This window comes from Mediterraneibacter agrestimuris (genome assembly GCF_943193195.1).
Lineage (GTDB): Bacteria > Bacillota > Clostridia > Lachnospirales > Lachnospiraceae > Schaedlerella > Schaedlerella agrestimuris.
In genome coordinates, this window is sequence record NZ_CALPDG010000022.1 from 1 (window position 1) to 55,613 (window position 55,613).

Annotated in this window: 46 protein-coding genes, 1 tRNA gene and 1 other annotated feature; of the genes, 5 read left to right on the plus strand and 42 right to left on the minus strand. The window is 42.6% G+C overall.

Annotation, left to right across the window (positions count from 1 at the left end):
• Positions 1 to 220: 220 nt before the first annotated feature.
• The 3 genes from yajC to NFS18_RS11305 all read right to left on the minus strand — a co-directional run bounded on the left by yajC (position 221) and on the right by NFS18_RS11305 (position 3,824).
• Entirely contained in the window at positions 221 to 526 is a 306-nt protein-coding gene (gene yajC, locus NFS18_RS11295) for a preprotein translocase subunit YajC (protein WP_251390166.1), read from the minus strand.
• A 188-nt stretch (positions 527 to 714) separates the two neighbouring features.
• A complete protein-coding gene (tgt, locus tag NFS18_RS11300) occupies positions 715 to 1,845 on the minus strand; it encodes a tRNA guanosine(34) transglycosylase Tgt (protein WP_251390168.1) in 1,131 nt (376 codons plus the stop codon).
• 221 nt (positions 1,846 to 2,066) lie between these two features.
• Complete coding sequence (locus tag NFS18_RS11305) at positions 2,067 to 3,824, minus strand: L,D-transpeptidase family protein (protein ID WP_251390170.1); 1,758 nt, start codon at positions 3,822 to 3,824, stop codon at positions 2,067 to 2,069.
• A gap of 213 nt (positions 3,825 to 4,037) precedes the next feature.
• On the opposite strand from NFS18_RS11305, the gene aroC reads away from it, so the two are divergent.
• Positions 4,038 to 5,141: a chorismate synthase gene (aroC, locus tag NFS18_RS11310; RefSeq protein WP_251390173.1), complete on the plus strand. Its 1,104-nt coding sequence runs from the start codon at positions 4,038 to 4,040 to the stop codon at positions 5,139 to 5,141.
• A gap of 95 nt (positions 5,142 to 5,236) precedes the next feature.
• Here aroC and NFS18_RS11315 read toward each other — a convergent pair whose 3' ends face one another.
• From NFS18_RS11315 to NFS18_RS11335, 5 genes are read right to left on the minus strand one after another with little or no spacing between them, the layout of a single operon-like run.
• Complete coding sequence (locus NFS18_RS11315) at positions 5,237 to 6,295, minus strand: ABC transporter substrate-binding protein (RefSeq protein ID WP_251390175.1); 1,059 nt, start codon at positions 6,293 to 6,295, stop codon at positions 5,237 to 5,239.
• 2 nt (positions 6,296 to 6,297) lie between these two features.
• Positions 6,298 to 7,095 carry an ABC transporter permease gene (locus tag NFS18_RS11320; RefSeq protein WP_251390177.1) on the minus strand — a complete coding sequence of 266 codons (798 nt, stop codon included), beginning with the start codon at positions 7,093 to 7,095 and terminating at the stop codon, positions 6,298 to 6,300.
• A complete protein-coding gene (locus NFS18_RS11325; protein ID WP_251390179.1) occupies positions 7,089 to 7,925 on the minus strand; it encodes an ABC transporter permease in 837 nt (278 codons plus the stop codon). Before NFS18_RS11325 ends, NFS18_RS11320 begins: the two co-directional genes overlap by 7 nt.
• The gene (locus NFS18_RS11330; RefSeq protein ID WP_251390181.1) at positions 7,918 to 8,991 is read right to left on the minus strand and encodes an ABC transporter ATP-binding protein; all 1,074 of its coding nucleotides are present in this window, start codon (positions 8,989 to 8,991) and stop codon (positions 7,918 to 7,920) included. Before NFS18_RS11330 ends, NFS18_RS11325 begins: the two co-directional genes overlap by 8 nt.
• 11 nt (positions 8,992 to 9,002) lie before the next feature.
• Complete coding sequence (locus NFS18_RS11335; protein ID WP_251390183.1) at positions 9,003 to 9,551, minus strand: helix-turn-helix domain-containing protein; 549 nt, start codon at positions 9,549 to 9,551, stop codon at positions 9,003 to 9,005.
• 164 nt (positions 9,552 to 9,715) lie between these two features.
• On the opposite strand from NFS18_RS11335, the gene NFS18_RS11340 reads away from it, so the two are divergent.
• Positions 9,716 to 9,946, plus strand: a complete 231-nt coding sequence (locus tag NFS18_RS11340; RefSeq protein ID WP_251390185.1) for a hypothetical protein — start codon at positions 9,716 to 9,718, stop codon at positions 9,944 to 9,946.
• A 146-nt stretch (positions 9,947 to 10,092) separates the two neighbouring features.
• On the opposite strand, the gene NFS18_RS11345 is transcribed toward NFS18_RS11340, so the two are convergent.
• The 16 genes from NFS18_RS11345 to infC form a co-directional block, all read right to left on the minus strand.
• Positions 10,093 to 11,763, minus strand: a complete 1,671-nt coding sequence (locus NFS18_RS11345) for a nucleoside kinase (RefSeq protein ID WP_251390187.1) — start codon at positions 11,761 to 11,763, stop codon at positions 10,093 to 10,095.
• 56 nt (positions 11,764 to 11,819) lie between these two features.
• A complete protein-coding gene (locus tag NFS18_RS11350) occupies positions 11,820 to 12,602 on the minus strand; it encodes a Nif3-like dinuclear metal center hexameric protein (RefSeq protein ID WP_251390189.1) in 783 nt (260 codons plus the stop codon).
• A complete protein-coding gene (locus tag NFS18_RS11355; RefSeq protein ID WP_251390190.1) occupies positions 12,592 to 13,317 on the minus strand; it encodes a tRNA (adenine(22)-N(1))-methyltransferase in 726 nt (241 codons plus the stop codon). Before NFS18_RS11355 ends, NFS18_RS11350 begins: the two co-directional genes overlap by 11 nt.
• Positions 13,318 to 13,412: 95 nt before the next feature.
• Positions 13,413 to 14,543 (minus strand): RNA polymerase sigma factor RpoD, encoded by a 1,131-nt coding sequence (rpoD, locus tag NFS18_RS11360; protein WP_251390192.1) that lies wholly within the window; start codon positions 14,541 to 14,543, stop codon positions 13,413 to 13,415.
• A gap of 57 nt (positions 14,544 to 14,600) precedes the next feature.
• A complete protein-coding gene (gene dnaG / locus NFS18_RS11365; protein ID WP_251390194.1) occupies positions 14,601 to 16,376 on the minus strand; it encodes a DNA primase in 1,776 nt (591 codons plus the stop codon).
• Positions 16,377 to 16,442: 66 nt separating this feature from the next.
• Positions 16,443 to 17,444 carry a deoxyguanosinetriphosphate triphosphohydrolase gene (locus NFS18_RS11370; RefSeq protein WP_251390195.1) on the minus strand — a complete coding sequence of 334 codons (1,002 nt, stop codon included), beginning with the start codon at positions 17,442 to 17,444 and terminating at the stop codon, positions 16,443 to 16,445.
• On the minus strand, positions 17,441 to 18,979 hold the full coding sequence (gene pap / locus NFS18_RS11375) for a polyphosphate:AMP phosphotransferase (protein ID WP_251390197.1): 1,539 nt from the start codon (positions 18,977 to 18,979) through the stop codon (positions 17,441 to 17,443). The genes NFS18_RS11370 and pap overlap by 4 nt, the downstream gene beginning before the upstream one ends.
• Positions 18,980 to 19,179: 200 nt before the next feature.
• Positions 19,180 to 20,280, minus strand: coding sequence for a phosphotransferase enzyme family protein (locus NFS18_RS11380; RefSeq protein ID WP_251390199.1), 1,101 nt, complete (start codon positions 20,278 to 20,280; stop codon positions 19,180 to 19,182).
• Positions 20,281 to 20,305: 25 nt separating this feature from the next.
• Positions 20,306 to 22,474 carry a 1,3-beta-galactosyl-N-acetylhexosamine phosphorylase gene (gnpA, locus tag NFS18_RS11385; protein WP_251390201.1) on the minus strand — a complete coding sequence of 723 codons (2,169 nt, stop codon included), beginning with the start codon at positions 22,472 to 22,474 and terminating at the stop codon, positions 20,306 to 20,308.
• 234 nt (positions 22,475 to 22,708) lie between these two features.
• Positions 22,709 to 22,793, minus strand: a tRNA-Leu gene (locus NFS18_RS11390).
• Between the two features lie 312 nt (positions 22,794 to 23,105).
• The gene (locus NFS18_RS11395) at positions 23,106 to 23,456 is read right to left on the minus strand and encodes an Hpt domain-containing protein (RefSeq protein ID WP_251390203.1); all 351 of its coding nucleotides are present in this window, start codon (positions 23,454 to 23,456) and stop codon (positions 23,106 to 23,108) included.
• A gap of 72 nt (positions 23,457 to 23,528) precedes the next feature.
• Positions 23,529 to 25,604: a bifunctional diguanylate cyclase/phosphohydrolase gene (locus tag NFS18_RS11400; protein WP_251390205.1), complete on the minus strand. Its 2,076-nt coding sequence runs from the start codon at positions 25,602 to 25,604 to the stop codon at positions 23,529 to 23,531.
• Positions 25,605 to 25,649: 45 nt separating this feature from the next.
• The gene (locus NFS18_RS11405; protein ID WP_251390207.1) at positions 25,650 to 28,199 is read right to left on the minus strand and encodes a response regulator; all 2,550 of its coding nucleotides are present in this window, start codon (positions 28,197 to 28,199) and stop codon (positions 25,650 to 25,652) included.
• Positions 28,200 to 28,333: 134 nt separating this feature from the next.
• On the minus strand, positions 28,334 to 28,690 hold the full coding sequence (gene rplT / locus NFS18_RS11410) for a 50S ribosomal protein L20 (RefSeq protein ID WP_251390209.1): 357 nt from the start codon (positions 28,688 to 28,690) through the stop codon (positions 28,334 to 28,336).
• 29 nt (positions 28,691 to 28,719) lie between these two features.
• Positions 28,720 to 28,917 (minus strand): 50S ribosomal protein L35, encoded by a 198-nt coding sequence (gene rpmI / locus NFS18_RS11415; RefSeq protein WP_251390211.1) that lies wholly within the window; start codon positions 28,915 to 28,917, stop codon positions 28,720 to 28,722.
• A gap of 55 nt (positions 28,918 to 28,972) precedes the next feature.
• Entirely contained in the window at positions 28,973 to 29,467 is a 495-nt protein-coding gene (infC, locus tag NFS18_RS11420; protein WP_251390213.1) for a translation initiation factor IF-3, read from the minus strand.
• 478 nt (positions 29,468 to 29,945) lie between these two features.
• On the opposite strand from infC, the gene NFS18_RS11425 reads away from it, so the two are divergent.
• Complete coding sequence (locus NFS18_RS11425; RefSeq protein ID WP_251390215.1) at positions 29,946 to 31,304, plus strand: sodium-dependent transporter; 1,359 nt, start codon at positions 29,946 to 29,948, stop codon at positions 31,302 to 31,304.
• Positions 31,305 to 31,485: 181 nt separating this feature from the next.
• Here the strand turns inward: NFS18_RS11425 and NFS18_RS11430 are convergent, their stop codons facing one another.
• The 4 genes from NFS18_RS11430 to NFS18_RS11445 form a co-directional block, all read right to left on the minus strand.
• On the minus strand, positions 31,486 to 32,349 hold the full coding sequence (locus NFS18_RS11430; protein WP_251390217.1) for a DegV family protein: 864 nt from the start codon (positions 32,347 to 32,349) through the stop codon (positions 31,486 to 31,488).
• 80 nt (positions 32,350 to 32,429) lie between these two features.
• Positions 32,430 to 33,788: an MATE family efflux transporter gene (locus NFS18_RS11435; protein ID WP_251390219.1), complete on the minus strand. Its 1,359-nt coding sequence runs from the start codon at positions 33,786 to 33,788 to the stop codon at positions 32,430 to 32,432.
• 107 nt (positions 33,789 to 33,895) lie between these two features.
• The gene (locus tag NFS18_RS11440; RefSeq protein WP_251390221.1) at positions 33,896 to 35,263 is read right to left on the minus strand and encodes a spore germination protein; all 1,368 of its coding nucleotides are present in this window, start codon (positions 35,261 to 35,263) and stop codon (positions 33,896 to 33,898) included.
• Positions 35,264 to 35,428: 165 nt separating this feature from the next.
• Positions 35,429 to 35,938: a dCTP deaminase/dUTPase family protein gene (locus NFS18_RS11445; protein WP_251390223.1), complete on the minus strand. Its 510-nt coding sequence runs from the start codon at positions 35,936 to 35,938 to the stop codon at positions 35,429 to 35,431.
• Positions 35,939 to 36,086: 148 nt separating this feature from the next.
• On the opposite strand from NFS18_RS11445, the gene NFS18_RS11450 reads away from it, so the two are divergent.
• Both NFS18_RS11450 and NFS18_RS11455 read left to right on the plus strand, forming a co-directional pair.
• A complete protein-coding gene (locus NFS18_RS11450) occupies positions 36,087 to 36,872 on the plus strand; it encodes a response regulator transcription factor (protein ID WP_251390226.1) in 786 nt (261 codons plus the stop codon).
• Between the two features lie 2 nt (positions 36,873 to 36,874).
• The gene (locus NFS18_RS11455) at positions 36,875 to 38,683 is read left to right on the plus strand and encodes a sensor histidine kinase (protein ID WP_251390228.1); all 1,809 of its coding nucleotides are present in this window, start codon (positions 36,875 to 36,877) and stop codon (positions 38,681 to 38,683) included.
• A gap of 66 nt (positions 38,684 to 38,749) precedes the next feature.
• Here NFS18_RS11455 and NFS18_RS11460 read toward each other — a convergent pair whose 3' ends face one another.
• The 14 genes from NFS18_RS11460 to NFS18_RS11525 form a co-directional block, all read right to left on the minus strand.
• Positions 38,750 to 39,832, minus strand: a complete 1,083-nt coding sequence (locus NFS18_RS11460; protein WP_251390230.1) for a Gfo/Idh/MocA family protein — start codon at positions 39,830 to 39,832, stop codon at positions 38,750 to 38,752.
• A 46-nt stretch (positions 39,833 to 39,878) separates the two neighbouring features.
• The gene (locus NFS18_RS11465) at positions 39,879 to 41,840 is read right to left on the minus strand and encodes an FAD-binding protein (protein WP_251390232.1); all 1,962 of its coding nucleotides are present in this window, start codon (positions 41,838 to 41,840) and stop codon (positions 39,879 to 39,881) included.
• Between the two features lie 21 nt (positions 41,841 to 41,861).
• Positions 41,862 to 42,629, minus strand: a complete 768-nt coding sequence (locus NFS18_RS11470; protein ID WP_251390234.1) for a 3-ketoacyl-ACP reductase — start codon at positions 42,627 to 42,629, stop codon at positions 41,862 to 41,864.
• Positions 42,626 to 44,020: an oxidoreductase gene (locus NFS18_RS11475; RefSeq protein WP_251390236.1), complete on the minus strand. Its 1,395-nt coding sequence runs from the start codon at positions 44,018 to 44,020 to the stop codon at positions 42,626 to 42,628. The genes NFS18_RS11470 and NFS18_RS11475 overlap by 4 nt, the downstream gene beginning before the upstream one ends.
• A gap of 1 nt (position 44,021) precedes the next feature.
• A complete protein-coding gene (locus tag NFS18_RS11480) occupies positions 44,022 to 44,798 on the minus strand; it encodes a sugar phosphate isomerase/epimerase family protein (protein ID WP_251390238.1) in 777 nt (258 codons plus the stop codon).
• 25 nt (positions 44,799 to 44,823) lie between these two features.
• A complete protein-coding gene (locus tag NFS18_RS11485) occupies positions 44,824 to 45,831 on the minus strand; it encodes a hydroxyacid dehydrogenase (RefSeq protein ID WP_251390240.1) in 1,008 nt (335 codons plus the stop codon).
• A gap of 9 nt (positions 45,832 to 45,840) precedes the next feature.
• Positions 45,841 to 46,638: a sugar phosphate isomerase/epimerase family protein gene (locus NFS18_RS11490; RefSeq protein ID WP_251390242.1), complete on the minus strand. Its 798-nt coding sequence runs from the start codon at positions 46,636 to 46,638 to the stop codon at positions 45,841 to 45,843.
• Positions 46,639 to 46,659: 21 nt separating this feature from the next.
• On the minus strand, positions 46,660 to 47,886 hold the full coding sequence (locus NFS18_RS11495; RefSeq protein WP_251390243.1) for a 4Fe-4S binding protein: 1,227 nt from the start codon (positions 47,884 to 47,886) through the stop codon (positions 46,660 to 46,662).
• A 36-nt stretch (positions 47,887 to 47,922) separates the two neighbouring features.
• Positions 47,923 to 49,101 (minus strand): heparinase II/III family protein, encoded by a 1,179-nt coding sequence (locus NFS18_RS11500; RefSeq protein WP_251390246.1) that lies wholly within the window; start codon positions 49,099 to 49,101, stop codon positions 47,923 to 47,925.
• Positions 49,102 to 49,424: 323 nt separating this feature from the next.
• Positions 49,425 to 50,345 (minus strand): homoserine O-acetyltransferase MetA, encoded by a 921-nt coding sequence (gene metA, locus NFS18_RS11505; protein ID WP_251390248.1) that lies wholly within the window; start codon positions 50,343 to 50,345, stop codon positions 49,425 to 49,427.
• 2 nt (positions 50,346 to 50,347) lie between these two features.
• Entirely contained in the window at positions 50,348 to 51,715 is a 1,368-nt protein-coding gene (locus tag NFS18_RS11510; protein WP_251390256.1) for an AI-2E family transporter, read from the minus strand.
• Between the two features lie 460 nt (positions 51,716 to 52,175).
• Entirely contained in the window at positions 52,176 to 52,493 is a 318-nt protein-coding gene (locus NFS18_RS11515) for a DUF1540 domain-containing protein (RefSeq protein ID WP_251390250.1), read from the minus strand.
• 84 nt (positions 52,494 to 52,577) lie between these two features.
• Positions 52,578 to 54,509, minus strand: coding sequence for a threonine--tRNA ligase (gene thrS, locus NFS18_RS11520; RefSeq protein WP_251390252.1), 1,932 nt, complete (start codon positions 54,507 to 54,509; stop codon positions 52,578 to 52,580).
• A 172-nt stretch (positions 54,510 to 54,681) separates the two neighbouring features.
• Positions 54,682 to 54,887, minus strand: a binding site (T-box leader).
• A gap of 53 nt (positions 54,888 to 54,940) precedes the next feature.
• Complete coding sequence (locus tag NFS18_RS11525) at positions 54,941 to 55,456, minus strand: SEC-C metal-binding domain-containing protein (protein WP_251390254.1); 516 nt, start codon at positions 55,454 to 55,456, stop codon at positions 54,941 to 54,943.
• Positions 55,457 to 55,613 lie beyond the last annotated feature (157 nt).

Sequence of the window (55,613 nt, forward strand, 5' to 3'; positions counted from 1 at the left end):
CGAATTGGTAAGCTTGCTTACAACAAGACGTTTTTTGTAGGATTTGTATATGGCGTTCTGCCATAAGCGAGAATTTGTGCTGCATCACAGCGTATAGGCGGTGAAACCGCCAATTCGAGCTGTTATGGCTGAACTGTTACTCTGTACAGTACATGCAGACCTGAACGAACAGCGTCAAAAGAGCCGGAAACACTCCTGCTTCCGGCTCCTCTTCCATTCATTATTCTGCGCTTGGTTTCTCAAGCTGTGCGATTGCACCCTTCTGCATTGGAATACGGCAGTTCTTATTGTTGCCAAACTCAACGATTACATCTTCATCTGTGATATCAATGATCACACCGTAGAAACCGCTTGTTGTCAGAACTGTATCGCCAACTTCCATTGTGGAAAGCATAGCCTGAATTCTCTTCTGCTCTTTTTTCTGCGGACGCATCAGTAAAAACCACATACCTACGAGAATTACTACATAAATCAGAATCAGACTAAACATGCTCGCGCCTCCGCCCGAAGCTAATACACCATACATATTGTTTCCTCCTAACTTTTGCTTAAAGCCAAACATAACTGTCCCGCCAGACATCTGTCGGACAGCCACAAGCAATGCTACAATTATACACAAAATCTCTTATATCTTCAATAGATTTTTGTTTTTTTCTGTCTAATTTACGAGATTTTAATAATCTTTTTCTGCGACCACCAGCTATCTCCTCTATTTTACTTCCTGCCGAGCACGCCTTCCAATTTTATTCGCTTATATTCTTCGTAGTTTCCCGCATCGATGGCTTCTCTGATTTCTTCCATCATCGTATTATAGAAATACAGATTATGTAGAACACAAAGACGCATTCCAAGCATTTCCTTTGCTTTTAGCAAATGCCGGATATAGGCTCTGCTATAGCTTCTGCATGCCGGACACTGACACCCCTCCTCAATCGGTCTGTCATCCAGTTCATACTTCGCATTGAACAGATTCAATTTACCATGATTGGTATACACATGTCCGTGTCTACCATTTCTAGTAGGATATACACAATCAAAAAAGTCAACTCCTCTGTCTACACCCTCTAAAATATTTGCCGGGGTTCCCACTCCCATCAGATACGTTGGTTTATTCTCCGGCAGCACCGGAACTACAGCTTCCAGAATCCGGTACATCTCTTCATGACTCTCTCCTACCGCCAGTCCGCCGACTGCATAACCGTCCAGACCAAGCTCTGCAATCTTCTTTGCATGCTCTACACGGATATCTTCATAGATACCTCCCTGATTGATTCCAAAAAGCATCTGATTGGGATTGATGGTATCTGGCAGACTGTTAAGACGGGCCATCTCGTCTTTGCACCGTTTCAGCCATCTTGTTGTTCTTGCCACGGACTGCTCCATGTAAGCCCTGTCTGCCACACTGGACGGGCACTCGTCAAATGCCATGGCAATCGTTGATGCCAGATTCGACTGAATCTGCATACTTTCTTCCGGCCCCATAAATATCTTCTTACCGTCAATATGGGAGTGAAAATGCACCCCCTCTTCTTTGATCTTCCTCAGCCCCGCAAGAGAAAACACCTGAAATCCGCCGGAATCCGTCAAGATCGGTTTGTCCCAGTTCATGAATTTATGGAGACCTCCCAATTGTTTGATAACTTTATCCCCCGGACGGACATGCAGATGATAAGTATTCGATAATTCCACCTGCGTCTTAATTCCCCTCAGGTCATCAGTAGAAACAGCTCCTTTGATCACTGCCGCAGTTCCTACATTCATAAATACCGGTGTTTCGATTGTTCCATGGACTGTATGCAGCCGTCCCCGCTTTGCCATCCCGTCTTTTTTTATTAATTCGTACATCCTATCCTCTTTCTAAAGGGGACAGTCCTATAAGACTGTCCCCGTAACAGTTCAGCCTTCGGCTTCCTGTTACAGGCATCAAGCCATGCAAAACCACTTCGTGGTGGCTTGATGCATCTCTACCTATACGTTATTTCACGGACTTTGCAGCAAGTGCAAACTCCTGGGCTGAACTGTTACACTGCCCCCACTTCTATCTTACTTATTCCTTGCTTTTGTTATTAATAATGTACAACCGCTGGAGTTCCCATCGGAAGCATACTATAGAGTAAAGCTGCCTGATCATACGGCATATTGATACATCCATGTGAACCAAGTCCATCTGCATATAAAGTACCGCCAAACGCAGGCTGCCACGTAGCGTCATGGAATCCAATCCCGCTCCATGTGATCCGCATCCAGTAAGCAACCGGTGTCTCATATTCCGGTTCTCCGGTCTCAGGATCAGTTTCTCCAACCAGCGTCTTGTTCTGCTGCATCTCTTTCACAAACCAGACGCCTGGTACAGTTTCCCTTGCAGGAATCGGCACGCCTGTTACAACATCTGTTTCCATTGCAACTGCACCGTCTACAATAAACCACATATGCTGTGCAGATAGGTCTACTTCCAAATAGGTACTTCCCCAATCCTGCGGACCGTGAGAAGCAGCAATTCCGCCATTGTAATAAGCAGGCTCCTTTGTTACAACTTCTCCGTTCTTGATACTGTTTGTCAAAGCTATAAATTCAGTATCTTCATCAATAGACCAGCCATAATCACCGCCGGAAACGGTTGTAGTCTTGCCCCATGGTGAAGTGATTTCTCTTGTTCCCCCCATAGTATCATACCTGTCACCAAACTGTGTCAGCCATTCTCTCACACCATTCTCATTAAAAGTAACCTGCATATTCTCATCTGCTGTCAGCCATGTAGAAATCAACTCCTTATCCACCACTACATTTTCATCCATTGTATAGGTAATACTGGCTCTTAAGTACTGATTCATATCGTCACATGCTTTTTTTACCTCTGCAGAATCGGCAGTATACTTTGGAAGTGCGTAGCATCCTTCTTCTTCCATATCCAGTTCTGGTTTGAAACCAGAAATATATTCATGAATCTTTTTCCGAAGAACATCTTTTTCTACTGCCGTACCCAGCACTTCCGGTTCTACCACATATTGCATGCCGTCATATCTGGGGTATGCATTAGTTGCTGGAATCTGTTCTGCATTAACAGCCTGCAGATTCTCAATCTTTTCATTCAACGCTGCTTCATCATATCCTACGTCAATAGTCACTTCTGTAGAATTCTCTACAAAAAAAGCAATCGGCCACAAAAATGCATTCTGATTCTTTAATGCATTCTCTATATCACTGTTTTCTTTATATCTCAGAGAAATATCACTCCCTACGATCTTGTCCGTTTTATTATCCTTTTCCTGAATCGTAAGTGTATACCCTTTCACCTGCTCTTTCATGTAATTTTCTACATCGGAAGCAGATTTGCCAGAAAATTTATGCCCGTTAATTTCCGTATTTATGTAGAAATGACTCATAAAAAACACAGAAACCCCAATATATACCGCTGCAAAAACACCAAGAATACTCCCTGCAATTATTGCCGCTTTCTTCCAGCCATTTTTATTCTTCGGAATATCATCCACCTCTTCCCCCTCCGAATCATAATCTCCATCCAAATATTCCTCTTCGGAATCATATTCTTCATCTGAATCTTTCTCTTCGGAATCGTACACTTCATCCAAATAGTCTTCTTCGGAATCGTACTCTTCATCTGCATCTTCCTCTTCGGAATCGTACTCTTCATCTGCATCTTCCTCTTCGGAATCATACTCTTCATTTACGTCTTCCTCTTCAGAATCATATTCTTCATCTAAATATTCTTCTTCGGAATCGTAATCATCATCAAGATAAATGACCTCTTCAAATTGCCTTTCGGGCTTAATTTTGTTCTTACGAATCTTTTCCCTTTTGCTCATTTAGTATTACTCCCTCTAAAATTACTCAACATCTAGACAACATTATATTATGTATTTATCAAATTGTACAGCAAAATTCCTTATTTTAAATAAAAATTAAGATTGCATATATTTTTTCTCTCTTATATAATAATAACATCTATGCTAAGAAACATTTTATAAGAACAAATTCATCTGATTTACATTTCAGCGACAGAAAGAAGGCATAAAAATATGAGTGGTTCATCATTTGGTAAAATATTTCGCATTACAACATGGGGAGAATCCCACGGTGCAGCAATCGGGGTGGTCATTGACGGGTGTCCCGCAGGGCTTTCTCTTAGCGCATCCGATATTCAGGCTTTTTTAGACCGCAGAAAGCCCGGACAGAATAAATACACAACAAAACGTCAGGAAAGCGATCTGGTTGAAATCTTGTCTGGAACCTTCGACGGAAAAACCACTGGTACACCGATTTCTCTTCTTGTCAGAAATCAAGACCAGCGTTCCAAAGACTATGGAAATATTGCTTCCGTATACCGCCCCGGACATGCAGATTACACTTTCGATTCCAAGTATGGATTTCGTGACTACAGAGGAGGCGGACGTTCCTCCGGACGTGAAACTATCGGACGTGTCGCAGCAGGCGCCGTTGCTTCTCTCATTTTAAATGAACTGGGAATTTCTCTTCTTGCATTTACCAAGGCAGTGGGACCTGTTGTAGTAGATGAAACTGAATATTGTTTTGACGAGATTTCAGAAAATCCATTCAATATGCCAAGTAACGCGCGTGCCGAAGAAGCTTCTGCATATTTAGATACATTGATAGAACATTTGGATTCTGCAGGTGGAATCATAGAATGTATCGTTAAAGGCATGCCAGCCGGAATCGGCGAACCGGTTTTTGACAAATTAGACTCCCTGCTTTCTCAGTCTGTTGTTTCTATAGGTGCTGTCAAAGCCATAGAATTCGGCTCAGGCTTCAAAGCTGCCGCTTCTAACGGCAGCCGGAACAACGATGCATTTTCTATAGGTGAAAACAGCAATATCTGCAAAGAAACGAATCATGCGGGCGGTATCCTTGGCGGTATGAGCGATGGTTCTGATCTGATACTCCGGGCTTATGTAAAACCTACCCCTTCGATCGCACAGCCGCAAAAAACAGTTACAACAGAAGGTAAAGAAACAGAACTCATAATCAAAGGACGGCACGACCCGATCATCGCGCCAAGAGCAGTAGTGGTTGTGGAGTCTATGATTGCGATCGTACTGACAGACCTGCTGCTGCAAAATATGAGCAGCCGTCTTGATTCGGTTAAGAGTTTTTATAAGAAATAAATGGAAAAATAAAATCAGCGCCAGTAGGTATCTCACGAGTATGCCTTAAGATACTACTGTCGCTGATTAATAAAATGATCTGAAATGATAATTTCCTATTCTGCTTTTAATTCTTTCCACAATTCATTTTCCAGTTCAACGACCTCCGGCTCCTGCTGTACGCAAACCTCACAATTCTCAGTTGCATTCTCTGTCGGTACCAGTGTCTCATCTGCACGTTCTTCCTCAGATAAAGCCTCGATCACAGCATCATTCGGCGTAGAATAATAAATATACTCAAAATTCATCTGTGCAATATCCTCTCTGCACAGGAAGTCCAAAAACTGCATTGCCATTTCCAGATTCTTGCAGTTCTTAGTCACTCCCCATGAATCCAGCCATACCTGAGAGCCTTCTTTCGGTACAACATACTCCAGATCCGGATTGTACTCCTTTCCCAGATATGCTTCTCCCGAATACACAAGAGCCAGTGCTGCATTACCGGCAACAACTTCATCGCGTGCTTCATCAACAAGATATGCCTGTACATCTGCTTTCTGTTTTTCCAACAATTCATATGCCTGACGAATTTCATTTTCATCATTCGTATTCAAAGAAAAGCCAAGCGCTTTTAATGCCACAGAGAGTGTATCACGCATGCTGTTCTGCATAATGATTTCTCCTGAATAGCTTCCGTCAAACAGCACACCCCAACTGTCAACCGGATCGTTTACTTTGGTTTTATCATAAAGAATCCCTACGGTTCCCCAAAAATAAGGAACTGTATATTGATTATCCGGATCAAATGCTTCAGAAAACTCCCAGTATTTATCCCCGATATTTTCGGCATTTTCCATGGAATCAATATCGATTTCCTGAAGTTCGCCTTCCTTGATCAGCTTTTCAAGCATATAATCCGTTGAGCAAAGCAGATCATACTCTATGGCTCCCGCCTTATATTTTGTGTACATTTCTTCTGGTGTCAAAGCCTCTTCATACTTTACTTCAATTCCTGTTTCTTCAAAAAACATATCCAAAACAGCCGGATCTAAATACTCTCCGTAATTAAATACAGTCAGGCTCCCTTTTTTTTCCTGAGCGCCGCTGCAGCCGGTTGTGCAAATCCCCATGCAAAGCGCCAGTAAAAGAACAACGCCCACCACTCTCTTTTTCATGATCATCTTCTCTCCTTTACTGTCTTTTTCTTTCTCTGCGGCAGATAGTTAGCCGCCAATAAAATCACAAATACAAACGCGAAGATCAGTGTTGACAATGCATACATTTCCGGTTTGATTCCCTTACGGATTTCTCCGTAGATCATGGTGGACAATGTATTCACACCCGGCCCTTTTGTAAAATAAGTAATTACAAAATCATCCATGGACATTGTAAATGCCATAAAAAACCCGGAAACGATCCCGCCTGCCAGCTGCGGCAGGAGAACCTTAAAAAATCCATACACCGGACCCGCACCCAAATCCCTTGCGGCCTCATACAAACTCACATTCATCTGCCGTATCTTCGGCATGACACTTAAAATTACATAAGGAATATTAAATGTAATATGCGCCAGCAGAACACTTCCGAATCCCAGCGGAATAAAATGTACAAACCAGAGCATCAGGGCGATACCTGTCACAATGTCCGCATTTACCATCGGAATGTTGGTAAATACCATCACAAGCTGATAATTTTTCTCCCGCATTGCATGGATTCCCAATGCCCCAAGGACTCCGATAACCGTTGCGATCAGAGCCGATAACAATGCCACAATCAACGTTGTAGACAACGCTTCCCCGATCTGACGATTGGAAAACAAACGGCTGTACCAGTTCAATGTAAATCCGCCCCATACAACCCTCGAACGTGAGCTGTTAAAGGAAAGCACGATCAGCACCGCGATCGGAGCATATAAAAACAATATGATCAAGCCAAGATAAAACCGGCTGATCCAGTCTTTGATTCTTTCTACCATATTGCCGAACCCTTTCCTTCCACATCATGTTTCATTGTAAACGCCATGCTGATCAATACAAAGATCATCAGCGACACAGACAACCCGGAACCAAGATTCCAGTTCATATTCTTCGTAAACTCCTGCTCGATGATATTTCCTACAAGCTGGAGTTTACCGCCGCCTAAGATATCAGACACAACGAAAGAGGTCATAGACGGCACAAATACCATCACGATCCCACTCAGCAGCCCCGGTATGGACAGCGGCAGAATGATCTTACGGAAGATCGTCAGTCCTCCTGCCCCCAAATCCTTCGCAGCCTCAATGATATCCTCATCAATCTCTGCAACCGCATTGAAAATCGGCAGCACCATATAAGGCAGATAGTCATAAACCATACCGATCATAATTGCCGTGCCTGTATTGGCAATAGCCAGAGGTTCCAGTCCCAATCCTTTTAATACAAAATTCAGTATTCCGTTTTTGGACAGAATCATCTGCCATGCAAGCACACGTAATATAAAATTCATCCACATGGGCAAAATCAATATAAACAAGGCAAATCCCTGTTTTCCTAAATTCAGCCGGCGCATTGCAAGTACCAATGGATAAGAAAGCAGAATACAGACCAGCGTACTTCCGACCGCTATTTCCAGTGAAAATACAAGCGCTCTTAAATGTACCGGATCCAAAATCGCCGTAATTTGTGAAAATGTAAATCCACCGTCTGGATTTGTCAATGCATATCGGAAAATCACGATCATCGGAATTACTGTGAAACCAATGATCCAGACAATGTATGGAGAAGACAGCCAGCTTCTCTTATTGATGCTCTTTAGTTTATTCATCCTCTTTTACGACCTCCGCGTCTTTGGAATGCGGTTTATGCATGATCTGAATGTTATCCGGAAGAATCCTCAGACCAACCATACTTCCAATCTGAGCCGGATTGACGCTCTGTACTGTCCATTCATATTGATCCACACGTACTTTAATCTCATAATAAGCACCCTTAAATATGATGGAAACAACCAATCCCTTTAAATAGCCCGCCTCTTCCTTCACAATAACTAAATCTTCAGGACGAATGACCACGTCCACCAGCTCATTTCTGGCAAATCCCGTATCCACACAAGGAATATCTGCATTCTGAATCTGTACAAGACAGTCCTCTTTCATAATCCCGTCGATGATATTACTATCCCCGATAAAATCAGCTACAAACGCATTCTGCGGCTCATCATAAATGCTTTTGGAAGTTCCCATCTGCTGAATGATCCCCTGATTCATAACAATGATCCGGTCAGACATTGTCAGCGCTTCTTCCTGATCATGAGTCACATAGACAAACGTAATACCGACTTCCTGTTTGATCTTGATCAGTTCCCGTTGCATACTGTGACGCAGTTTTAAATCCAACGCACCAAGGGGCTCATCAAGGAGCAAAATCTTCGGTTCATTTACAATTGCCCGGGCAATCGCCACACGCTGCTGCTGTCCTCCGCTCAAAACAGTCGGGGACTGATTTCCGTAACCTTCCATATTAACCAGCTTTAGTGCATATTCAATCTTATCCTTGATATACTGCTGGCTTTTCTTTTTTAATTTCAGACCAAAAGCGATGTTCTCCGCAACAGTCATATGTGGAAACAATGAATACTTCTGAAATACAGTATTAACATTTCTCTTATCCGGAGAAAGCCCTGTAATATCCTTACCCTCAAATAGAACTCTTCCTTCATCCGGCTTTACAAATCCACCGATAATACGAAGTGTTGTAGACTTACCGCAGCCCGATGGACCAAGTAATGTAATGAACTCATTGCGCTGAATTTCCAGGCTCAGATTATCAATAACTTTCTCCCCATCAAAAGATTTGCTGATGGAATCCAGTTCCAAAATCATGTCTTTCATCCTTTTCCTCCTTAAAAACTTGGCGGGGTGCTGATCCACAGAATGGAGGACACCTTTTTACAAGCTGAACTTATCTTATGTTTACGGTCAGCAGGAAAGATAAAAGAATCCCCCTTTCTTACCGTATATTTTTCCTTTCCATAATGCAAAAAAATTTCCCCATCCAGTACATATCCGAATTCTTCTCCTTCGTGAGGCTTATCCTCTGGCATAGACTGCCCCGGCTGGAGCTGAACAAGAATCGGTTCCAGACTGCGGCTTTGCGCTGTTGCTATCAGCCACTTAATACTGTTTCCATCCTCGTCTTCTTTTTCAAAATAATCTTCTTTCTGGTATACAATCTGTAGATCATCTTTCTCATGGAAGAAATCCGACAGATTTGTACCCAGACATTCTACAATATCAAGCAGCGTAGACACGGATGGTGCCGTCAGTCCTCTCTCCAGCTGAGAGATAAATCCCTTCGTCAGTTCTGTTCTGTCGGCAAGTTCTTCCTGCGTCAGTCCGTTCTGGTTTCGCAAGTCCCGCACCTTCGCCCCAATCTGCTCTTCAATTGTCATTCTAATCAACCTCTTTTATAGTATAACTTACATTTACTAAATTTTTTGTTTACCAAAATACATTATACATTTACTAAACAAAAAGTCAACTATTATTTTGCTTTTTAAGGAAAGATATTTTATCTTTCCTTCACACGTTCTTACGGGCTTAAGGTATTGATCCTGTGGCATATGGAACTACACAAATTTATTTTGTCTTAAAAAATCCGGTGATGAAAGAATTTGACGAAATGGTTATAAACAACAAAATTGACGCAAAACAGGGATTTGCATTAAAATTCCGCTGTAATAATTTAACAGATATCAAAAGAAAGAATGGAAAACTTTATTTCTATGTAAAGGAAATCCTGGATATGCAAGATACGATTAAAGAATTGAACGATGAGATGTATTAGTCCGCCTTCCTGACTTTAAGATTTTGCAAGCACTTAACCTCGCCGCAGGCGATTTTAAATGCATAAATGCTGCTACTGTGCACAGTAGCAGGCTGTGCACAGTAGCTATAAATATAATTTTATTTTGAAATGTATTCTATTATTTCTTATACCTGAAAGCATCCGCCTCCGATAAACTCCCTCAGCAGTGAATTCGTCGGAATAAACTCTGTTCCGATACCAACAAAGTAATCAAAGAACTTCAGAAGACGTTTCGCTTCTGCATATTCCGGTGAATTTTTATCTACACCGAATAAAAGAGGCTCCACATATTGTTTTAGCACTGCCAGTTCATAGAGCAGTGAAGAATTGAACATCACATCTGCTTCTTCCTGAAATGGAAAGATATTCTTTTCCTCCCCGTTTCTCACTGACTTCCACATAGCAATCGTTCCGCTTGCAGAAGTCCCTCTTGTACGTGCATCGCGCACAATACGGCGGATCAGCCGTCCATCTGTAGACGGAATCCTGTTATGTTCATCAATATTAAGCTGTGTCAGGGCACTGATGTAAATCTTAAACTTACTGGAATCATCCAGCATCTCTGTCAGCTTCGGATTCAGACAGTGAATTCCTTCTATGACAAGAATATCCTGACTTTCCAGTTTCTTCGGCTTTGTCGATTCCATCCTCTTTCCGGTCTTAAAGTTAAAGATCGGAAGATACACCTCTTCCCCGTTTAAAAGCGCTTTCATATCTTTGTTAAATCTAACAATATCAATTGCTTCCAGACATTCAAAATTATAATTTCCATTCTCATCCTTCGGTGTTTTCTCTCTGTCCACAAAATAATTGTCCACAGCGATCGGATGTGGTTTTAAGCCGTTTACACGAAGCTGAATAGAGAGACGGTGGGAAAATGTGGTCTTTCCGGAAGAAGAAGGACCTGCGATCAACACTATTTTTACATCCGGACGCTCTGCGATCTGCTTGGCAATTTCACCGATCTGACGTTCCTGATGGGCTTCCTGAACAAGTACCGCTTCCTGCATATTCTCTTTTGTAATACGGTCATTCAAGGCTCCTACTGTTTCGATATCCTGTATGTCTCCCCACGTCACAGATTGTTTCAATACTTGAAACAGCTTCTCGTGAGGTTTAAAAGACGGCACCTTCTCCGGCTCTTCTGCTGTCGGCATCTGCAGCACAAATCCCTCATCATACAAATGCAGTGAAAAATATTTCAAATAACTTGTGTCCGGCACCATATATCCATAATAATAGTCCTCAAATGCTTTAATCTTATAGATATTCACACTGGAAACACGACGGTACTCAAACAGCTTCTCCTTATCGTACATCCCATGCCTGTGGAACAGTTCCACTGCCTCGCCGGTCCGCACCGAGCGTTTTTCTATAGGCAGCTTTGCCTCACACAGCTTATGCATGCGCTCTGTAACTTTCTCCAGAAATGCTTCATCTACTGTCACATTTCCTTCTACGGTACAATAATATCCTTTACTCACAGAGAAATGTATCCGAACCCGTTCCACATTCTCATGCCCACACACGCCATGTACTGCCTTAACAAGAAGAAAACTCATGCTGCGCCGGTATGTCTCATGCCCGGACTGCTCTGCGGTTGTCACAAAATCAAGCTGACAATCCTGTTCCAGAGTACGGTTTAATTCCTGTAAACGGTTGCCGTTCAGATTCACAAGTACAATGCTGTGCGCATATTTTTCCTGGTAGTCTTCTGCAATTTTCAGATAAGGCGTTCCCACCTCGTAGCTTCTGCTCTCACCTTTGATCTGCACGGTACACATAGTTCTATCCATTGCTTAACTCCTTCCATATATCTGCTGCATCTGCCTGTTTCTTCACTTTTCTTTTCCTACACAGTTTGAAACGGTATCTTTACCTCAGCCGTCTCCACCGTAAGTTCCGGACAGTGTTCCATTAAAAAGTGTTTCATATCTTCCATAAAAATATATTCCGTCCCATAATGTCCGGCATCGATCACACACAGTCCCCGCTCCAGTGCATCCAGACCGTCATGATGTCCGATATCACCTGTCACCAGCACATCCGCGCCTTTTCTAAGCGCCGGAACTACTGCGCTCTTACCGGAACCTGGAGAAACTGCCAGCCGCTTTACCTCACGAGACAAATCTCCGAATACTTTAACATTTTCCAGTCCAAGGATTTCTTTCACGAACGTACAGCATTCCTCTAACGTCTTCGTACTTTTTAATTCTCCGATTCGTCCGATTCCCTCTGCGCCTCCGTCTGATGCCATGGTTTCCTCTAGTATCTCCGTTTCCGTCAGTCCAAGCCGCCTTCCCAGCAGCGGCGACAGACCAAGCACATCATAGTTAGTATGCATAGCATAATATGCCATATCGTTCTGAATCATTGTAAGTATCCGTCTGCTGACAAAGTCTTCATCTGTCACCGCCTTAAGCGGACTGAAAACCAACGGATGATGGGTGATCAGCATATCTGTCTCTTTCTGAATGGAGTCTGCAATTACTTTCTCTGTAGCATCCAGAGCCAGATAGACTTTCTTTACTTCTTTATTTTGTCTTCCCGCCTGAAGACCTACATTATCAAAGCTCAATGCCGCATCTTTCGGATAAGCACTTTCAATAATTTCCATAATCTCTTTACACCGCATAATATTCAAGCCCTCTCTCTATGTATGATAAATCCCTTTCAAGTTCCCGTTTACGGCTCTCGATTTTCTCCCCACTCTTATCCTCTATTACCTCCAAAATTTTCTTATGTATAATATATTCTCTTTCCAGAAAATCCTTGAGAACCGGATGCTTCTTTTCAAGTAAAAGCCTGCCATACCGAATCTCTGTCTCTGTCCAGCCGCAAATCTCTGCCGGATTATTTAATGCCGTCATGCACTTCGGCGGCAGCACTTTTATCATCGGATAATACTTCCCATCCTCCAGCACCATCTCCTCATCTGCAAATATAAATCCTTGTTTCAGCAAGAATACACGTACCTTGGCAATCTCTGACTGCGGCTGCAAAATATACTCCTTAAGACTGCATGTCACTTCTGGATAAGCTGACAAAATCTTTATCACAAGCCCCCCGCCCATTCCGGCAATCACAGCACAATCTGCCTCACCCGGTTTCAATTGTTCAAACCCATCTGAAAGCCGGGTCTCTATCTCCTTTTGGAATCCCGCTTCCTGTATATGTACCGCAGCACGCCTGAGGGGTCCTGCATTTACATCCATTGCAACAGCAGAAAGACATTTCTTTTTTTCTATAAGATAAATTGGGATATAGGCATGATCAGTACCTATATCCACAACACGTTTTCCCGGTGTTACCAGAGATGCAGCTGCGGATAACCGCTTTGATAATTCCATTTCTGCCGTCCCTTACCTGTATTCCGACAGCAATTCCCTTCTCCTGCAAATTGCTGTCCATTTTCTAATCTTTGAATCTCACGTTTTCGCCAGCCTTAATCCAGATAATCCCGAAGCTTTCTGCTGCGGCTCGGATGTCTTAGCTTACGCAGCGCCTTCGCCTCAATCTGACGGATACGCTCACGTGTGACGTCAAATTCTTTCCCTACTTCCTCCAGTGTTCTGGCACGTCCGTCATTCATACCAAACCGGAGCCGGAGCACCTTCTGCTCACGTTCTGTCAGTGTATCCAACACTTCATCCAACTGTTCCTTTAATAATGTCTGCGCTGCTGCTTCTGCCGGAACCGGTACATTGTCATCCTGAATAAAGTCTCCCAAATGACTGTCCTCCTCCTCTCCGATCGGAGTTTCCAGAGATACCGGTTCCTGAGAAATCTTCAGAATCTCGCGCACACGTTCCACAGGCATGTCCAGCTCCTTTGCAATCTCCTCCGGCGTGGGTTCACGTCCTAATTCCTGCAATAACTGCCTGGACACACGGATCAGCTTATTGATCGTCTCTACCATATGCACCGGAATACGGATGGTTCTCGCCTGATCTGCGATCGCTCTTGTGATCGCCTGACGAATCCACCATGTCGCATAGGTACTGAACTTATATCCCTTATGGTAATCAAACTTTTCAACTGCCTTGATCAGACCAAGGTTTCCTTCCTGAATCAGGTCCAGAAAGAGCATGCCGCGTCCTACATAACGCTTTGCTATACTGACAACGAGACGTAAGTTTGCCTCTGCAAGTTCTTTTTTCGCATCCTCATCGCCTTCTTCCATACGCTGTGCCAGTTCAATCTCACGTTCTGCACTTAAGAGCGGAACTTTACCGATTTCTTTCAAATACATACGGACCGGATCTTCAATGCTCACACCGTCTGGAACTGACAAATCGATATTCTCTACATCGACCTCGTCTTCTTCGGAAATCATCGCATCAATATCCAGGTCTGCATCCAGGTCAAGATCTGCATCTCCCTCCCCGCTGATACGGAGTACATCAATATTATTTGATTCCAGATATTCAAATACCTTTTCCATCTGTTCAGGATTCAGCTCCATATCATGAAAAAAGTCATTGATCTCCTGAATTTCCAGTATGCTCTTCTTTTTCTTTCCCAGTGCTACCAGATCTCTCAGCCTTTCCAAAAATTTCTGTGCGTTATCTTCCATGTGTCCTTCCTTCCTCTGCCTATACCCAAGTATAGACAAGCCTGTTCTATTTTATCCTTAATCTATAGAAATATGCAGTTTTTTAAGGTCTGTCAGCCTCTTTTTTTCTTCCATCAGCCTTTGCAGTCCTGCCATATCCGTTGGATCCAGATTTCTCGTCTGCACATCAATACTGTTCTTCTTAACACGAAGAATCGTTTCTTTGAGCGCCTGCTCCTTTTCTTGTTGTGTAGTCAGTTCCTTGATTCTTGTATGAAACAAAGATGCCGCCTCCCGGTGCTTTCCTTCTTCTGTAAAATAATTCAGGATCTTTGCCGGATTCAGTTCTCCCTGTGCATACTGCTCATACAGCATCTCTGCAACTGTTCTGTACAGCTCTTCTGTAAAATCTTCCGGACGGATATACTGGCTGATCGCGCCGAAAAGCCTTTTGTCTTCAATCATCCACGTAAGCAGTATCTTCTGGGATGTCAGATGTGCGTCTTCTTTCTTCAAAGGCTTACTTGCCGCCTGTTTTGGTCTTTCTACAGGTTTGGCAAGCCCATCGGAAATGGCAGTTTTAGTTACCAGTTTCTGCAGGCTCTCAACACTGACTTTATATGCTTTCGCTACCGCCTCTATGTAATTACTGCGCTCCAGTTCATCCTCAAACCCAGTCAGACGCCTTGCAGTTTCACGGAAAAATGCTGTCTTGCCTTCCGGTGAATTCATATCGTATTCACGTTCCAAAATCTCCAGACTAAACATAAAGCCATTTCTTGCATTCATAATCCGCTTCTCAAATTCTTCGGCTCCCAAATTCCTGATGAACTCATCTGGATCCTTATAGGGATCCATCCGAATGACTTTTGCAGAAATTCCCGCTGATTTCAAAATCGGGACACCGCGAAGTGCCGCCCTTGTTCCTGCCTCGTCACTGTCATAAGTAAGATATACTTCCTGCACGTATCTCTTAATCAAAGAAGCATGTCCAGATGTCAGCGCTGTACCAAGAGATGCTACTGCATTCGTAAATCCCGCCTGATGCAATGCGATTACATCCATATATCCCTCACAAAGAAGGAAATAAGATTTTTTAGCAGAACGTGCCCTGTTCAGCCCATACAAATTCCGGCTTTTATCAAAGACCGGTGTCTCTGGAGAATTCAAATATTTTGGTTTCCCATCTCCCATCACACGGCCTCCGAATCCAATAACACGGCTGTTCACGTCCATAATGGGAAACATGACTCTGTTCCAGAATTTATCGTACACACCATTCTTTTCATCTGTACTGACGAGTCCTGCCTGACGGATATGATCTTCACTGTATCCTTTAGACTTTAAGTACTGATACAAGTCATTGCTATATTTATTAGAATATCCAAGACCAAATGCCTTGATAGTCTCCTCCGACAATCCGCGGTTCTTTAGATATGTATAGCCGGCTCTGCCCTGTTCATTTTTTAATTGTACATAAAAATATTGTGCCGCTGCTTTATTGATTTCCAAAAGAACAGACTTCAGGTCTGCTCTCTCCTTTGCCTCTTTGGAATACTCCATCTTAGGAAGTTCCACTCCCGCCCGGTCAGCGAGCATCTGCACCGCCTCTACAAAGGTCAGGTTCTCATATTCCATCAAAAAAGTAAATATATTCCCTCCCGCGCCGCAGCCGAAGCAATAATACATCTGCTTCTGTCTGCTGACAGAAAAGGATGGTGACTTTTCGTTATGAAACGGACAAAGCCCGAAATAAGAACTTCCCTTTTTCTGCAGACGGACATATCCGGAAATCACATCCACGATGTCATTTTTCATTCTGACTTCTTCAATCAACTCATCCGAATAATACATAATAACCTCCACATTATTATATATTCGACAAAGCTTTGTCATTTCCTTTATTATATTGAAATTTTTTTAATTTTTCCATGCCTGCGGCACAAAGATTTCTCCGTACTTCATAACAGCATAATGATCCGTCATTCCTGCAATGAAGTCACATACGATCTGCTCCTTCTCACATTTCCCTGCACGGATCGCACTCTGATACTTCTCCGGCATTCCCTCCGGGTGCTCTGCGTAATATTCAAACAACTGTCTGACAAGGTGGACCGCCTTCATCTCCTCTCCTTTTGCCTTCGGATTCAGGTACACATTTTTGAACATGAACTTCCGCAGATCCATCATCGCCTGACTAACTTCTCCAGACATTCGGATCTCCGGCCGTTCCATACTGTTAACAATTACATCATGCACCATCGTATCCAGCCGTTCTTTTCCCGAAGCTCCCAGCACTCTCTGGATTTCCTTCGGAATCTCATCCTCTGTCAAAATACCTCCCCGTGTGGCATCATCAATATCATGATTGATATAAGCGATTTTATCTGATAAACGGACCACACATCCTTCAAGTGTTACCGGATGCCCCGCTGTCTTATGGTTCAAAATACCGTCCCTCACTTCCCATGTCAGATTCAGCCCTCTGCCATGACGCTCCAGACACTCCACCACACGCAGACTTTGCACGTTGTGTTCAAAATGATACACCTTATTCAGCGCCCGCTCTCCGGCATGACCAAAGGGAGTATGCCCGAGATCGTGTCCCAGAGCAATTGCCTCTGCCAAATCTTCATTCAGCCGGAGCGCCTTGGCTATCGTTCTTGCATTCTGGGATACTTCCAGAGTATGTGTCAGGCGGGTCCGGTAATGATCTCCATCTGGCAGCAGAAAGACCTGTGTCTTCTGCCGGAGACGCCGGAAAGCCTTACAATGTAGAATTCTGTCTCTGTCACGCTGGAAGACCGGGCGGATATCACACTCTGTCTCTTCTTTTTCTCTGCCTTTTGATTCCCTGCTTCTTGCCGCATACGGACTTAGATATTCCAGTTCTCTCTCTTCCAACTGCTCTCTGATCGTCATAACCTCACCCGCTCTTCAATTGCTCCTACAACTGCTTCTAACACTTTAATTCTGGCATAATACTTGTTATTCCCTTCAACGACAACCCATGGCGCGTATTCTGTAGATGTCCGGAGCAGCATTTCATTGACAGCCTCTTCATACTGCTCCCATTTCTCTCTGTTGCGCCAGTCCTCTTCTGTAATCTTCCACTGCTTCTCTTTATCTTCCTGACGTGCCTTAAATCTCCGTTCCTGCTCATCCTTGTCGATCTGCATCCAGAACTTAATGACAATTGCTCCTGCCTCTGCCAGATCTTTCTCCATATCATTCATTTCTTTATAGGCACGCTGCCATTCCCGTTTCGTACAGAAGCCCTCGATCCGCTCAACCATAACACGTCCATACCAGGTGCGGTCAAAAATTGCAATATGTCCATCTTTCGGCATGGCTCTCCAAAATCGCCACAGATAGTGATGGGCTTTTTCGATATCATTTGGAGAAGCCGTTGGATTTACCACATACCCCCGGGGATCCATCTTTTCAGTCAGGCGCTTGATAGCGCCTCCTTTGCCGCCAGCATCCCATCCCTCAAATCCAAGGACAACAGGAATCCGTCTGCGGTATAATTCCCCATGAAGAAGTTCCAGCTTATCTTGCAGCTTTTTCAATTTCTCTTTATACTCTTCCTTTGTATAGCTCAAAGTCAGATCTGCTTTCGCCAGCACCGATTGCTGCAAATCCTTTGCCGTTTCATCTGCTTTCGATACATCCGCAACACTTTCAGTCTTCTCCTGTGTAACCGTTTCTGCCCTTTTCAGCTCTTTTGAATCTTGTTCTTTCAGAGCATGCTTTACCTGTTCTTCCATTGCTCTTATTACAGTTGTGTAGATTTTCACAGTTGCAAACCTCTTATCAGTTGCCTCAATTATGTTCCATAATGCATAGTCTGTATCTGTCTGCTGCAGTACATCTTCAATATAAGACTGATAGGTCTCATATTTTTGATTCCGCTTTAAGTCTCCCTTTGTCACACGCCATGCAGTTTCCTTATTTTCCAGCAGCTTTTTAAAACGTCTTTTCTGCTCTTTCTTACTAATATCCAGAAATAGTTTAATAATCACATTTCCATCATCTGTAAGCTGCTTTTCAAATGAACAGATGGATTGATATATTTTCGGAAGTTCCTTTTTCTTTGTCCGCTTCTCAAACCGGTCAATCAGCACCTTGCGGTACCAACTCCCATCATAAATACTGATCCGTCCGCGGGCAGGAGTCTTAGTCCAGAATCTCCATAAAAAGGGATGCATCTGCTCTTCCTCAGTCTCCTTCTGAATTGCAAACACTTTGAATCCACGGGGATCTAAACTTTGAATCAGGCGGCCGATCTGAACTCCCTTTCCAGCAGCACCGAATCCCTCGAATACAATCATAACAGGAATATTTAAATCCCTGCACTGCCTTTGCAGTCTGCCAATTTTCCGCTCTAGCTCAGGCATCTTTTGTTTAAAATCTTCCTTAGACATCTTCTTCGTCAAATCCACTTTCTCAAGCATTGCAACAACCTCCTTATTGTATCATTATTATATCCAATTTCTTTAATATCACATCTTTATTCTCTGATTATATCACATAATTACCACAAAATTACAAAAAACGAATTTTCGGTAACTTTTGCACAATGTAAATGAGTCTTGTACATTGGAACCAGAAATTCGTTTTTTCAATCGTTAATTATACTATATTATTTTATAATCTACTGTCTGACAATTCTGAGCATTTCATCCCATTTCTTTTCCATATCTGCAACGAGTTTAAACTGTGTCCTGGCACGATCCAGATTATGTCCTTCACGGTGAATCTGGAAGTAATGGTCTCCTTCCAGGTAATCTGCAAGAAAACGGATTCCGCACTCATATGTCATCATCTTTGCACCCATCGGAAGCATTTCAATCTCTGCCTCCGTCAGCCTTCCCTGGCATCCTTTCTGGAAGCCGCTGTTATACACGTCCAGCAGATGCATACTACAGCTTACCTTATCCAGATCCTTCTCATCCTCTGTGGCAGTACTTGCGCCAAAGCGGATGGAATCTCCGAAATCATGAACCGAAAGACCCGGCATGACCGTATCCAGGTCAATGACACAAATTCCCTTTCTCGTCTCATCATCAATCATGATGTTGTTCAGCTTTGTATCATTGTGAGTAACACGGAGCGGCAGTTCACCTTTTGCCAGCATATTTCCCAATACAGCCGTATCCTTTTCACGTGCCAGCGCAAACTCGATTTCACGCTGAACCAAAGCAGCTCTTCCCATCACATCTTCCTGTACTGCACGCTTAAAATCCGCAAAACGTTTCACAGTATCATGGAACTGTGGGATCGTCTCATGCAGTGTGTCTGCCGGATAATCGGCAAGCAGGCACTGGAAGTTTCCAAATGCGTATCCACTCTGGTAAAAATCCTCATCACTTGCTACCTGGTCATAACAGGTTGCACCTTCGATAAAATGATAAACTCTCCAGTATTCCCCCTCTGAATCCACAAAATAAGGTTTTCCGTCTTTTGCACAGGCAATATTCAAAGTCTCTCGCTCCGGATTACCGCCGCGCTCTGCAATTTTCCTGCCCAAATATGAAGTGACTCCCAGAATGTTCTCCATAACTTCTACAGGCTTTTTGAAAATATCTTTATTCATCTGCTGCAGAATCATGCGTTTTGTTGTTCCATTAAAATCCACATGTATCAGATAAGTAAAGTTAATATGACCATTTCCATATCTGCCCTGAAGAACCGGTTTTCCCCCAAATTCAAATCCATCCAGGACTTCTTTCAGTCTTTCTTCTATCGCTTTCATTTATTATCTCCTTTTCTTTTGTCCTTCAAACTTCATACCAGCGAATTTCATTAGAATCCAGATGTATGTCAAAGCTGCTCCCATCACCTCTGTATACAGTTGTGTCCTGCGGCTCATACGTGTTATTTACAACACAGTATCTACCATTCTTCACATAAGCATGAACTTCTACATTGTAGTTCGTGCTGAACCATTTGTGCAGATTCTCTTCATCCCCTGCCGCCCAAATCACTGCACGATAAAACAGTCTGCTGTTTTCAAAACTGTAAGGAAGCCCGCTGATATAAACACTTCTTCCTTGTCCGAACTCGTTAACTGCAAGCTGTACTTCCTTGTCTTTATGCACAAGAATCTTTGTACCTTCAAGTGCGTAAACACATTTTTTCCCTTCGCCGAAGTCAATCTCACCTTTACAGTCTTCCGTAATGAAATGCTTATGCTCTTCCCAGTTATATTTATCTTTATTTAGATTAAATCCATTCTCATACTCTACACCAAGCACATTTGCCATCTGGAAGTATCTTCCCTGCCACTGGTGTCCTGAAGGCTCTCCAATACCAATAAATCCGCCGCCTCTGTGCACGAATCTGCGAACTGTCTCCACAATTGCCGGATCTGTCCAGTTCTCACCGCCTGTATATGCAGTGTCTGCATCACCTACATTGATGATTACATTGATGTCATCCAGAACTGCTTTATTCTTACGAATATCATCAAAGCTAATAAACTTCACATCAAACGGAGCGCCGCTCAACGCTTCAATAATTCCTGCGTAAGAATAGTTCTGTTTATAATACAATGCATGATGCACCATGTGGTTCCCCCATGCGCGCATCTTTCCCCAGCTATTCAGAACTGCAACCTTTTTTACACAATAAGGTGTCGTTCCTTTAATATTATCATAAAGCAGACGGAACTCGTCACACACACTCTCTACATAATCAATAAATTCAGGAAACTGAAGCGCCAGTTTCAGATATCCGCCATATCCGATACGGTCAATCGGACTTCTAAGGATTGCACGGCGCGCTGTTACCCAATTGTATTTTGCCTCTTTGACCGGATCTCCGTCCTCATGAAATACATCTGGGAAAAAATATGGCAAAAGACGTCCTTCTGTGTATTTTACACCTTTGATGTCACTAATCAGACGCAAAGTAGAACCATTTCCCACACTTCCTACAACAGCGTCTACTCCGATTGTCTTGAATTCATCCATAAATGGTTCTGTTCCAATCCAGTGGTCTCCAAGAAACATCATTGCTTCTTTCCCATATTCATGTGTGATATCTACCATTTCTTTTGCAAGTTTTGCAACTTCACGTCTCTGGAATGCCTGGAAATCCCGGAATTCTTTAGATGGAATACGGTAAGTGTTATTCATATACCCCTGGTCTATAATATATTCCGGCCGGAAACGGTATCCGGCTTCCCTCTCAAACTGTTCCAAAATATACGGACTGACTGAAGCAGAGTATCCATACCAGTCTACATATTTTTCTCTTGCCAGTTCATCAAAAATCAATGTAAACTGATGAAAAAATGTTGTGTACCGAATCACATTTACATACGGATGTGACTCCAGATAGTTTCTCAGACGCTGCATAGAGTATTCCCTTGTCTTAGGCTGCCGCACATCAAATGTAATCTGCTTCTCCACACCCTTCCAGTCATTGGTCACCGCATTATACATATGTACCGGATCCCACATAATGTAAGCGAGGAAACTGACTGTATATTCATGGAATGCTTTGGCAGAACTGATAATCACATTACCTGTCTCAGTGTCATAAGACCACTGTCCATATGGAATTACCTCCCCTGTTGTTCTGTCGATTACTTCCCACCACCGTGAAATATCATCTCTGTCATTCACTTTCAGCATATCCGGATAAAGATGATCCATCAGGTGAATCGATACTATATCTGACTCAGCAGTATAAAAATCAGTCATAATATACATCTGCTGCACTTCATCCAGATTCGCCTTCGCCCATTCATTGTCTTTACGGGTCGTATAATAAGTTGCATATACCTTAGCATCTATCTGCTTTAGTTCCTCTGGATAATCTGTTCCGTCACAATCCCGGACAGCGTCCGCTCCCCAACGGTCCAACAGCTCTTTCGTCTCTTCGATCACATCCAGATCAGTCGGAATTGTAACCTGTCCTCTTCTTTTCTGATTCTCTGCCATAGTTCTACTCTCCTGATTTTTATCTAAAATATCTAATTTGAGTATACGTTTTGTATACAAAAGATACAAGCTATTTATTGCCATGTAATTTATGAATATTGTTTTTTGTTCAAAAATAGATTGATTTATTACATATCATGCACACTCAAAACAGTCCGCCGGACTGTTTTATCACATGCTTGACAAAAAAAAGAAACTCCTGAATACTCAAGAGTTTCTCTTTTAATGTATAAATGCGGAAGATGGGACTTGAACCCACACGAGCGCATTGCTCACAAGATCCTTAGTCTTGCTCGTCTGCCAGTTCCGACACTTCCGCATATGTATTGTGTTTCACACGCCACAAGTGGTATAATACTATTTATCCTGTAAAAAGTCAATACTTTTTTTATTTTTTTTCATATCTGGTAATAGTTCGTTGTTACTGTTCACACGGCATCTTGCACTACGCTGCAAGGTGTCCGTCCAATGAAGTGATGACAGCGATATATCCACCCCCTCGCCGAAGGCGACTTAAAATGGGCTGGAATCCGGTCTCTTGCCGTAAGGCAACTTTAAATAGACCGGATTCGTTGCTTTGAGCACCACAGGTGTGAAAAGTAACAATAGTTCTGCCAAAAAGCCGGACTGCTTAAAGACTGCGGATACATTCAACCGTCTTTTCATAATCCTTCTTCACCTGGGCAAATAATTCTTCTACCTCTGCAGTGTACTCTCGTCTATCCCTTAAATAATCTGTAAGTATCTGGGCGGAATTTCCCAGCTTTGTCAAAGCGAGATTCTGGCATACGCCCTTAATCGTATGCGCCGCTCTAAACGCCTCATCCATGTTTCCCTGTTCCAGAGAATTACACAAAAGCTCATAACTCTTATCCTCCGGCACCTTACACAAGAATTTCTTAATCCGTTCTTCTGTGCGCAGACGTGCTTCTACTTCCTGATAATTCCCTTCCATTGCATCATAACATTCTTTTACTGTCATTTTCTGCTCCTCCTATTTTTTTGGTTCCTAATACAACAACTGATAAACATCCGAAGCTTATTATTTGCTGCACTAGTCCTCTTTTACTGAATTTAACACCGAGTTCATCGTTTCATCTGATTCATCATAAAAATAATAAGCATGCTTTCCAGACTTCTTTGCCCGATACATTGCCACATCTGCCATATGAAATAAAGATTCATAGTCTCTGCCGCTGTCTTTTGCCTTGGCAACACCCATACTGACACTGATATGAAAACCCTTATAATCTTTATCCAACATACAGAATACTCGATTCACCGGCATTTCTTTCTCATCCTTATACGGCATAAAAAGTAAAAACTCGTCACCGCCGACTCTGGCAAGAAGATCATTCCCTCTTGTTCCCTCCTTCAGGGTAGATGCCACCTCCTTGAGCACTTCATCGCCGAACATGTGCCCATATTGGTCGTTAGCCTGTTTAAATCCATCCAGGTCAAACACGATCAAAATATATTTTAATTCACTATCTCTGGCAAGTTTTTCACAAATCCGCGCTCTGGCGGTCTTGTGGTTCAAAAGTCCTGTCAGTGAATCACGCTCAGCGTCCGTTTTCAGATCATTGATCTTCTCTGTCTCATTCTGGATATCTATAATCTTACCAATTGCTCCTACAAATTTCTTTGGCTCCTCCTCGCTCCAGATAGACTTTGCTATCACACGGCTCCAACGCTTTTTCCCATTAATCGTGAGCAGATAATCTCTTTCAAATTTGCCATTTTCCTCAGTCTGTTCTTCAAATGCCTGCAAGAGCTCAGAAAAATCTTCTTCGCGAAAAATTTCTTTTCCGAATATATCGTTTCTCGGATTCATGATCACTTCAGGAGATTCCAGATAGTCTGCACTCCATTCTGACAGTGTCAGCATCTCTGGTACTTTTGTATATTCAAACTGAATCTCTTGCGAAATATTTGCAAAAAAGCGATACTTCATCCGTTCTCTCTCCAGAAGCTGAAGTGTCCGGTCAGATACCGCAATATCGCCTTTTTCAAGCTGCTGCTCTATAGACTCCACAATCTCAATTCTGGTAGCCGTCTGTTCAGAATGTACTCCTACCTCTTTTTCCAGAGTATCTGAAACCGCTGTCAGGCATTCCAGCAAAACGGGATTGAATGCACCGCATTCTCCCCCTATAATCATTTCCACTGCTTTCTTATGACTAAACGCTTTTTTATAAACACGGTCCTGACGCAATGCACTGTAAACATCCGCCAACGCAACAACCTGGGCCGAAATTGGAATCTCGTCCCCTTTAAGTCTGTCCGGATATCCTTTTCCATCATACCGTTCATGATGCCAGCGGCAAACTTCACATCCGATTTTGATCAAGGGTTCTTCTTCCCACCGCGGTATTTCCTTCAGAAGTTTCGCGCCTTCTATAGAATGTGTTTTCATGATCTCGAATTCTTCGTCTGTAAGTCTCCCCGGCTTATTAAGGATTTTCGTTGGTATTGCGATCTTCCCTATATCATGGAGTGAAGATGCAGTACAGATAAGCTGAATATCCTTTCTGCTAATAGAATACTTGTCCGTCATTGTTATAAGCTTTTTTAAAAACAATTCTGTCAGCAGCCGGACATGAAGAATGTGCATTCCACATTCCCCGTTACGTGATTCTACAATATTGGAAAGAATCTCTATCATCAGTGAATTGTCATTTTCTCTCTTCTGAATCTGCTCTATCACCATATGTTCCAATTCCTTTTGTTTGGCAAACAACATTAATGTATTGCTTACCCTCCGCTGTACAATACGCTCGTCAAACGGTCTGCTGATATAGTCGTGCACTCCCAGGTCATAGGCTCTGTCCACATAAGCCGGAACAGTTTCTGATGAAATAATAATAACCGGCACGCTTTTAATCCAGCCATTTTTATTCATAACAGTCAGTAAAGCAAAGCCATCCATTTTTGGCATAACAATATCAAGGAGCATCAGCGCAATTTCCTGTTCTCTGCCCTGCAAAATGGCAGATGCCTCCAATCCATCCTCTGCTTCCAGTATTTCATATTCTCCGGACAGCATATCACACAAAAGAGAGCGATTCATCTCTGAATCATCTACAATCAGTATTTTTCGCTTGGAATCACTCATCTCTGTTTTTTCCATATCATCTTCTCCTTTCAAAATATTCTTGTTCTTTCTGTTCTCCGGCTACGATATGTACCGTCCCAGAACCTGATATAACTTATCAATATCAATTGGCTTCGCCACATGTTCATCCATTCCAGCCTGCTGACTTCTCTGCATATCTTCTGAAAATGCATCGGCAGTCATCGCAATAATCGGAATTCCGGCATCTTTCCGTTTCATGGCACGGATAATACTGCATGCCTCATAACCATCCATCACCGGCATCCTGATGTCCATCAGAACTGCATCATAATACCCCTCCGGTGAATCTGAGAACATTTCCGTACATATTTTCCCATTTTCTGCCCATTCCATCACCAAGCCAACATCTGACAGGATTTCCTGTGCGATCTCCATATTCAGTTCATTATCTTCTGCAAGCAAAATACGTTTATTTTCAAAATGAACCTCTTTTGTCCCCAGTTCCTTTTCTATTTCGGAATGTCCTCCAATAAATCGGCTCAATTCCATATACAGGTTTGATTTAAACAATGGTTTAGAAATAAATCCAACTGCTCCGACCTCTCGCGCTTCTGCTTCAATGTCACTCCAGTCATACGCAGATATGATCAGAATCGGAAATTCCTCACCCACCAGACTGCGAAGATGACGCGCTGTCTCAAGTCCGCACATTCCCGGCATCATCCAGTCCAGAAGTATCACTTGATATTCGCCTTCCCGTCCAAGCTGTTGTTCTACCATCTGAAGCGCTGTCTCGCCGCTTGTCACCCAGTCTGCGTTTATTCCGATTTCCCGCAGTTCAGTCACTGCACTTTCACATTGATCTTCATTATTGTCTATAACTAATATGTTCCATGGCGGAAGTATCATTTCTCCAAGTTTTTCCTCCGCACGCTCCAAGTCCAGAGTAATCCGGAATTCACTTCCCTCACCCTGACGGCTCTGAACCTCTATTGTTCCTCCCATCATCTCCACGATGAAACGGGTAATCGACATTCCCAGACCTGTTCCTTCTATTTTTCTCGCACGGTCCTCACGAGTGAAGGTTTCAAACATCTTTTTCTGGAACTCCTCTGTCATTCCAATACCGTTATCTTTTACCCTAAAAAGACACCTTACATATTCTGGACCTTTCGGAGATTTCTCCTGCGATAGGTACACATTGATTCTTCCGCCCTGATCAGTAAATTTAATTGCATTTGACAATAGGTTGAGAAGCACCTGATTCAGACGCACATCATCACAGCATACCATCTCTGTCTCAATATTTTTGATAAAAATATCGAAATGTTGTCCTTTGCTTTTCACCTGCGGCTGTACTATATTGACAATAGATTCCATTGTTTCGCGCAGCGAAATCACCTCTATGTTTAAAGAAAGTCTTCCGCTCTCAATCTTAGACATATCCAAAACATCATTGATCAGTCCAAGCAGATGTCTGCCCGAAAGTGTAATCTTTTTCAGACAATCCTGTACCTTTGCTGTATCATGAATATTCGCCGATGCAATTGCTGTCATACCGATAATTCCATTCATCGGTGTACGGATATCGTGACTCATATTGGACAAGAATTCACTCTTTGCCTTATTCGCTCTCTCAGCCTCCTCCTTGAGCTTTTGCAGACTCTCCATCTGTCCCTGGGTCATCCGGTAATACATAGCAAACACAATGAATTGTGCCGTCAGTATAAAGATTACCATTCCGACCAGAGAGTATTGTCTTGCATCTCCCAGGTTACGAATTGTATTTTCCAAAACTTCATAAGGCATAGTAGAAACCAGATACCAGTCAGAGCCTTCCAGAGGAGCACAATACAGATGCTTATGTTCCCCATCCATTTTAATCTGCGCCGTATATTCCTCTTTGTTTCCCATTGCCCTTTTTATTTCGCTCACAAAATCTTCTGTCTTCTTTTTGTTCGTCTCTTCATTGTGCATTTGAAGACGTTCAAAATAGTTTTCTTCTATCGCATCCTTGCTGCAGATTACATAGCTTCCATCCCTGCGGATAATCGAAGAATACGCCAGTCCTTCTTCATTATCCAGTTCGAGAGATTTCTTCAGAACCTCAATTGGATAGCTTAATGTCATAATGGTGCTTCTCTTTCCGTCTGACATGGGATATGCTACTTCCAGCGCCAGAGTAAACATTTTGTTTCCATCTTCATCTGCCCCACCGCTGATCCAGCTTCCTTGTTCTTCCAGAAGCCCATTAATCCCCAGTCTGTTTTCACAGATAACATGCTTTCCATATATCACCTCATACTCGCCTGTGTCTGCATACAACTCCATGGAAGCGACATTTCTTACATACGCCCCTAACATCAACTCACTTTTTAATTCCTCTCCGTACACTGCATTTTCAGGCGGAGTTCTTTCGATAATACCTTCCCCCTCCTGCAGCCAGATGTTTGTAACTATTTCAAACTTCTGCTGAAGCTGCCAGTTCGTCTCCGACATATAGAGCTCTCCCATTTCACTGATGGTTTCCTCACTTTTATAACTCATAAAAAGCGCCTGTATAAACATCATACACATGCTCACTGTAATTAAAATAGCGAAGCTGCTAATCAACATCTTCTTTGTCTTATCCATTGTCTTATCTATCATTGAAATCCCTCCTTCATCATCTTTGTATATTATAGCAAACGCCTCGCCGTTTGTACATAATAAAAAAAGCAGTTCAGATGAACTGCTTTTCTACTGTGCACAGTAATACTGCTTTTCCAACATATTCTACTTCATTAAGCAAGTTTAGTCTTTGCAGCTTCAACCAGTGATGCAAAACCTTCCTTGTCGCTTACTGCAAGCTCTGCAAGCATCTTTCTGTTCATATCGATACCAGCCAGCTTCAGACCATGCATAAATGTGCTGTAAGACATTCCATTCATTCTTGCTGCTGCGTTGATACGAGCGATCCAGAGTTGTCTCATCTGACGTTTTCTCTGCTTTCTTCCTGCATATGCAGATGTCAGTGCACGCATTACAGACTGTTTTGCTACTCTGTACTGTTTGGAACGTGCTCCTCTATATCCTTTTGCGAGTTTCAATGTTCTATTATGTTTCTTTCTTGCGTTCATTCCGCCTTTAATTCTTGCCATTTCAAGCTCCTCCTTCTCTTAACCGATTCTTACAGATATGGTAATACCTTTTTCATGTTCTTTACATTTGTTGCATCTGCAATTGTAGACTTTCTAAGATTTCTTTTTCTCTTAGTTGTCTTCTTTGTTAAGATATGGCTTTTATAAGCTTTATTTCTTTTCAGCTTTCCTGTACCTGTTACTTTGAAGCGCTTTGCTGCCGCTCTATTTGTTTTAATTTTTGGCATAATGATTTCCTCCTTTAATGTGCTTGTGCCTGCGGATTAAAATCCACAAATATTTTTAACGTTTTACAGTTAAAACCATGCTCATATTCCGACCTTCCAGCTTTGCCGGCTTCTCTACAGATGCTACATCTTCAAGCTGCTTTGCAAAATCATCCAGAATATGCCTGCTCTGATGAACATGCGCCATCTCTCTGCCGCGGAAACGCAGTGTAACCTTGACCTTATTGCCCTTTGAGATGAACTTCTTCGCATTATTCATCTTCGTGTTCAGGTCATTGGTATCAATATTCGGTGATAAACGTACTTCTTTAATCTCAACAGTTTTTTGCTTTTTCTTAGCCTCTTTTTCTTTTCTTGTCAGTTCATACTTATATTTACCGTAATCAATAATCTTGCATACCGGCGGCTTTGCTGTCGGCGCAATCTTGACAAGATCCAGTTCTGCTTCCTGTGCCATCTTATAAGCATCCCTTGCAGACATAATTCCTAACTGTTCCCCACTCTCGCTGATCAGACGCACTTCTTTATCTCTGATCTGCTCATTAATCATAAAATCGCTAATTGTCGTATACCTCCGTCATCCTGAATTTCCTTTTAGGTCCTGCAGCGTAAAGAAAATAAAAAAACGAGTGATGTAATATCCACTCGCACAATCTACCCTTACAGACTGCCGCTAGAACAGTCGGTATGATATCTGTATAAACCGAAGTCACCCAATTATGCTGCGGTGAGAGTGGTTACTCTACTTTCTTTTTCGCTTCACGCTTTGTGTACTATACCATATCCCATTCATAGTGTCAATATGAATTTATTAATTTTTAAAACTTTTTATATTTTCTTTCTTTATATAAAAAGATGTGATATAATGATTGCGTTTCGTGCAATTAAATTATATGAAAGAAAAAATTTTTCTAAAATATACTTTTAATGTCTATACCTATTATAAGTCACACAAAATCGTATCAGATGACAAGTTCAAAAGTCAATAGGGATTTAAATTAATTTTTCAAAAATCGGAGGAGCTACTAATGAAAAATAACAGAAGTAACTTTACAAGTAAAATCGGGTTTATCCTGGCAGCGGCGGGCTCTGCAGTCGGACTCGGAAATCTCTGGCGTTTCCCATATCTGGCGGCTCAGTACGGAGGCGGAACATTTTTGCTCTGCTACCTGATACTGGCGGTCACATTCGGATTTGCTTTGATGGTTGCCGAAATCGCTCTCGGACGTAAAACAAGACTCAGCGCCATCGGTGCATTTGCTGTCCTGGACAAAAAATACAGCTTCATCGGAGTACTGGTTGCCCTTGTTCCAATTTTGATTCTGCCTTACTATTCCGTAATTGGCGGATGGGTTATTAAATATTTTATCGTATTTATCTCCGGACAGACACATGCTGCTTCGGACGATGCCTACTTCACCGGATTTATCAGTCAAACAGGAGAACCACTCCTTTGGTTTGCCCTGTTTGTCACCTTTACTGCTATTGTTGTTATTCTCGGTGTGGAAAAGGGCATCGAAACAGTCAGCAAGTTTATGATGCCGGTACTGGTAGTTCTGACAATTGGTATTTCTCTCTATGTACTGACAATTGACGGTGCATGGGATGGTGTCAAATATTACATCATGCCTCATATGTCTGATTTTTCATTGAAAACATTACTTGCAGCCATGGGACAGCTCTTTTATTCCATGTCACTGGCTATGGGTATTATGATTACTTATGGTTCCTACATGAAAAAAGCGACCAGACTGGAAAGTTCTGTCCGTCAGATTGAATTTTTCGACACCGCCATCGCTTTTTTTGCAGGACTGATGATCGTTCCTGCCGTATTTGCATTTTCCGGCGGAGATGCTACCAAATTAAATGCCGGACCTGGACTGGTATTTATCACACTGCCAAAAGTATTTGACAGCATGCCGCTGGGCGGACTATTCGGAACGTTATTCTTTGTCCTTGTGTTCCTTGCAGCCGTAACTTCTTCTATTTCACTGATGGAAACCATTGTTTCCATTTTAATGGACCGTTTCCACTGGTCAAGAAAGCTGACAAGTATTATCGTATTTGTATATATATTGCTGATGGGTATTCCATCTTCCCTGGGATTCGGTATCTGGGATTTTATCCAGCCATTAGGAATGTCCATTCTGGATGCATATGACTTTATCAGTAACAGTATCCTGATGCCGATCGTTGCTCTTCTGACCTGCTTCTTTGTAGCCTTTATAATCAAACCTAAGACGATTATCGAAGAGGCGGAAGCTGAAGGAGCTAAGTTTACAGCTAAAACACTATTTACTGTTGTGATCAAATGGGTAGCGCCTGTTATCCTTGTAGCAATCTTGATCAGTTCTGTGTTAAACGCAATGGGCTTATATGTATTGTAATATGGCTTTTCCGGTTTAAGGCAATATTGATTGTAATGGACAAAAATGTAAAAGTCCAACGAACCGTTTTACCACATGTTTGACAACAAAAATACCATCGTACAAACAGTCTCAGCTTGTCCGATGGTATTTTTTACTTCACATGATTTTCCATTCATTCTTTCATCTGTTTGTATCTGTTCTATCTGGCATTTCCCATAACAAAGACTGCCACAACACCCGGTCCTGTATGACTTCCGATTACCGTTCCAATATTGTTGATCAATATCTCCTGAATTCCCAGCTTCTCACGAACCTGTTTTGCTACATATTCAGCATCTTCTATACAGTCTCCATGTGTGATCATCGCCATATCATTTTCCCAGCCCTGTATCTGTTCTGCCGCCATGCTTACAATCTTATTCAGAGCCTTCTTACGTCCCCGTTCTTTCCCAATTACCTGAAGGCAGCCGTTGTTATCCATGTGAATGACCGGCTTGATCTGCACCATTGTACCAAGCACTGCCGCGGTCTTAGACACACGTCCTCCGCGGTGCAGATGATGCAAGTCGTCTACAGTTACATTATGACAGATATGAAGTTTATTCTCCTCTGCCCATTTTGCCACTTCATCAATATTCTTCCCTGCATCCTTCTGTTTCAAGGCATAGTATAGAAGTAAACCTTCTCCCATGCATGCGCATAATGTATCAATAATATAAATCTTTGCCTCTGGGTAATCTTCCTTCAACTCTTCTGCAGCAATTCTCATACTGTTAAGTGTTCCGCTCAGTCCAGAAGAAAATCCGAGATGGAGCACATCCTTTCCTTCCTTCAAAAATGGTTCAAAGTACTCTCTCGCTTCCTCCGGATTGATTTGAGAAGTCGTTGCCATCTTACCGTCACGCAGCTTGTCAAAAAATTCTTTTGAAGTCAGTCCTTCCATATCTGTATAAGTTTCCCCATCAATTGTATACTTCAGTGGAATCACAGGAACTTCCCGCTCTTCAAGCCAAACCTTCGGCAAGTCTACTGTACTGTTTACTGTAATGATATATTCTCTCATTTCCCTGCCTCCATATATTTCATAAATTAATAATTACTGGTATATCATACCACCTTTTGTATCATTTCGCAAAATTTTTCTTACGGGTTTTGCTGCTGATGCAAAGTCTTGCGCTGTACTGTTATAAATAATATAACCGATACCGTCACTGAAATAAAGTCCGCCACTGGTTCTGCCCGGTAAATGCCTGCCACCCCCATGAATTTAGGAAAGATAATTGCCAGAGGTATCAAAAGAATCACCTTGCGCAGCAGCGCAAGAGTCAGAGACGCCTTTGCTTGTCCAAGAGAAAGGAACGCCGTCTGACAGCTCATCTGAATACCGAATATAGTAATTGCAAGAAAATAAACTGGCATATATTTGCAAGTCAATGCTATCAGATCTTCATTGTTACTAAATATAGACACATAAATTTCCGGTTTCAACACTGCCATTCCTCCGAAAATCATTGTCATTGTCAGACAAACTGCCGCCATACGGTAGAACACACCTTTGACTCTCTCCAGATTCCCAGCGCCGTAGTTGTAGCTCATAATCGGTTGTACTCCCTGTGAGATTCCCTGTGTCGGAATCATCACAAGCTGCATCACGCTTGTCATAATTGACATCGTTCCTACATATAGATCGCCGCCGTATTTCTGTAGTCCTGAATTTAATGTGATCATTACAAGACTTTCTGTACTCTGCATAATAAACGGAGAAATACCAAGTCCGGCAATATTTTTGACAATCGTTTTATCAAGCCGGAAATACTTCCTGCGAATTCGGATCACACTCTTTTTGGAGGTCAGAAAACGAACCACCCACACTGCACTCAGTGCCTGAGATATAATTGTTGCAAGAGCCGCGCCGCGAACTCCCATATGTAATACAAATATAAAAATCGGATCCAGAATGATATTGGTTACCGCACCTATCAGTACGGAAAACATCGCAATCTTTGTGTTGCCCTGTCCGCTGATATAGGTATTCAATCCAAGTGCAAACTGTACAAAAATCGTACCCATCAGATAAATTGTAATGTACTCCCGCGCATATACGATTGTATTATCACTTGCACCAAATGCATATAATATCGGATTTCTAAATATAGAAAAAAAGATTGTCAGTACAACCGAGAAACATAATAGCATCATCGCCGATGCCCCTAGAATCTGCTCTGCCTTATCATAGTTCTTCTTCCCCAGCTGAATGGACGCCAAGGGCGCTCCGCCCGTCCCCGCAAATGCAGCGAATGCAGAGATGACCATGATTATCGGAAATGTAACCCCTACTCCCGTCAGAGCCATCTGCCCGTATCCCTCAATATGTCCAATATAAATCCGGTCTACAATGTTATATAATACGTTGATCACCTGAGCTGCCACCGTAGGAAGCGCCATACTAAACATCAGCTTTCCAAGAGGTGCATTTCCCAGTCTTTCATCATTTTTCACCATATTCCCTTCACCCTTTCTTTTATGGTCCGATAGTAAGTATAACACAAAATGAAACAACTGTGGGAGTCCTAAAAAATTTTTTCCGGTCTCCCACATTGATTAAAATTCTAATTTAATTTAACATTCAGATAATTCCGTCCTGACAATGTTTTATTAAATGCCAAGAAACAAACGATCAGTATACATCCCACGGCAAATCCGATCCAATTCAGACAGGCAGTCAAAACCAAAAGCATCAGACGCATAAATTTCAAGGCATAACCCAGTTCAAAATTGGGCTGCGTATAATTCGCAACCGCTACAAATGCCATTCCCAGCATAATCTCACTGTTAAACCAGCCGGAGGATACTGAAAACTCACCCATCACAAGACCTGCAATTACACTGAGAGGCGTACTGAGCATACTGGGCGTATTAAGCGCTGCAAGCCGCAAACCGTCAATGGCAAGCTCTAGTATAAGGAACTGCCAGATCAAAGGCACATAAACCGGTTCCCTTACAATCGTAAACTGGAACATATCCGGCACCCAGTCCACATTCTGCATAAACAACAGATATAGCGGAGTCAGAAAAACAGTTCCGATTGTGATCAGCGCGCGGGAAAACTTCAAGTATACTCCCGTAATCGTTGGAAAATAATAGTCGTTCGCCTCTTCCACCATATCCAGAATAGACGTTGGCAGTATCATCGCCGATGGAGAATTGTCCACCAGAATCACAACTTTTCCCTCCAGCAGACAGGCTGCAGACGTGTCCGGGCGTTCTGTAAACTTAAATTTGGGAAACGGATTAAACCATTTTCGTTTAAACAAAGCGTCTGCAAGGCTCTGCTGATTCATCCGCAGATCATCAATTTCCAGCGACTTTATTCGTTTCATCAGATTGTCGAGCAATGCCTGATCCACCCGGTCTTTCATATAGCATACGGCAATGTCCGTCCGGGAAGTCTGCCCCGCCTCAACCATTTCCATCACAAGATGCGGATCCCTAATACGTCGTCTTATCAATGCTGTATTAAAAACGATCGTTTCTACAAATCCATCTCTGGAACCTCTTAAAGACTTATCCTTATCCGGTTCGTCCACACTTCTAGCCGGATATGTGCGGCAGTCAATGGCAATACACACCTCATATCCGCTGATGAACAGACATGTTGCGCCTGACAGCACATTGCGGAGTACCTCATCAAAACTTTGCAGCACGTCCACCTCCACATAAGGAACATACCTTCTGGCAAATGTAGTTGCATCCACAGGCATATCCTCTTCTTTCACTCCAAAAAAAGAATCCATGATCTTCAGCATGGATTCATCTTTTGTAAATCCATCAATGAAATAAAACACTGCCGCTCTCCCGCCGATCTCTATATCCCGGCGCACAATATCAAAACTATCTTTGACAGGAAGCACCTGTTCCATGTATGCAATGTTCTCCTCAAATAACGAACTGACTTTTTTCTCATTCTTTTTAATCATGGGAATCCTATCCTTTCCAAAAAATCTCTGACATACACTACATTTCTTTAAATTACGTATTACCTGCAATTTTCTGCCAGAAATTCTGCTTACTGTGAGATAGTATATCCCCTATTTTAGAAAATATTCTGCTCTGTTCTTACAACACTATACTGACTTCCATACTCACTTTGTAGTACTTCCGAATCCTCCGTTTCGCACATCCGCCGCATCATCGTCCATAGTAATCCCGTACTCCACAAAGATTCCCTGCATAAAGCCATCTCCCGCTTTGATTTCAACCTTCTTTCCTTCATTGCTGTCATTTGTAATTTTTGCAAACATATGTCCCTCATTGTCAGAAAAGAAATAATCACTGTCAATAATTCCAACCGTATTATTAAGCTGCAGGCGGTATTTAAAACCCAGTCCGCTTCTTGGATAACACTTCAAAACCCAGTTGTTTTCCATTTCTACCCGGATACCTGTCGGAATCTTAATTGTCTCTCCCGGCACAAGGATAATCTTCACCGGAGCAAAAAAATCATATCCCGCCGAACCTGCGGTTGCCCGTTTCGGCAGCTTGATATCCTCATAAATCCCATGGATATCATCTCCATTTTCGCCAAATGTATCCATCCAGTCCTTTTGAAACTGTTCTTCGCTTACTTTATGAAACTTTGCAATTCTCTGCATATCCGTTATTCTCCTGTCCTAATCTTTTATGCTTGATTATATCCTGATTCCACCAAATTGTCACTAAACATTTTCAACTTCTTTCCTCTTTTATTTTAATATGTATTAGTGTATAATTAATTTGTATTTTTCAAGGAGAGCACAAACCATGTACCAAATTTTAATCGTAGATGACGAATATGAGATCCGTAATGGACTCTGCAAATATTTCCCATGGAATGCCGCTGGTTTTACTGTAGCCGGACAGGTAGAGAATGGTCGTGAAGCATTGGATTTTCTACATCACAATCATGTAGATCTTGTCCTGTGCGATATTATGATGCCTGTTATAAACGGAATCGAACTTGCCGAATTAATCCGCAAAGAGTTTCCTTCTGTAAAGGTATGTTTCCTGACTGCACACAAAGATTTTGAATTTGCACAAAAAGCCATTTCACTTAATGTCATACAATACATTTTAAAATCTGCCTCTTCTACAGAACTGCTGCATATATTTCACGAAATAAAAAACGAACTGGACAAGTCTATAGCCCAGCAGTCTTCTCTGTTTCATCCGGCAGATTCAGACTCCGAGAAAAATCTTCACACAAGAGATGCTCAGATTTTGAATGAGATCCGACAATATGTATATGATAATTATGCCACTGCGGATCTGAATTCTGTGGCATCCAAAGTGTATATGTCACCAAATTATGTCAGCAGATTATTTAAAGAACTGACAAACCAGAATTTTTCTGATTTTCTCTTAGATGTTAAAATGCAAGAGGCAGAAAAACTTCTGAATGACCCTCACAACAGAATCTATGAAATCAGTGAAACGCTGGGATACAAATACGTCAAAAACTTCTCCCGGGCTTTCCATGATTATTTTGGAATCAGTCCCAGAGATTACAGGAACGGAAAAGCGCCGCTGATCGTACATGCAAAAAAATAATTATGAGACCTCGTACATTTTTAAAAACATTCCTGCTTATTATCGTAGCGCTCATTGTTCCGCTGCTGTTGTTTTTTATCGTTACAATTTCGATTACCCAGAACCAGCTCCGAAATACTTCAGAAAGCGCAAATTATGCTTATCTTCAACAGATTCGTTTCAATACGGATCTAATTTTGAACCAAATCGATCAGCTTTCTCTTTCTTTTGATCTGAACAGTGAGATTGGTTTTCAACTTGATCAATGCCTGCAGCAAAAAGGATCCTCCTACGCAACGACTCAGGCTCTCAGCATCATTCAGGCATTTGCCTCCTCAGAATCCATATCCAGACCGTATATTCAGAGTGTCTACATTTATTTTGACTATTCATCTGAACGTTTCTTTTCGTTCAGAGAGGGGGTTAAATCTGTGAAAAATGCTACTGATACCGCATGGATTGAAAGTTATCAGAATCAGAATCCTGATACACATCTCTGGACAGAAATCCGTGATGTTTATCCATCTTCTGTAGGAGCATCTACATCTGTAGTCTCTATATATCGTCGTACTGTATCTCGTCCCGGTGTCATCGTTATGAATCTCTTTCCTCAATATATTGAGGATGGATTCTATACAAACAGTACTTCCGAAAGTACACCATACATTGTCGTACTGAATGAAAACGGAGAGGTTGCATTTCAAAATGACCTCTGCCCTTTCGAGAACAACATAGATCTGAGTACTATAATGGAACAAAAAGATGAAACTTTTTCTGTCCATCTAGAGGGCAAGCCTTATAATATCCACAGACTGGCTTCTGATCAACTCAACTGGACCTATCTGGCTATTGTCCCTCAAGAATCTCTGTATCTTTTGTCCACTCAGATTAAGTCTACTTTTTGGATTGTTTTACTGCTTTGTCTGTTGCTTGGTATGCTCTTAGCCGTTCTGTTTACTTATCGGAATTACCGGCAGATGAAAAGTATTATGCAGTTATTTGAGGCTGCCGAAGCTGAAGAGCCGCTTCCGCCAACCCGGTCGATGTATATGCAGGACGAATATACCATATTAACAGACACTCTGATTAAAACATTTATCGAACAGCGATACATGCGCCTCGCTGTGTCAGAAAGGCTATTTCATATGAAAGTGTTGGAATTACAGGCTTTACAGGCTCAGATTAATCCTCATTTTCTAGTAAATACACTAAAAAATATATACTGGATGTCCTGTTCTCTGACCGATGGTCCAAACAAAGTCAGCGAAATGATAGATGTTCTGTCTAGCATGCTTTACTACTCACTCCGCAACCCATTTGTCATGGTACCTTTAGAGGAAGAGATTATGCAGACACGTAATTATCTGCAAATCCAAATGACTCGCTATCCTAATAAGTTTACGACAGATTTTCAATATGATGACAATATCCTGCAAGAAAAAACTCTCCGCTTGATTTTACAGCCGATTATTGAGAACAGCATTCAGCATGGATTTTTACCGAAAGGCGGAAAAGGTCATATTAAGGTCCACATCAAACGTGTGGAAAACCATCTCATCTTCACCGTCTCCGACAACGGAGCCGGCATGAACAAAGAAACTCTTGAAAAACTAAAAAGACGACTGTGCTCCGATTCCATTCCAGAACAGGAAATCCGGCATATCGGTCTTCTGAATACCGCAAAACGTCTGTCCTTAAGATATGGAAACCATGCTCAGATACTAATCAAAAGCAAATATGGTTCAGGAACTTCCATTACTTTAAAAATCCCAACAGAAGATTCTAAACTATTATTAGATCCTGACGTATTACTGCAGGAGAATCCTGAGTAGTCTGCTATAAACAAAAAGAACGGTCAAGTGACTCTGCCTTGTCACCTTTCCGTTCTTTCTGTCATGTCATACCAATTTTACTGTTTCCATATCCTCACTTGAGAAATTTTTCAAAGGAAGTTCCACCGGATTTCCTGTCTTCTGGCTTTTGTAAATTGCAAGGACAATTTCCAGTGCGTTCCGCCCGGCTTTAGCATCTACACAAGGCTGTCGGTGTTCTTTTATTGCAGATATGACGTCCGCATACAACCGCCCATGTCCGTTTCCATAGATATTAATGGTTCTTTCATCCAGTGTTTTTATCTCTCTGTCCGTATTATCTCCTTCTGCAAATTCCCAATAATCTACCCGGTTTGCCGATGTGCCGCTGATTTTCACAGTTCCTTTCTCTCCGCAAAACAACAGGCATTCCTCCAGATCATCTCTATAGATATTAGTAGTACCCTCGATTTCAGCAATCACTCCATTTTCAAACTCTACAATTGCCATTCCTGCATCCTCCGCCTCAAGATAAGGATGCTGCCGCTGACGAGTCACTCCATATACTCTGACAGGTTTTGCATCTATCAGCCAGACCAACAGATCAATTCCATGAATACACTGATTCATCAGACATCCCCCATCCAATTTCCATGTACCGCGCCATGGAGCCTGCTTATAATATGCTTCGTCCCGGAACCAGCGGACATGAACTGCCCCATGACTTAGTTTCCCGAATCTTCCTGTCTCTCTTGCGCGGCGCACTGCCTGTATGGCCTCATTAAATCTGTTTTGATGGCATACGGACACCACTATCCCATGTTCTTCACTTTTCCGGATAATTTTCTCTGCATCTTCCATATTCATTGCAATTGGTTTCTCTATCATGATATTTACTCCAGATTCCATACAATCCAGCGCAATCTGCGCATGAAGACCACTCTCTGTTGCAATCGCGCATAGTTCAAGTTCTGGATGTTCAAAAAGCATCTCTTTATAATCACAATAACGTAAAATATCTGTATCATGTTCCAGATGAAACTTGCATAAAAGTTCCTCCATATGCTCTTCATCAATATCACACACTGCAGTTAATTCCAGATTATTCTCAATTGCCGCCTTTATATGATTTTCAGCAATTCTGCCACATCCGATCAATGCATATTTCATCCAAACCCTCCTTTCTGCCGCTTGATATCAGCACAGCATCGCTTCATCAATATACATTTCCATTTTCACGATAAGAACGCCAGATATTTTCAAAAAAATCTTCCTCTTCAGGTATCGGATTTACCGTTCTCCAGCATGCTTCACATCTGCCGTCCAGATAACTGATTTCCTGAATCATATTGCTTCTTGACTGGTCATCCAGTGTAAAACAAAATAGTTCTGGAAGCTGTTCGGAAGATTTTTTTCCATTTGGATCCAAGTACAGAGCGCTTCCTCTGCTCTTGCCTCCACTATCCATATAATCAGCCATTGCACTTAAATATACATACTGAGCAATCAACATATCCCTCAAGCGGTACACACGCTCCAATTGCTTAGAACTGTCGATATATACGAGAGATTTCAGATCCTCCAGTTCCTGTTTCACCTCGGACAAAGCCCCGGCAATTCCTTCCCGGCTCCGGATTGCCCCTGCGTTCCGGCTCATACGCCTTCCTGCATGCTCCCAGAGTTCATCCACTCTCATACTACCCTTTTCAAAAGCTGCAACGGCCAGTGCAGACATTTTTTCTGCTGCCTTTTGCACAAGTTCCTCAAAATCTTTTTCCATTTCTGGTGTTTTGATATATCGCACCGCAATATACTGCGCTGCACGTGCCGAACCTGCCTGCCCTGAATTCAAAGCACTTCCGCCCGGACGATAAACGCCATGGCTTCCCGCCACTTCACCTACAGCAAAAAAGTGCGGAACATTGGTCTCCCACCAGGCATTCATTGCCAGCCCACCGTTATTGTGCTGTGCACAAAGTGCAATTTCCAATACCTGACTGGACAGATTTATACCTCGTTTTTCATAAAACTCTACTGCCGGTGCATTCATATGCAGCAGCCTTTCATACGGTGTTCCAAAACATGCTTCTGCCTTTTCCAGATATTCTCTCGCCTCATCCGAAAGCAGTGTATAGTCCACCTCCGTGTCTCCCGGATTATTCCTGAAATCCAGATATATCTTGCGCCCTTTGCAAGTTTCCATATATACAAGAATATCAATAATAGAGCTTCCTCTATCTGCCTTTCTCACATCAAACGGCCATTGATATCCTTTTAAAAATGTATTAGTCAGCAATTCTCTCTTATCTTTAAAATAATCCGACAAAAATTCTCTCTCATCACTTCCATCCGGATTTCTTGAAATAAATTTGGGCAGCACCTGCATATAGGTTCCCGACACATTCCATCTGGGATTGACAGATGCCAGGCCAAACTGCCATTCGGTCAGATTTCTCCCCCTGACACCTGCCTCAAAGGCCAGTCCGCTGGCTCCAAAATGACATGCCGGATACACACTGTCTGCATATATTCCCGCTGGTCCTCCTGTTGCATAAATAATATTTTCACTGCAAAATGCCACAAATCTCTCTGATACGTTCTCTGCCTTATCCAGATTCAGACACAGGATTCCTCTGTATCTATTCTCGTCTCTCAAAATCTGAATCACCTGAAGCTTATCAAAAACGGGAATCTTTTTTTCGTTCACAGCTCTTTCAAGGCACTCCGTCATAATCTTAGACGTATATGGACCTACCGATGTGGCACGGTTTCTCGGATCATGATCTGTTTTGTAACCAATGTACTCTCCCCAACGATTTTTCGGGAACGGAACTCCCAGCCCTGCTAATTTTAAAAATCCCTGTACAGAAAGTGCCGCCTCACAAAGTGCGATGTCCCCGTCCATACACTGTCCTGCGAACAGATTATCTGCCATTTCACGTACACTGTCCGGACTGTTTCCCGAAAGTGTCAGCTTATAATACGTCTGTTTGTCAGAACCAGTATTTCTGGATGTGCCCGCTTTTACATGCTCGGAAACTACTGCTATATCATGCTGTCCATAAGAATAGAGACAGTCTGCCGCATTATATCCTGCTGCTCCGGTTCCTACCACTACAGTATTCACGATATACACTTTTATCTTTCCTGATCCGGTGCTAATACAAGTCTCTTTCATAACCTGTCCTTCCTTCCCATACTATAAACGTTTGATATGGAAACCGCCATCTACGTCTACATAATTTCCTGTTGTATAATTAAACTTATCACTGCAGAAAGCAGACACAACTCCTGCAATATCTTCCGGCATTCCCCATCTTGCAATCGGAAATATTCCATCTTCAAACATCTTATTATACTTGTCTCTGACTGTGTCTGTCATATCTGTTGCAATCACACCCGGGCGCACCTCATGCACAAGAATCCCTTCCGAAGCCAGCCGGTCGGCGTACAATGTTGTCAGCATAGAAACTCCGGCCTTGGCCACACAGTATTCTCCCCTTCCAATAGAAGATACTTCTGCAGAACATGAAGATATATTTACAATGGTTCCCCGTTTTCTGTCAATAAACTCCTGCTTGATCATCTGTTTCGCCACCGCCTGTGTCAGAAACATAGTTCCCTTGGTATTGATTCCTACAACACGGTCAAAACTCTCTTCTGTCATCTCCAGCAAATCATTCCGTACTCTGGGTGCCACTCCGGCATTATTCACAAGTACATGAATCCCGCCGAATGTTTCTGTCGCTGCTTCGATCAGCATATTTCTATCCTTTATACTGCATATATCCCCCTGTACATAAATCCAGGAAGTCCCATCTGCCGTAAGCAGGTCAAAGTTTTCCTGATAATCTTCCTGACAGTTCATGTCCATAATCACGATCTGGAATCCATCTTTCCCGAGCTGCCGCGCAATTGCAAATCCAATACCTCTTGAAGCTCCTGTTACAATCGCCGTTCTTTTCATGATCTTCTCTCCTTGTCTGCTTTATTCTCCCTTGCTTCTGCTGCTTTCCTCGCTTCCTGATAAAGGGGCAGGTATGTTTTTGCATCCCGGACAGCACACCCCGTTCTTCCCTGATCCCGCATAATCTGCGTACATTTAGAACAAGTGATACAGCACTTCTTCGGTTCCATTCTTCCTCCTGACAGCACGTCTTTAGGAGCATCCGGATAAGCGATACTAGAACGTCCAAGTCCCACAAATCTGCAGCTCTTGTCCGCCAGATTCGCCGCTCCCACATAAGGAATAAATTGCCTGAGCCATGTATATGCATTTCCGACAACCGGTACATCCCCGGCTGCTTCCTGAATCATGCGTGTGAAGGAAAATGCTCGTGATATACTCTCCAGAGGATGCTCATCCGGAACCGGGATCCCCATGCTGGACAAGTCAAAAGGTCTGGTTACCTGTGGGTAAATATAATATGGATTTCCGGCAGAATTACTCAAAAGGTCTATCCCTTCCTCACACAGCATCTTTACCAGCGCCAAAGGTTCCGATGGGTCAAACTTCCAGAACTCCTCTGTGTCACATCCAAATCCATATGGATATGGATGTGCGTCAAATACATTAAAACGGCACGCAATGATAAAATCGTCTCCTGCTGCTTTTCTCACTGCGCGGATGGAATCCTTTAAAAGCCGCGTTCGGTTTTCAAAACTGCCGCCGTATTTTCCAGGTCTCGTAAATGCAGCCAAAAGCTCACTCATCAGATAACGGTGACATGCTTTGATATCCACTCCGTCAAATCCTGCTCTTTTTGCACAGACAGCCGCCTTTGCATAAAATTCAGGAAGTGAACTCAGATATTCATCTGTTACAACCGGATCACTCTCGCTAATACCGCCTCTGGGATCCAGCAATGGGTCATGCTGTGCAATAATCGGGCTGCCTTTTGTCCCTGACGGCCGTGAATAACGTCCTGAATGTGTAAGCTGGAGTATATGTACCGCCTCAAAATCTTCTCCCATCGTTTCTTTTGCGGCATCTCTGCTTTCTTTTAATGCCGCTGCAAACTTTTCTGTGTTTTCTTCTGTAATCATCATTTGAAGCGGATTGGCACGTCCTTCCGGAACAACTGCGCAGGCCTCCCACCAGATCAGTCCTGCGCCGCCTGCTGCAAATCGACGATAGCGCCGCCGTACCAGCTCTGATGGAGAACCATCCTGATTAGAATCACACCCTTCCATGGGAAGTACTGCAAACGCATTCAAAGCCTTACGGTTCCCAATTCTGACCGGCTCTGACAGTGGGGATAAATCATCTTGAAAATGGATTTCCACACCCAGCTCTTTAACACGTTTTTTTATCTCAGAAAGTTCTTTAAATGCAAATTTCTCATGTTTTGACATCATCTCACCCCTCATATACCTTACAGAACCATTCTTTCGACTTCCGGATCAATTCTGGCGCATTGTCTCCAAAATATTCAAAAGAAATATATCCGTCATATCCATCCTTTTTCAATTCACATACCAGCGGGTGGAAATCCACATCTCCTTCATCCAACGGTACACAGATATGGGGCGCCCAAAGCAGATTTTTGAAATGATAGTGGATGCTGTACTGCTTTAGCGCCTCATAAGCATCCATCATTTCCAGACCCGACGGATAAAAATTAAATCCATCAAATATCAGTCCTACCGCAGGACTTTGCACTGCACGCAAAATTCTTAAAATAGAATGAATTGTATCAGACGGATGATAATAATGCGCCTCAATTCCCAAAGAAACTCCTTCTTTCTGTGCATCTTCTCCTAACATTCTTAAAGCCTCAAAGCAGCACATCCATTCGTCCTTTATTACTTCACTGGAACCTTTATCTCCCAAGAAAACTCTTACTACCGGACAATGCAGGGCAGATGCATATCCAATGCATTTCCGTGCCAGAGCAAGATTTTCTGACTGTATACTTTTATCAATCAGGTTCAGATAAGGCGCAATTACCACACATTCAAGGTCATATGTCTTCAATAAATCTGTCAAATCTTCCAGTGACCTTCCGCTCTCTAAAAAGCCATCCACATGGCCGCTCCAAAGTTCAATTCCGTCCATCCCCAGTTCCTTCGCAATTTTCAGCACCTCCTCCAGCGTCTTATCCTTCGCCCAGGTGGTACACATACTGTATTTCATGTTCCAAGTCCTCTCTTTCCCGATCCTATGCCATCGTCTGCAATGTTTCTTCCGTGATTTCATATTTTAATGGCTCTCCCCGTACAAAACGAAGTGCCTCGTCTGCAATATATTGACCGATTCTTCCGATTTCAAGCCCCATGCTTCCTGCTATATGTGTTGTCAGAATAATATTGGCAGTGCCATAAAGCAGGCTGTCTTCTATCGGCGGCTCTGGATCAGTCACATCCAGAACAGCAGTCCTTGTGCAATCCTCTTGCATTACCCGGATCAAGTCATCCTCAACAATCTGAGAACCTCTTCCGGTATTCAACAGTGTAGAACAAGATTTCATCCGGCTCAAAAGAGAATAATTAATCATCCCCTCAGTCTCTGGAAGCTTTGCCACATGGTTAGAAATCACATCACACTGTTCAAAAATCTCTTCCAGACTATGTTTTGTTACATTCAGTTCCTCTGCCCGCTTTTCTGACAGATATGGATCATATACCCATACCTCCAATTGATAAGGACGAAGCAATGAAATCACACGAGAACCAACTGCCCCTGCTCCTAGAATTCCAATCTTTGCACCATAATTTCCGCTGAAACAATCTGAAAATGCTCTGGCATCATCATAATTTTCCCGCATTCTTATACTGTTCTGAAAAAAACCTTTATTGGCAAGTATAATCTGAGCCACAGTATATTCCGCTACCGGAGTTCCATTCGCAGCCCATCCGCTCACAACCCGTACTCCATTCTCAAGAAAAGACCTTGCAAAGTACTGTACACTTCCTGCCGCATAAAAAACGATTTTCAATTTCGGAAAATATTTTTTTATCTGCAATACTGTTAATTCCGGTACCCACCAGCTTGTAAAAAGTATTTCTATCTCTTTCAAAATTTCTGCATACTCTTCCAACTGCATTTCATTCACCGGATCAGGCAGTAAATCGCAAAACGTTTTTATCTGTTCCCGCACAGACTCTGTGTAAGCCCGCTCCAGATAACATCGTCTGTCTTTTGCATATAACATCATTGCCTTTTGCATTTTCATCCCTCAATTCTTTTCTTCTTTATTACCCGCATTCATGGAAACAAGCTCCCGCAGAAGGAGGATACTTTCTTTTGCATCTTCCGCAAAATGTTGCGTTACACCCTCGACACTTAGCATCCCCTGATAACCGATTTCCTGAAGCATTCCTATGAACTCTCTGCACTGCCCTAAATCCTTACCCGCTGGAAATCTCCGCTCTGCGCCGCATGCAATATGACAATGCTTCAAATACGACGCAGCCTGCACCAGAACATTCACAGACTCTTTTTCTTTCTGCATATGATAATAATCTGCCAGAAGCCAGACTGATGAATGGGAAATTTCCTCAGTCATGCGAATTCCCTCGTTCACTGTATGCATAAGATCAGTTTCACCACGGTTTAACGGTTCCAGAACTATTTTGATTCCATACTTTTGTGCCGCATTACCAAATATTCTGCAAACCTCTTTCATCTGTTCCCATGCCTCATCCATACTAATATCATCAGGTAACCGTCTTGCTCCGCCGCTGCCAAATACAATGATTTTCCCATGCAGTGCATGGGCTCTGGAACATGCACGCTCTGCATACGCTTCTAATGCTTTTTTATCGACATCTTGTCCAAATATTTTCATTCCGCCTGGCAGTAATATATTAAATGCCCGGCATGGAATTCCTCGTTTCTCAAATTCTGTTTTCGCTCTTTTAAATTCTTCATCCGGCATCTCTGCAATGGTACACAATGGCAGTTCTATGTAATCATATCCTGCTTTTGCTGCATCTTTTGCAAGTTCCATACCTGCACAGATTCCAATCTCCATTCCTTTCACCTCCAGACAGCTTTATATTTCTGTCGCATCTCCGATAATTTGTCCTGCATCCAGAGAAAGTGCTCCTGTCGGACAAGCGCTGAAGCAATATCCGCAGCCAATGCACTTTTTCGTCTTTGCAGCAATTCCTTCTTTCACTTCGATACCCTCATACCAACATGCCTCTGCACACTTTCCACAGCCATTACATTTTTCCTTATCCGGTTTTTCAAGCATATATGCCTTGCCAAGTGCTTTGGTGCGCTTTACTGCCGTTTCTTTCGGCATATCAAACAACTTCAATGCACATCCCTGTAAGGATGCTATATCTGCATATTCTTTCTGATTCATCCAGGCATCCAGACCATGTATGATATCCTGCACGGCTTTCGGTCCCGCACAACAGGCAACACTTCCAAGCTGTACCATCTCGCTTCCTGCCATGATCATTTTTGCTGCTGCTTCCCAGCTATAAATACCGCCTCCGGCATACATCGGTGTCTTTATTCCATTTTTTCTTGCTTCTGCAACCGTAAAACAGATCACTGGAAGCGCCCCTGATGTTCCGTAACCACTTCCCGGTCTCGGTAATGTCCGTTTCCAATCCAAATCAAACACAAATCCCCTCCATCTCGCTGTCGGACCGATAGAATCTGCACCTCCGAGCACAGCAGCCTCCATCGCCCGAAGAGGATCGCATGCTTCCACAGGCAGCTTCACCATAACAGGAATTTTGACAGCAGATTTGATATCACGGGTTGTATTATAGATCATCCTGTAAAAATCATAAACGCGGTTTCTTACTGCGGCAATTCCCGGCGTGTTAAAATGCAGTTCCACTGCGTCTGCACCTGCACGTTCCATTTCCTGTGCCTGGCGGCGCCACTCTCTTTCCCAGTCCAGACCTCCTGCCTCCGTATCCAGAAAATGTCCTATGGATGCCCAAAGACGTACACTGTCCGGCATTTGATTTCTCGCCTGATGCAGTCCTTCACAATAGCTTTCCAGAGAATCAAAATCATCTTTTGTCTGAGTCCCTTCCGCATGACTCTGTAAAACCGTCTTCCCCTCCAGCATATCCTGAAGAGACGGATAAACATAAGAGCCGCCTCCGGCTCCGTGTCCAAAATTCCTCATAACAACAGCCCCCGGAAGCGCTTTTGCGCTCTTTACTACAGCCGCTACTCCCTGCGTTGCCGGACTGCTGGCAATCACAAATGGATTTTCCATATTCAGCCTTTTTATCTTCAAATCTGCCATTTCTATCTCTCCCATTTTTCCAGTCGGTTTATTTTCCTATATAACTTCTGTTACACTACAATCATTCTCCATAAAAATAAGCGTCCATGTATTATGAATAGTCTCCATCTGCAGCTCTGCATGATTAGATTCCAGTTCTGTCAATCGGGTTGTTTTTATAACCCCTTCCCTGGCAATTATGGTCACAAACCGTGCCGGGACTTCACATGTCTTCTCATACACAAGCTGCGGAGCAGGCTCTTTTTGTGCATACCCATAGGATACCCACCCTCCGATAGGTTTTTCATTTCCGCAGTAGTTCATAGATGTCAGCCCCTCGCAGGAAACAGCCTGAATCTCCATTCTCAATTTTCCATTCTCATATAGATAGCACTGATTCTTATCGGTTTCTTTTAATTTCCCCGGCGCAAAGTTAAAAAACTGACGCAGCCGGTGTATGCCCGAACCTGTCAAGTCATCTTCCACAACCCAGATATCCGGTTTCAGCCAGATGACGCTTCTTTTGTGAAAAACTGGCTCGTCCATATATGCATATCCATTATGAGATATAACCAGACGGTCAAACTGTTCTCCATGCTCAAACCTGTGACAAAACATCCGTACCCCTCTGGCTGTCGGAATTACATCCGGGTGCTCACCCATAACATGATCATCAACAAGAATCGTATTATGAGCCGCCGTAGAAGAAAAATAAATCCTCCAGTCAAACTGACTCTCCGAACTATAAAGATATCTTCCTGTATCAATCAATACATCCTGCCCCTCGACTTGAAGTTCTAGATGTCCTGCATCATAGTGAGAATGGACATTATTCTCTCCGCGCTCCAGGATCGTTCCGCTGACCAGAAAATAAGAATCATTCCTTCCCCATCCTGAACGAAATACATGATATCCTGCATCCGGCAGGGAAGTACAGATTTCCTCAGGCGCTTTCCCTTCTTTCCCCTGTGTAGCAAAAAACAAAAAATCTTTCCGTCCTGTAATCTCAGCCATTACCCTGAAAAAAGCCCGCAGCTCATTTTCATCTGCCGGATCAGTGGTGTTATTCATTCCTTCATAGACAGAACAGTCCGACCGCAGTGTAAGCAATGAATTCCGGTCCGCATCGCCCACCATTGGTGTAGACATATCCGGTTTTATCAGTTTTACGATAAAACCAGCAGCACGTTCCAGAATAGGAAGCATATACGGCGGCACATAAATTCCATTTTTCACAGCCAGTCTGTATACCTGAAGAAATGCTCCTGCCGCTGTAAGATGATAAATCGGTGTACGTTATTATGACTATTTTTGATAATTCTATTATATATCGCTTTATTATCAAATAATACTGCTCTATCCAACGAATTAGTATCACTTTTATCTATGTTTTTCCATACAATTCACTTATTTTTATATAAAACTCTTAAATTTTTATATATATACTCATTTTTTAACAAAAATACTCAATATAAGAAAGGCTATGCGAATGAGTCGCATAGCCTTCTGTGGTGATATCTAATTACAGTATTTCCCTTAAAATTGTATAGTTTAAGTACTTAGAACGGAGTCCCATACAAGTCATACGGTGTCACCTGATATACATAATAATTCAGCCAGTTTGTATACAGGTTATTTGCATGTGACCTCCAGGTAAGCACCGGTTTGTTGTCCGGATCATCATCTGGATAATAGTTCTCCGGAATCTGGGGGTTCAACCCTCTTCCCATATCCCGCTTATACTCAGAATCCAGTGTCATTCTGTCATACTCAGGATGACCCATCACAAAAATCTGCCGGCCTTCCTGTGCCATACACATAAACACACCTGCCTGTAAAGAATCTGCCAGGATAGTAATCCTCTCATCTGCCTCCAGCAGATTCTGCGGCACCTCTGTATGTCTGGAATGGGGCGCCATAAATACATCGTCAAATCCGCGCACAAGCGGAATCTTACGGTTTCTCACTCTGTGACGGTACACACCGGATAACTTCTTCGGCAGCATTTCTTTATTAATTCCATAATGATAATAGATTCCTGCCTGTGCTCCCCAGCAGAGATGCAGCGTGGATGTCACATTTGTTTTTGTCCACTCCATAATCTCGGCCAGTTCCTGCCAATAATCTACTTCCTCAAATTTCATCTGTTCCACCGGCGCCCCGGTAATGATAAATCCATCAAATTTTTGATGCCTGATATCCTCAAATGCTTCATAAAATTTATAAATATGACTGGTGGAAGTATTCTTGGATACATGACTTGTCATCCTCACAAATGTCACATCCACCTGAAGCGGTGTATTAGATAGGGAACGAAGAATCTGTAACTCCGTGTCCTCCTTCAGCGGCATCAGGTTCAAAAGTCCGATGCTGATAGGACGGATATCCTGATGAGCAGCACGGTATTCATCCATCACAAATATATTTTCACGCTCCAGTATCTCTTTTACAGGTAAATCATTTTGAACACGTATCGGCATAATTATTCCCCTTTATTTTCATTTTCTTGTTTCATTTCATTTTTTTCAGAATGCACATAGACGCCATCGGCATCTACATAGCTGTACTTATCATAGCAGTCTGTCGCCGTGGGCAGCTTCCTTTTCTCCAGATTATGATTGATCAGCATATTAACCACATAGTAGATCACTGCAAATGTAGGAACTCCCAGAATCATACCAACAAATCCAAACAATCCGCCTCCCAAGAGGATCGAGAACATCACCCAGAATGCAGACAGTCCCGTGGAATCTCCAAGAATGGTCGGTCCGATGACATTTCCGTCCAATTGCTGCAATACCAGTATAAAGATAATAAAGTAAAGTCCCATCTTTGGTTCCGACAGCATGATCAGAACCGCACTTGGAATCGCTCCGATATAAGGACCGAAAAACGGAATGACATTAGTAACTCCGATAATCACACTGACCAGCAGTGTATATGGCATCTTCAAAACAGACAATCCGATAAAGCAAAGGACACCGATGATCGCCGAGTCAATAATCTTTCCGATAATAAATCCGCCGAAAATCGAATTACTTTTAATCGTCAGATGCAGGATCATATTTGCATGATCCGGTTTGAACACCGCATAAATAATCTTTTTTGTCTGCATAGAGAACTTTTCCTTACTAAAAAGTACATAGACAGACACAATAATACCAATGACCGCATTCATCACTCCATTAACTACATTGACGACCCCTTCTGTCAGATGCGACATAAAATCGTTGACCTGAGGAAGTAAGTCTGTCCGCAGCCAGTCCTGTAAAAATCCTGTGATTTCGGTCAGCATAGTAGTAAACAACTGCCCCAGAGTTGAATCCTGCGACATAATTTCCGTCAGCGTCTGAAGCGCAGTATTAATCTGTCCCGGCACAGTCAGGATCATATCACGGATACTTTTATATAACTCCGGTATCAGCATATTAAACAAAGCGGCAATGATCGCCAGCATGATCACAAGCGCAATAAAAATACCCACGCTTCTACAAACCCGCTCCGGCTTCTTCATATTAGGAAAGCGGTGCACAATCCATGGTCTTAAATACCGCTCCACTGTTTTCACGATTGGATTCAGTAAGTATGCAATCGCAAGTCCGTAAATGATCGGACGCAAAATATTAAGGATCTTCCAAATAACCGCTGAAATATCATCCATCCGCAGCAAAAGAAAAAAGAAAAGCATACAAGAAATAATCACTACAAATGCAGTCATTCCTTTTTCCAACTGCACACGCAGCTTGGATGGCCCCCGCCTGCCAAAATCCGGCTGGTTAATATAATATCCGCTCTTTTTACCGGCAGGTGTCTTGTCCTGATTCTGTTCTGCTCTCTGTTCATCATTCATCTTAGTCAAATATCCTTCCTTTGTATGTAAATAAATATATCTGTTTCAATGTGTTCGATGCATTATAACAATGATTATACATGATGTTGAAACAAAAAAACAATACCTGATGTTATAATTTCCATTATGTTTTGTAACAATGTTACTATGCACAGCTTACTGCTGTGCATAGTAACCGCATTTGTGCATTTAAAATCGCCTGCGGCGAGGCACAAATGCTTGTAAACTTCGCTGTATTGGGTCGTAAATGCGCAGTTTATGCGCATTTCGACTGTGAACCGTAACGTAACAATTCATTACAGTTCACACAGCATCTTGCACTGCAAGACTTGCTTACTTGTCCATTTTGCATGCGATTACATAAGAAGAAGACAGAACGTCAAAACTCATTGACCTTCTGTCTTCTTCTCAGATTGCATATTGTTTTTTAACTATAAACAGATACACGGATATTGCTTCTCTAATGCTTACATTCAAATGTTGCACATTCTGTTTCCCCACAATGGCAGGCATTGCTTCCTTCCACACTGATTTTACCGGCATGGCATTCACATTTCTCATTGTACATACAATCTGTTGCCTTACAGTCAATATTGGAAAGATCTGATGCTGTTCCTGTCACATCAGTATAGACATCACCTTTTCTCTCCTGAAAGCTGTCGCAGCAAGTCTCTCTGGCTGTTTTAGCCTGTTCGCCTCCGACTTGGACCGCATCCAGATCACATAAGAACTGCTTATTGTGAACACAAGTCTGTACGGTACATTTTAATTGTGGCATATGGATTGTCCTCCTTTTGATAAAATAAATAGCGCCAGCATGCACTGACGCTATCATTATACCCATTCTCTGGAGTTCCTATACCTATTTCTCTTCTATAGTTTTTATCTCACGGGCAGTTTTATTTTTAATCTCCTCTTTCAAAGAAGCAATGAAATCTGCAAGACTTTTCTGTCCTTCATCTCCTTCAAAACGGCTTCTTACAGACACAAGTTCACTTTCTTCTTCCTTTGCGCCTACAACGAGCATATACGGAATCTTCTGCATCTGTGCCTCGCGGATCTTGTAACCGATCTTTTCTGCACGAGAATCCAACTCTGCACGGATACCTGATTCTTTCAGACCACTCAGTACTTTTTCACCATATTCCATATATTTATCAGAAATCGGCAACACCTTCACTTGTATCGGAGACAGCCATGTTGGAAATGCCCCTGCAAAATGCTCGATCAAAATTCCGATGAACCGCTCAATAGAGCCGAACGCTACACGGTGGATCATAATCGGGCGGTGCTTCTCTCCGTCTGCTCCCGTGTACTCCAGTTCAAAACGCAGAGGAAGCTGGAAGTCTAGCTGAATGGTTCCGCACTGCCATGTTCTTCCGATAGAATCCTGCAGATGGAAGTCAATCTTCGGTCCGTAGAACGCGCCGTCTCCTTCATTTACTACATAAGGAAGTCCCAGATCGTCCAGCGCGCCGCGAAGTGCGTCTGTTGCCAGATCCCAGTCCTCATCACTTCCCATACTGTCCTCCGGACGTGTAGAAAGCTCTACATGATATTTGAATCCAAACAGACTGTATACCTCATCAATGAGTTTTGCAACTCCCTTGATCTCATCACGAATCTGCTCCGGCATCATGAAAATATGGGCATCGTCCTGTGTGAAGCAGCGTACACGCATAAGTCCGTGAAGCTGACCGGATTTCTCATGACGGTGGACCAGTCCCAACTCTCCCATACGAATTGGAAGATCACGATAAGAACGCGGCTCTGACTGATATACAAGAATACCACCCGGGCAATTCATCGGTTTAATCGCAAAATCTTCCTCGTCAATGACAGTTGTATACATATTCTCTTTGTAATGTCCCCAGTGACCAGATGTTTCCCAAAGATGTCTGCTCAGCATAATCGGTGTGTTGATTTCTACATAGTCATTTTTTGTATGAATGTCTCTCCAATAGTCAAGCAGTGTATTTTTCAATACCATTCCTTTTGGCAGGAAGAACGGGAATCCCGGTCCCTCATCACGCATCATAAACAATCCCAGTTCTTTTCCAAGTCGTCTGTGATCACGCTTCTTAGCTTCTTCGATCATTGCCAGATGCTCTTCCAGCTCTGCCTTCTTCGGGAAAGCGGTTCCGTAAATCCTCTGGAGCATCTTATTCTTCTCACTTCCTCTCCAGTAAGCGCCGGCAAGACTTGTCAGCTTGAATGCTTTTACATTCTTTGTGTTCATCAGGTGCGGACCCGCACAAAGGTCAGTAAACTCACCCTGTTTGTAGAAACTGATGACAGAATCTTCCGGCAGATCCTCGATCAATTCTACTTTATAGATTTCACCTTTTTCTTTGAAATATTCGATTGCTTCATCTCTCGGCATCGTAAACTGTTCTAAAGCCAGCGACTCTTTCACAATCTTTTTCATCTCTGCTTCGATCTTCTCCAGATCTTCTGCCACAAGCGGTGTCTCTCTGTCGATATCATAATAAAATCCATCGTCAATAGACGGTCCGATCGCCAGCTTTGCATCCGGATACAGACGTTTGACCGCCTGCGCCATGATGTGAGAAGCTGTATGACGGAACGCGCCTTTTCCCTTCTCATCATTAAATGTCAGAATGCTCAGTTCACAATCCTCTTCCACAACTGTTCTCAAATCTACAACCTCACCATTTACTTCTCCGGCTGTAGCCACTCTTGCCAGACCTTCGCTGATGTCTGATGCAATTTCAATTACACTTTTGCTCTCTGCATATTCTTTTACAGAGCCGTCTTTTAATGTGATTTTCATATGTTTTCTCCTCACTTTTTATTATTTCTGTAATTAAGTAGATAGAATACGTCTCGACCATTCTCACACAAGCAGCTGTAAAATATTTCTTCTGCTCTTCCGGCTGCACATATAATAACCTTTTATTGTCAGAATATCCGGCAATAAAAAAGTCCCTCTCTGTTTCACTACAGAAAGGGACGAGTCTTCTCGCGGTTCCACCCTAATTGATCTGACAAATGTCAGAACCACTTTATTCATGATGATAACGGAATCACCGGACTGTTTTGCAGCCACTCAGAGGTAGTTTTCAAATGGTTCCGTGATAGGAAGCTTCCAGCCTGTGACTTCCCTCTCTGTATCCTTTCCGCATTCTACTCTTCTCATCAACGTGTTTCAATCTTTTATCATTATAGCATTGCTCTTTCTTTTGTCAAGATAATCGCCAAAAATTACACATTGCTTCCGCAGCACTTTTTATACTTCTTACCGCTTCCGCACGGGCACGGATCATTCCTTCCGATCTTCTTCTCCTTGCGGACCGTACCGGACGCCTTCTGCTCACGGTACAGACGCTTCCTTGTCTCTTCATCAAAGATATTGTCCCACTGCGGCAGTTCATACAGCCAGTCAGCCTTCGCGTCTACCATGTTCTTATACAGCAGTTCTTTGTCAAATGCAAGACTTACTTCCGTATCCTCTGTCATAGTCTCAATCGGATTCTTCTCTTTCAGACTATCGTTGATTCCATCCAGAAAACCAACCATTGTCATCACATGCTGACCATACTTGTCAGCCAGTTCTTTAACCGTTCCTTTCACTTCCTCATCAGGATTTGTCAAAAGTAATTCATAAATCTGCTTTTCAATATTAAAGTAATTCCCCCAGAAAGTCTCTAACTGTGCTTTAGATGCTTCCTGGCTATATGCGGTTTCTCTCCACTGTTCCAATAAACTCTTATCACTCATTGTACTTAACTCCTTTTATCAAAATATCAGCTAGCAATCATTATATAACATATTTTCCATTCCGTAAACTGTTATTTTTCTGTAACAGTTCAGCCATGCACAAATCTACAAAAACGAATTGGTAAGCTTGCTTACAACAAGACGTTTTTTGTAGGAT

Excerpts from the sequence above, each read along its gene's own strand:
- infC (WP_251390213.1), bottom strand. The coding sequence starts at position 29,467 with ATGATTAATGAGCAGATCAGAGATAAAGAAGTGCGTCTGATCAGCGAG.
- thrS (WP_251390252.1), bottom strand. The coding sequence starts at position 54,509 with ATGAAAATCACATTAAAAGACGGCTCTGTAAAAGAATATGCAGAGAGC.
- NFS18_RS11335 (WP_251390183.1), bottom strand. The coding sequence starts at position 9,551 with ATGACAATTGAAGAGCAGATTGGGGCGAAGGTGCGGGACTTGCGAAAC.
- NFS18_RS11525 (WP_251390254.1), bottom strand. The coding sequence starts at position 55,456 with ATGAGTGATAAGAGTTTATTGGAACAGTGGAGAGAAACCGCATATAGC.
- NFS18_RS11510 (WP_251390256.1), bottom strand. The coding sequence starts at position 51,715 with ATGAATGATGAACAGAGAGCAGAACAGAATCAGGACAAGACACCTGCC.
- NFS18_RS11480 (WP_251390238.1), bottom strand. The coding sequence starts at position 44,798 with ATGAAATACAGTATGTGTACCACCTGGGCGAAGGATAAGACGCTGGAG.
- NFS18_RS11400 (WP_251390205.1), bottom strand. The coding sequence starts at position 25,604 with ATGGAAAAAACAGAGATGAGTGATTCCAAGCGAAAAATACTGATTGTA.
- metA (WP_251390248.1), bottom strand. The coding sequence starts at position 50,345 with ATGCCGATACGTGTTCAAAATGATTTACCTGTAAAAGAGATACTGGAG.
- rpoD (WP_251390192.1), bottom strand. The coding sequence starts at position 14,543 with ATGGAAGATAACGCACAGAAATTTTTGGAAAGGCTGAGAGATCTGGTA.
- NFS18_RS11345 (WP_251390187.1), bottom strand. The coding sequence starts at position 11,763 with ATGGATAGAACTATGTGTACCGTGCAGATCAAAGGTGAGAGCAGAAGC.
- NFS18_RS11455 (WP_251390228.1), top strand. The coding sequence starts at position 36,875 with ATGAGACCTCGTACATTTTTAAAAACATTCCTGCTTATTATCGTAGCG.
- NFS18_RS11515 (WP_251390250.1), bottom strand. The coding sequence starts at position 52,493 with ATGCCACAATTAAAATGTACCGTACAGACTTGTGTTCACAATAAGCAG.
- dnaG (WP_251390194.1), bottom strand. The coding sequence starts at position 16,376 with ATGTATTATTCGGATGAGTTGATTGAAGAAGTCAGAATGAAAAATGAC.
- NFS18_RS11380 (WP_251390199.1), bottom strand. The coding sequence starts at position 20,280 with ATGAAAGCGATAGAAGAAAGACTGAAAGAAGTCCTGGATGGATTTGAA.
- NFS18_RS11395 (WP_251390203.1), bottom strand. The coding sequence starts at position 23,456 with ATGACAGTAAAAGAATGTTATGATGCAATGGAAGGGAATTATCAGGAA.
- rpmI (WP_251390211.1), bottom strand. The coding sequence starts at position 28,917 with ATGCCAAAAATTAAAACAAATAGAGCGGCAGCAAAGCGCTTCAAAGTA.
- aroC (WP_251390173.1), top strand. The coding sequence starts at position 4,038 with ATGAGTGGTTCATCATTTGGTAAAATATTTCGCATTACAACATGGGGA.
- NFS18_RS11320 (WP_251390177.1), bottom strand. The coding sequence starts at position 7,095 with ATGGTAGAAAGAATCAAAGACTGGATCAGCCGGTTTTATCTTGGCTTG.
- NFS18_RS11370 (WP_251390195.1), bottom strand. The coding sequence starts at position 17,444 with ATGACGATCAGAGAGCAGTTGGAAGAGAGAGAACTGGAATATCTAAGT.
- NFS18_RS11465 (WP_251390232.1), bottom strand. The coding sequence starts at position 41,840 with ATGAAAGAGACTTGTATTAGCACCGGATCAGGAAAGATAAAAGTGTAT.
- NFS18_RS11355 (WP_251390190.1), bottom strand. The coding sequence starts at position 13,317 with ATGGAATTATCAAAGCGGTTATCCGCAGCTGCATCTCTGGTAACACCG.
- NFS18_RS11305 (WP_251390170.1), bottom strand. The coding sequence starts at position 3,824 with ATGAGCAAAAGGGAAAAGATTCGTAAGAACAAAATTAAGCCCGAAAGG.
- NFS18_RS11445 (WP_251390223.1), bottom strand. The coding sequence starts at position 35,938 with ATGCAGAGAATTGCAAAGTTTCATAAAGTAAGCGAAGAACAGTTTCAA.
- NFS18_RS11330 (WP_251390181.1), bottom strand. The coding sequence starts at position 8,991 with ATGAAAGACATGATTTTGGAACTGGATTCCATCAGCAAATCTTTTGAT.
- NFS18_RS11485 (WP_251390240.1), bottom strand. The coding sequence starts at position 45,831 with ATGCAAAAGGCAATGATGTTATATGCAAAAGACAGACGATGTTATCTG.
- gnpA (WP_251390201.1), bottom strand. The coding sequence starts at position 22,474 with ATGGCAGAGAATCAGAAAAGAAGAGGACAGGTTACAATTCCGACTGAT.
- NFS18_RS11440 (WP_251390221.1), bottom strand. The coding sequence starts at position 35,263 with ATGATTAAAAAGAATGAGAAAAAAGTCAGTTCGTTATTTGAGGAGAAC.
- NFS18_RS11435 (WP_251390219.1), bottom strand. The coding sequence starts at position 33,788 with ATGGTGAAAAATGATGAAAGACTGGGAAATGCACCTCTTGGAAAGCTG.
- tgt (WP_251390168.1), bottom strand. The coding sequence starts at position 1,845 with ATGTACGAATTAATAAAAAAAGACGGGATGGCAAAGCGGGGACGGCTG.
- NFS18_RS11425 (WP_251390215.1), top strand. The coding sequence starts at position 29,946 with ATGAAAAATAACAGAAGTAACTTTACAAGTAAAATCGGGTTTATCCTG.
- NFS18_RS11405 (WP_251390207.1), bottom strand. The coding sequence starts at position 28,199 with ATGATAGATAAGACAATGGATAAGACAAAGAAGATGTTGATTAGCAGC.
- NFS18_RS11450 (WP_251390226.1), top strand. The coding sequence starts at position 36,087 with ATGTACCAAATTTTAATCGTAGATGACGAATATGAGATCCGTAATGGA.
- NFS18_RS11495 (WP_251390243.1), bottom strand. The coding sequence starts at position 47,886 with ATGGCAGATTTGAAGATAAAAAGGCTGAATATGGAAAATCCATTTGTG.
- NFS18_RS11430 (WP_251390217.1), bottom strand. The coding sequence starts at position 32,349 with ATGAGAGAATATATCATTACAGTAAACAGTACAGTAGACTTGCCGAAG.
- pap (WP_251390197.1), bottom strand. The coding sequence starts at position 18,979 with ATGCTTGAGAAAGTGGATTTGACGAAGAAGATGTCTAAGGAAGATTTT.
- NFS18_RS11350 (WP_251390189.1), bottom strand. The coding sequence starts at position 12,602 with ATGCGGTGTAAAGAGATTATGGAAATTATTGAAAGTGCTTATCCGAAA.
- NFS18_RS11325 (WP_251390179.1), bottom strand. The coding sequence starts at position 7,925 with ATGAATAAACTAAAGAGCATCAATAAGAGAAGCTGGCTGTCTTCTCCA.
- NFS18_RS11315 (WP_251390175.1), bottom strand. The coding sequence starts at position 6,295 with ATGAAAAAGAGAGTGGTGGGCGTTGTTCTTTTACTGGCGCTTTGCATG.
- rplT (WP_251390209.1), bottom strand. The coding sequence starts at position 28,690 with ATGGCAAGAATTAAAGGCGGAATGAACGCAAGAAAGAAACATAATAGA.
- NFS18_RS11470 (WP_251390234.1), bottom strand. The coding sequence starts at position 42,629 with ATGAAAAGAACGGCGATTGTAACAGGAGCTTCAAGAGGTATTGGATTT.
- NFS18_RS11475 (WP_251390236.1), bottom strand. The coding sequence starts at position 44,020 with ATGATGTCAAAACATGAGAAATTTGCATTTAAAGAACTTTCTGAGATA.
- NFS18_RS11460 (WP_251390230.1), bottom strand. The coding sequence starts at position 39,832 with ATGAAATATGCATTGATCGGATGTGGCAGAATTGCTGAAAATCATATA.
- yajC (WP_251390166.1), bottom strand. The coding sequence starts at position 526 with ATGTATGGTGTATTAGCTTCGGGCGGAGGCGCGAGCATGTTTAGTCTG.
- NFS18_RS11490 (WP_251390242.1), bottom strand. The coding sequence starts at position 46,638 with ATGGAGATTGGAATCTGTGCAGGTATGGAACTTGCAAAAGATGCAGCA.